The sequence below is a fragment of the Brevibacillus sp. AG162 genome (genome assembly GCF_006715575.1).
Classification (GTDB): domain Bacteria; phylum Bacillota; class Bacilli; order Brevibacillales; family Brevibacillaceae; genus Brevibacillus; species Brevibacillus brevis.
This window is the reverse complement of sequence record NZ_VFNO01000018.1, coordinates 1-48,216: the sequence shown is the minus strand read 5'-3', so window position 1 is coordinate 48,216 and position 48,216 is coordinate 1. Positions and strand designations below refer to the sequence as shown.

The following is a 48,216-nucleotide window of genomic DNA, read 5'->3' as shown; positions in this document are numbered from 1 at the left end:
TTAAGCTCTCCGTAGCAAAGCGTCTGCGTGTCAAAAATGGCCGCTGGAGCATCCGGATAGGCCCTGGCCATTTTTTCAAACAGCCCGTGCACCGTCTCCTCCTGGTCATACGCCACCGCTGTCGAGTTGAACTGATTCAGGATCAGATTCGTCTCCTTTTCATCGATCATCTGCAGTTCCCCGAGAGCTTTATCCGGTTGAGCAGTCAAACTCCTCACTACCTGTGTAAAATGGCGTGCGATCCGTTCCGCCGTAGAAGTTTGGAACAACTTGGTCGCGTATTCCAGCGTGAAGCGCAGCTCTGATCCCTCTTCATAGGTGTGCAGAGCAAGATCAAACTGCGCCGTACGTCCATCCAGCTTGACCGGCTCGATCTTTAAATCGTGTAGTTCGGCTTGGACAGAGCCCATATTGTCAAACACGAACAGGGTATCGAATAGTGGATTGCGGCTGGTGTCGCGGGGAAGACCCAGACGTTCTACCAACCGCTCCAAAGGATACTCTTGATTGTCGAATGCGTCCAAGCACGTACCTTTCACTTCCTGGAGGAAATCGCGGAAGGTGCGAGCGGCATGCGGACGCCCCCGTAACGGGACCGTGTTGACGAACATCCCGATCAGCCCTTCTGTTTGTGCTGTCGGACGGCCTGCGACTGGAGATCCCACGATGATGTCCTCCTGCATAGTGAACTTGGCGAGCAGCACTTGGAATGCCGCTAGCAGCACCATGAACAAGGTGGAATCCGTTTTCAGAGCAAGTTCTTGCAAAGCCTTGGATAACTGGCTGTCGAAGGAAAATGCATGGCATGCTCCTTCATAACTCTTATTTGCCGGTCGCGGGAAATCGGTCGGTAACTTCAACAATGGCAATTCTCCTGCAAATTGGCTGAGCCAATACGCTTCCTGTTCTTGACCGAACTCACTCTCCAACAGTGTCTGTTGCCATTCGGCAAAGTCTTTGCTCTGCAATTCGAGTGGCTGGAGAGCGCGCCCTTTCCAACTGCTTAGCAGGTCGCGAAACAAAATGTTGACCGACAGTCCGTCTGCTATGATGTGGTGCAGATCGAGAAAGAGCACGTGTGTTTCATCACCAACCGTCACCAATCTGGCACGCATCAACGGGGCCGTTCCCAGATCAAACGGGCGGAGAAACGAATTAGCCATGCGGTGGATGTCGCCCTCCTCCCCGTCGCCTTCCTCAAGGCGCAGGCTAATGTCGTCATGCACGATCTGCCAACACTCTCCGTCATCAAAATGGAACGATGTGCGCAGGCTCTCATGGCGATGGACCACCTGCTGCAATGCATACTCAAGCGCGTTTCGATCCAAGTGCCCGGACAAACGAAATGCAGCCGTCAAATGATAGGCCGTGCTGGACGGATCGAGCTGGTTCAGGATGTATTGGCGCTTCTGTGCGGAAGAAGCCACATATCGCTCCTTGCTACGAATCGGCATGATCGGTGGCCGTTCGCGCGCTGTACTCCTATCTATGAAGCGGGCCAATTTAAACACGGTCGGATGCTCAAAGATCGTGAGAAGAGACAGATCGTTCCCCCACTCCTCCCTTATACGACCGATGATCTGAGCAGCCTTGAATGACTGGCCTCCCAGTTCAAAAAAGTGATCGTGGACCCCGATATCCGGTATCCCGAGCACCTCTTGCCAAAACGTAAGTAAACGGCGCTCTGTATCCGAGACAGCCTTTCCTCCGAGCAATTGCCGCTCCTGACACTGAAGTTCTCGGCCGAACAAGTCTGCGGTCAATCGTCGACCGCGTATCCCCAACGACCGCAGTTCTTCTCCCTGTCCAGGTAGAATCGCATACAGGTCTCCGTACACGCCGAGCGGAGCCGGGCGTCCCGTGTGTTGAAGTGCCACCAAGCTCACACCAGGTAACGCCCGTCCAAACGGTACGGTTTCAAGCGGATGTAAGAGGGCGTCCCCAACCTCATGAACTGCAACAAACTGTGCAAGTTCATCGGGACGATACAAAACGGTCACGGACGAACCAGGCGCCAGCCGCTCACGAAACGAATTGATGTCCGATCCGCTCAGCCGTTCATTGCCAATAGCCAGCCAGCGGATTGCATGCGATGGCTGGTACAAAGCGCCATCCTGCAGGGCGGATACCGGAACAGCGTACACCGTGGAAACATCGGCTGGGCCTTCCTCCGCACCCGCCGCTCGTGCGATCCGGATCAAGGATTCACGATCAGTCGGCAGCAGGCTGTCTGCTAATGTGAGTCGATCCTCTTGAGTGATGTTTAGTGCGTTCGCGAGGGCCAGATCACCTCCGTCTTTTCCCTTCCGAGACTCAGACAAGAACTGAGGTGGCTCCCCGTCCAGCTCAAACTCGTCATGGAGAACCCCGGGCGAGGCCACGATCTGCTCTAAAAGCGACAAAAACTGTGCGGTCCAGCGTTGCACAGACTCGCTATTGAACAATTCGGTCTTGTAGTCAAAATCCAAGAGCATATCCCCGTCCACTTCCACTGCGTTCAAGGTGAGTTCATATTTTACATATTGGATTGGATAGGCTACCATATCGGTCTTGATACCATAAAGCTGGGGTTTTCCCACTTGTCGATCCAGGTTGAACATCACTTGTACATCTGGTATAGTGGTCCCTTTCGCCAAGGAACTAACCGCCACATGCTGGTTCTTCATCGCGCTCGCCGAGTCGTGCTTGACCTTTTGCAACAAGTGCGCAAAAGCATCACCGCCCTCTACCTGACAGACGAAAGGCAGCACGTTGGCACATTGTCCTACCAAGTAGTTTTTAGGCATGTCAACCTGTCCTGCCGTAGGTATGCCGATGACAAATCGGTTCTGTCCGGTCAGTCTATACAAAAACAGTTGGAATACCCCAAACAGGGTATGAAACAGCGAGCATCCCTGATGACGACTGAACTTTTTCAATGACTCTAGCAACGGTGCCCCTACTTTGATGCGAAGGCGTGCGCCGGAAAACGAGCGTTGAACTGGACGTGGCAGATCCAAGGGCAGATCCAACGGAGGTATTGGTTCGGCGAATTGCTCCCTCCAATAAAGGACCATCTCTTCCCCTTCACTGCCACCCTGTCGCTCCGCCAGCCACTCTACATATTCGCGGAATTGCACTGGCTCGGGCAACGAGACCGGAATATGCGTGCATCCCTCCCGATAAATCGCTTCCAACTCGCCTAGTAAGACAGCGGTCGACCACCCGTCCGCCATCAGATGGGGCAATATGATGACCAATTGGTGACGAGTCGGTCCCTGCTTCAACAAGTACAGTCGAAACATCAGAAGGCTCTCCAAATCGATCGGGTGCTGTGCTTTCGACTCCAGCCAGTCACGAAGACGGTCCGCCTGTTCCGCTTCCGTAAAGGCTGTAAAATCAACGACCTGAATGTCGATTGCTGGGGACGCCTCTAGCAGGAACCCGTGTTCATCCACCCTCGTGGCTCGCAAGATCTCATGGCGTTGTACGATCTTCTGCACCGCGCCCCGCAAGGCTTTCGTGTGTAGCGGGCCGTCGAGGTCAAGGATCACATATTCGTTGTACGCCATAGATTCCTGGTGGCCGATCTGGGTATGAAGCCAGAGGTTGCGCTGGCCCTCTGTAAATGGAATCCGTTCAATAGAAGAGGCATCACGCTCCTTGGCTTGTGTCAACTTTGGGAGGAAACCGCCTTCCCGCATAGCCTCGACGCTGTTGATCACCGCGTTGATCAGACGATCCACATCTTCATCGGTGTGTGCCGACGACAAAAAGCAATTGCGGCCTTCCCATACATAAATCCCGTTGTCGAGCAGGTGATAGAACAACAGCTCAAGATCCCCACTCAGGACAAAGCGGAAAAGCGAGCCGAAATGCACCATCTTGATCGGCACTTCCGTTTGTTCAAAATACTCATTGAGAGTTGTGACCAATCGTGTCGTGCGCACATTAATCCGCTCTTGTACCACCGCCCCCTCAGCTCGAAGGTGGTCAAGCATTGCACGAATCGCAGCCATTGCCAGCGGATGATGGCAGAACGTCCCGCCAACCAGAGTACGGGTGCGGTCGCTTTGCGGATAAGAGTCATCTCCATATTGCCAATCGCCGCCATCGATCGAATTCATATATTTGGATTTGCCTGCGACAACACCGACCGGAAGCCCCCCGCCCATGATCTTGCCATATGTTGCAATATCCGCCTGAACTCCGAACCACGCCTGGGCACCGCCAGGGTGAATTCGAAAACCTGTAATTATTTCATCAAAGATAAGGGCAATGTCCCGCTCCTTTGTGACTTGCCGCAATTCCTGTAAAAACTCACGCGGTTGCAAGTCCGGTCTGCGGCTTTGTACCGGTTCGACCAATACACCCGCGAGTTCATGGGCGTGACGCTTGATGATCTCCAGCGATTCGGGGTCATTGTACTTCAAGACCACCACATCACCAACAAGATGATCGGTGATCCCCGGTGCAACTGGAACCGCCTGAACGCCGCCTGCAGAGTGACGCCGGGCCAGTACGCCGTCAAACGTTCCATGGAAAGAACCTTCAAACAAGGCGATCTTGGAACGGCCGGTGACTGCGCGCGCTAGGCGTAGTGCGACCATGACCGCTTCGGTGCCGGAGTTGAAAAAGGCAATCCGTTCCATGCCAGTAAATTCTGAAATAAGCTGTGCCACTTCGCCTGCCAAAGGATTCATCGGGCCAAGCGGCATGCCCCGGAGCGCTTCTTCACGTACCGCCTCCGTTATGAAGGAAGGCGCATGTCCGAGCAGATGCACTCCAAACCCCATCGAGATGTCGAGATATTCACGTCCGTCTACATCCCAGATTTTAGAACCTTGGGCTCGTTCGGCGATCACTTGTACAATCATTTCTTTCCAGGCAGGTTTAAACCCCGCCACGTTTCGATTGTTCGCTAATACCCTACGAAACTTTTGAGTCATCTCTTTGGTCAGCTTGAAACGCTCACTCAGACGCGCCGCCAATTCTTCTACATGTCGTAGCTGCTGTTCAGACATGGTCGAGGGAGTCAGCGCCAGTTTCCGATACGGAATAAAGACTCCCTGGTCTGGCTCGGTAGATCCTGTATCCCCCTCATCCCGGATCTGTTGAACGGGGCTCGCCGTTGCGGTGGCGGCAGTTTGCAGAAACGCAGTTTGCGCCTTAGTCATATCTTGTGAAGGCTTACTAAGGAGTTCCAATTGCATCGACATCACCTGCAACTGCTGGGCCAGCAATCGCTCCAAATCAGATCCCCCGGCCGGAGGAAGATTACGAGCGGCTTGAGTAACGTCAGGAGCGACGAGATTTGACAACACCTGTTGAACAGGAGTGTTGTGAACCGACACGACACTCGCCTGATAATCTACGAGAGCATCCGGCGATTGTGCCGGCAGGTGCTCCGTTAGGTATGCGGCTAGCGCACCAGGCGTAGATAGTTCTTCGTAAAACTCGCCGAGCGGAATCTCCAGCCCATAATGGTCCTTGATCCGCTCACTCACTTGGACGAGCATAAGCGAATCAAGTCCCATTTCAAAAAGATTGTGTTCAGCGGAGATCTCAGCTTCGGAGATGCCTGTTATGTCCTGCACCGTTTGCTTAACAAATGCCAGGACTGTCTCTCCGTGCTTTATGGCCGCACTTTCATATGCCTGACTCATAGCGATGCCCTGCTCCTTTTTCGATAGATTGATCGGAATGTCGATCCAGCAACGCGTCCGTTCAAACGGATAAACAGGTAGGGAGGCCTTGTTCCAAACCTCATCCTGATAAACGAGGTTCCAAGGAATGTCTGCTCCTTGTACGTAGAGGATGCCAAGTTCGACAAGCAACTGTTCTCGGGCCTCTCCTTGTCTTTCCATTATCCATCGCGCCAACCAGCCGTCTACATCCGGCCCCTCAGTGTCCGACTTCTGCAACATCAGAGCTGAGCTGCTGTAAACACCTTCTCCTCCGCTAAGCTTCGCCAGCAGATCTGCTCTGCTCGAAGCTAAGATTGCCATGCGATGCTCATACTGCCCGCGCCCCAACGCCGCCGTCTGACACAGATCAGGCAACGATAGGTGTTCACCACTCATCAAGCGATGTCGGTATTGCTCTTTTAGAGCGGCCAGACCGCTCTTCGTTTTCGCCGACAAGGGCAACAGCCAGATCTTTTCTTCCTCCTTGCGGGTCTTGGCTCGTTTCGGTGCCTCTTCCAACACCACATGGCAGTTTGTGCCGGACAGTCCGAATGAACTGATGCCGGCACGCCTTGGGATTCCGTCTGTCGCCCATGGCATCAAGCGATCGACGACGTAAACAGGAGAATCTTCAAATCGAATCTGCCGATTTGCTTTCATAAAATGAAGCGAAGGCGGCAACTCTCCATGCTTCAAAGCGAGGATCGTCTTAATCAGCCCAACGAGACCAGCCGCGTTGTCCAAATGCCCAACGTTTGTTTTAACCGAGCCGATGCCACAAAATTGTGTGCGTGCTGTATGGCGACGAAATGCTTTTCGTAAGGCGTCGATCTCAATTGGATCGCCCAGTTTTGTACCGGTTCCATGCGCTTCCAGATAGGTGATTGTTTCTGGGGACACTCCGGCAGCCTGCCAAGCATCGAGCAACAACTGCTCTTGGGCCAACACGTTGGGAGCTGTCAGTCCGATTGAATTGCCGTCTTGGTTTATCGCGCTACCCTTGATCACCGCATGGATCTGATCCCCGTCATGCAATGCCTTATCAAGGGGTTTTATCAGCACTGCAACCACACCTTCACCGCTGCCTGTGCCGTCCGACGAATCGTCGAACGTTTTTGCCCGTCCGTCGGAAGCCTGAATCCCCATACGCAATTTGCCTTTTTGCCGCAGGTAGTTAATTCGAATCCCGCCGACCAGCGCCTGTTCACAATCACCGTTGCGGATCGCCTGACAGGCGACATGCAAGGCAACCAACGAAGAGGAGCAAGTCGTATCTATCGCCATTGATGGCCCACGAAGGTCAAGCAGATAAGCGATTCGGCTGGCCACGATCGGCGAGAGGTTACCAGGTACCGCCATCGACACTGCATTCGGTTCAACAGTTTGAATCATCTGCATGTAATCGTGCAATGCATCCGATCCATACCCGATGTAGACACCTGTCTTGCTGCCGCGAAGCTGATTCCCTCCATAGCCCGCTTCTTCGATCGTCTCCCAAGCGGACTCGAGGAACAGGCGCTGTGCCGGGCTCATCAAAGAGGCTTCCTTTGGGGTCAGGCGGAAAAAGCGATAATCAAACGCATCGATCTCTTCCAAATACGCTCCTAGTTCGTAGTCGTGGGACAACTTTCCGAGAGCTTCCAGGTAGCGGTCTTCATCTTGACGCCTGCGCGGCGGAAGCGGTCCAATCGAGTCGATCCCTGCGCGCAAATTCTGCCAAAACTGATCAGGCGTCCGGGCGTGTGGCAATCGTACCGACATCCCGATCACGGCCATTTCAGCAGTCTGCAAGGTATGTTCGCGCTTCAACCGCGTGAGGAGTTCCACGCCGATGTTCCGATCTACCCTGCCAGCCAAGATCTGTTCGAAGAGATATGTGGTCGTGTCCTTCATCGGTTTCCCTCAAGTCTGTGATAGTCTCGTACAGTTTCTTCCAGCGTTTTCTCCCCCTGTTCCACCGCAGTGAGCAACGCTCGAATCTGCTCACGCAGTGACTCTTCGCCTCTGTCGCCCGACAGATCAAATTGCCCGGAGATCTGTTCGGCAATCTTGGCGATGGTTGGGTAGGCAAACAGGTCGGTCATCTGCAAACGGCCAGGGTATCGTTCCTCCAGATGAGCGTGTACCTTGATGATGTGGATCGAATCGCCGCCGATCTCAAAGAAATTATCGTGAACGCCAAACTCCGCAAAGCCCAGCACTTCCTGCCACACCGACGCAACATCCAGTTCCTGGTCAGTGTAGTCCCCTTGGGCCTTGCCACTCAGTTTGATCGACCTGCGAGGCGTTGAACTGCTCTGCTTGGGTTTGGATTCAGGCAGGCTCCACGTCCGCAATCCCTCCTCGATTTCTAGCGGCAATTGTCCGCTCAGTCGTAGCACCGGGCTCGTTTTGTTCAAGATACCGATTACCGCTCGGTCGATACGCTTAGACCATATGCCCGATAATGCTGTCAAAGCGACGTCTGGCGTCAGATAGCGGAACAATTCCCGATCTTGATCCACCGGCGTCTCGGGCATGCTCACCTGCCAATACGGCCAGTTGATCGTCAGCACTTTACATGCGTTTAGGCGAGCCTGCGCTGCAAACGAATCCAAATAGGAATTGGCAGCTGCATAGCTGCCACCGCCGTGCGAGCCGACTAATGTCAACACCGAAGAGAACAGCAAGAGAAAATCTGGTCGGTCAGCCCGGATCGCTTTCTCCAACTGCCACGTCCCCTGCACTTTCGGCCAGAGTACCGCGGTATAAGTGTCCCGCGAGTCGGTCACAACGGGAGAACCGTTCATCCCCACACCAACTCCGGCACAATGCACAACGCCGCATATGCGCCCCCAACGCGACCGCACACAACCGAGCGCCCGTTCCAAAGACACCTCATCCGCCACATCCGCTTGCAGGACGAGCACCTCGGCCCCCGATTCTTCCAGCGATTGAATGCGGGCCCGTGTTTGGGCATCTGCTGTATCTGCCGTGCGGCTCAACAATGCGAGGCGAACGCCCGCCTTGGAAGCAAGGAAGCCTGCCATCTCCAGACCGAGCTTTCCAAGCCCGCCTGTGATCACATAAACTCCACCCTCATGAATCTCTACCGTTTCCTCTGACAAATCGTCAAGTTCGAGGGTCGTCAAACATTCAACATAACGAACGCCGTTACGATAAGCGACTCCATAGGGAGTTTCCTCCGCGCGCAATTCCTCGATCAGGACTTCTATCGGGGTCACCGCATCGGTGTCAATGCTTCGACATCGCAACAGTGGCTGTTCCCATCGCATTGTCTTGCCTATACCGAACGAAAGCGCATGGTGAGCATATACAGGATTCTGTCCATCGGTCACCGGATGAGCCCAGGCCGAAAGGATCACAATATCCAAAGGATTTGTTCGCTCCGCTTGCCCTAGCGTTTTCAGGAGTTCCAAAAAACCGTACATCCCCTGCTCAAGCGCTTCTTCTAAGCCTGATCGGGTAGCTACCTCTCCCTCGATTCGCCAGTTCCGCGCATCGATCACTCTGTTGAACTCGGTGTCGCCGAGCGTTTGCAATAGGTCCTGGTACGCACGTTCCCCGTCGCCGAGTGTGTAAACATCGGTGCCACCGCACGAGAAAGCGTTTTCCGTCACTACTTCAATCACCCGTCCACCCGCATCACGCATTTGATGGGACAACTTGGTGGCGTGCTGTGATCCATCATGAAGCAGCAGGCTTGCGCCAATCGGCACACTTCCTTTGACAGCTGACACCGCCTGCCATCCAGCCCGGTAATGCAACGGCTCACTGGCCTCCTCGATCTCCAGCCAGCAGCGAGTCATCTCGAACGCATAGGACGGTAGAGAAACTCTTCGTCCTCCCCTTTTTGCGTGCAACAACTCCCAGTCAAACGCGGCACCATTCACGTACTGCTCACAACACTCGTGGAGGCGGGCGGGATCGAATTCTCGCTTTTCCCCAGTCTCCTCCGGCTTGCAGTGACCGTACAGTATCTCTTCGATGCTTTCTCGGCTGTTCAGCGCCTGCTCCAGTTTGTCGAGCAGTTCAGAACGGGTATGTGCCCAAAACACCAGCCTGTGTTCCCAGTGAGTACGACCTGTGTTCAAAGTACGACATACATCGGCCAGTTCGATCTCCTCATGTGCACACAGATGATCGAACAGATTGGTCACGGCCCGCCGCAATGCCTGAAGCGAACGAGCTGACAGCGTGATGATTTGAACACCTTCTGCCGCGGGTACGCTTGGCGGGGAAGGGGCCTCTTCTAAGACGACGTGGCAATTTGTGCCCGACAATCCAAATGAACTAACCCCGCAACGGCGAGGGCCAGCCGATTCCCAATCCCGCAGGCAGTCGTTGATGTAAACGGGAGAATTTTCTAACGGAATCTTGCGGTTAGGGCGTTGGAAGTGCAGCGTCGGCGGCAACTCGCGATGATATAAGGCGAGGATCGCCTTGATCAGTCCGGCGATTCCGGCTGCGTTGTCGAGATGACCGAAATTAGACTTGACCGAGCCAATCGCGCAAAACTGTTTACGATCCGTGTATGCGGCGAAGGCCCTACGAATGCCGTCTATCTCGATCGGATCGCCAAGCTTGGTGCCTGTGCCGTGCGCCTCCAGACAGGTGATCGTGGCAGGATCGATGCCGGCGTCCCGCCACGACCGCACAAGCACTTGTTCTTGCGCGGCTGCGTTCGGAGCCGTCAGTCCATTCGAGCGGCCATCTTGATTGATTGCACTTCCTTTGATGACCGCGTAGATGTGATCCCCGTCTTTTTTCGCCCTGTATAACGGCTTAAGCAGGACGGCAGCAACACCTTCCCCAGCTCCCGTACCATCCGAGTCATCATCAAACGTGCAGGTTCGGAAAGTCGAGGATTCGATCCCGACCTTCCCCTTACGTAGCGGCAAGACATGCACCTGCACTCCACCAGCGATCGCTTGGTCACACTCACCGTTTCGTAACGCCTGACAAGCCAGATGCACGGCCGTCAGCGAGGACGAACAAGAAGTGTCAACCACAAGGCTCGGCCCTCGCAGATCTAGTAGATAAGAAAGACGGCTGGGTAGCATGGCGTTCAAATTGCCCATCATCGCCGTCGACAGATCCGATCCGTCGATCGTTTCGACCATGCGCTTGTAATCCGCTTCCGAACTCGAACCCACGTAGATACCTGTGCGTGTGCCACGCAGCCTCTCTCCACCATAACCGGCATCTTCAATCGCCGCCCATGCTGTTTGTAGGAACAAGCGCTGGTTCGGATCCATCAAGGATGCTTCCTTGGGCGACATACGGAAAAACGCATAATCAAATCGGTCGATTCCGTTGAGGAACCCCGCTTCGCCCGCGCGCAACATTTTTGCGTCATATGGCACGCCAGTGACTTTTAAGTAGCGAATCAGATCCTCCAGACGATCATATGGCAGTTTTTGCATACAATCGGCTCCCGAACGCAGGTTTTGCCAGAAACGTTCCGCAGTATCCGCCTGAGGAAAGCGCAACGAGAGACCGATCACTGCGATGTCCTTGCTATTCATTTTTTGAATCGCCTGTGCTTCGACTGATTGATCCGATAAGGCTTGACTCTTTTGCTGCAATAATTTTTTTAGCACGTGACGCGTTCTCCTTTTACCCGATTCGCGCGGCGTAGTGGGAGACGACAAGGCGAAGAACTTCCAGATACCCCTGCACCCACGCCTCTAGGATCTCCTCCCGCACCAGATCTGTCTTGCTTTCCAACGACATATGATCGCCTGACAGCTCAATCACCAGATCGTAGTTGTCAAAAAGATCAATCGTCAGCGTGAGACATTCCTTCTTGTAAATGAGTGGTAGGAGTCCAGCTCGCGCCCTTTTCAGTTGCCCCATCGAGTAACTTGTAGATGCATCGCTTCGTGCCCCGGACTCGGCAGCGCGAAACAGTTCCCCAAACTCTGTATACTGATTGACTGGCAAGAACAGCGGACGAACTTCATTGAACGGAACAAGCAGCGTGTCTACTTTCAATTCCTGCTGCCCAGTCCGATCACCCAGATGATAGAGCCATAGCCCCACTAGAACTGCCTCGATCGTTACACCTTCGTGAACGGCGATCTCTTGCAGCGACTGATAGAGTTCCTCCTCAAATTTCCATTCGTACCCGGCTGCCAACACTCTGTCCGCTTGCAATCCATGTGGCAACGCGATTTCCAGTACAGTCCGCTCCTCTTGACAAGTGAGTTTACGTTCTAAAAAAGCCGCCTGTTGCTGAACAGTTGGATTACTGAATAGGTCTGGAATTTCAAATAAATTTGGAAATCGTTTCTCGAATTTACCGTGCAGATGCATGATCATAATGGAGTTTCCGCCTAGATCAAAGAAGCTGTCTTGCACACTGACGGACTCCAACCTTAACACTTCCCGCCAACACGCAGCGATGATTTCTTCCCACTCGTTTTTCGGCAGCACACGCTCCCCATGACTTTCTAGGAGCGTACGCGGGTCGGGAAGTTGTTTCATGTCGATCTTCCGGCTGGGCGTCAAAGGGAGTTCCTGCAATTCCACCCAGTAAGCAGGGATCATATAAGCGGGCATGCGGGAAATAAGGAATTCTTTCAGTTCTGCAATCCCCTTTTCCTCGCTTTCGCCCCAGACCACATAAGCACAGAGCGCTCTATCTCCACGGCCATCTTCGACCGGCGCAACCACCGTTTGCGCAATGTTTGGATGTTGCCGGATAGTCGCCTCCACCTCTCCGATCTCGATACGGAAGCCCCGCACCTTGACTTGGCGGTCCAATCGCCCGATAAACTCAACCGTCCCATCCTCCCGCCATCTTCCGATATCTCCTGTGCGATACAACCGTTCCCCTGGCACATACGGGTTGGGAACAAATCTTTCGGCTGTCAGTTCCGGTTTGTTCACATAGCCCCGCGCCGTACCCGCCCCGCCGACGCAGATCTCTCCGACAGCCCCGATCGGTTGCAACCGCAGATAGTTGTCGAGGAGATAGACACGTTTGTTCGGAAAGGGCTTGCCAATCGGCACTGGCTCGGGAATAGGTTCACCCGGTATGTAATGCCAGACAAGCGCCGAGTTAGTGGTCTCCGTCGAACCGTACGCATTCAGGTAGAAAATTCGGTCTCCCCACGACCGTACCAGTTTAGGACTGCTCTCTGAGCCAGCCGTGATAAGGCGCTTGAGCTTTGGAAAACGGAGGGGGTCCAGTTGGCTTAGATAAGTCGGAGCCATTGTGACCGTCGTAATCCCTTGCGTTTCAAAGTAATTTGTCAACTCTGCAGGGTCTTGGATCAGATTGGGCCCAAGCAGATGCAGTTGCGCACCGTTTAACAAGGCCATGAATACTTCCCAGATCGTCGCGTTAAACGCAAAGCTGGCGAATTGCCCTATTCTGTCTTCAGTTCCGATTCCTAGGACATGTTCCACATACGCTTTCTGGTTGACGATCCCATGATGCTCGATCTCCACGCCTTTGGGGAGACCGGTTGAGCCGGACGTATAATAGATTACCGCCACATCTTTCGGTTCTGTTACCACGGGAAGGTCGCAGCTGTCCTCAGCAAACACTGTCGGGTCTTTCAAATCCAGTATGGGAAGTCTTATTGGAGCTCGCTCCTTGTGCTGTGAGACGGTCAGCACCATAACGGCGGCGCTGTCATCGGACATATATTGAATTCGCTCATCAGGCAGGGCAGGATCGATTGGCAGGTATGCGCCGCCAGCTTTGAGGATTGCGAGCAACCCCACGATCAACTCCACGCTCTTCTCCATCAGAAGTACGACCGTAGCACCTCTTTGAATGCCGTGCTGATGCAGTGTCCTGGCAAGCCTGTTAGACTTTTCATGCAATTCTTGGTAAGTAAGCTGCACATCTCCCATCACGACCGCCAGATGGTTCGGCGTGCGTTCTACCTGTGCCGCAAACAACTGATCGACCGTCACGTTCTGCTGATAAGGAAGTTCGGTGCCGCTCCACGGACCCAGCAACGCCGCCCTCTCCTTGGGGAGCAGGGGGTCCAATTGCGCGACTAATCGATCTCCCGCCTCCGTAAGCGCCAACAGCATCTGAACAAATTGATCGGCAAAACGAGTAATTACCTCCGGCGCAAACAGAGCTGTTTGATAGTTGATCTCCAGTTTCAAACCCTGAAACGGATACACCCCCAATGTAAGAGGATAGTTCATCTTCTTACTCAAGGAGGTGAGTTCGAGTTTCTTTCCATCACCAGACCGGTTCAACCGTTCGTCCAACGGATAATTTTCCATGACAACTAAAGAATCGAACAAGGTCTCGCGTTTGTCGATCTCGCTAAGTCCACTAATCTCATACAGGGGAGCGGACTCAAAATCTTCTCTTTCATTCAAGGAGTAGTCCATACGACGCAACAACTCGCTCACTCGTTCCTGGCCATTCGTAGAGACCCGAAGCGGCAATGTATTGATAAACAGGCCAATCATTTGGTCGATGCCTTTGATGTTGGCTTTTCGGCCGGAAACTGTCGTGCCGAACACTACGTCATCAGCGTTGTTCCAGCGACCAAGGATTAAACCCCAGGCAGTATAGACCAACGTCGCCAGTGTCACTTGATGATCGTTTGCACAGAATTGTAGCTTGGCGGATTGTTCCTCGGTCAATTGATAGGTAATGGCCCCAATCTCGTCATGATCTGCATTCATCTCACGATTGCGCACATCAGTCGCCTTGATTCCCGGCAGGCGCGTACGGTTGTCAAATCCGGCCAGTACTTGTTTCCAATACTCATGTTGCGCCTTACGATCCTGTTTCTGATGCCAGCGAATGAACTCTTTATAGGACGGTTGGTGGATCAGTTCGCGTGGCTTCCCTTCTTCTATCGTCCGGTACACATCTATGAATTTTTGCAGCAAAAGCCCTGTGCTCCACCCATCAAACAGGATGTGGTGATAGGTCAGTACCATCTCCAACTCCGTTTGCGACAGTTTGCAGATAGTCAGGCGGAAGGGATCAGATTCAAGTGCAATGCCTCGATCGCGCTCAGCCTCGCGGATCTCTTTCAGGCGTACGTCTTGTTCTACTTGGTGCAAAGAAACCAAGTCATGTTCCGTCATAGGAATCACTTTGCGACGCAGGAAGATCTGCACAGGTTTGTCTACCTTTTCCCAACGAAAAACTGTACGTAAAGACTGGATTTCCTCTCCGAGCACATCCCACGCCTGACGAACAGCTTCACTAGATGTGAAACCAGTCAGGCGGAAGGAAAGTTGCTCCACATATGTTCCAGGTTCGCTGACGTGGTGAAAGAGGATTCCCTCTTGCAAAGGGCTTAAACCGATGATGTCTTCTACGTTTTGCTTGTCAAGCTTACGAGTATTCTCCAATATGTCCCCCTCCTTTTTACTGAGCATTCCAGTCACACCGAATCTCGATCTGCTCTTTCACAATCTCGAAACCAGCCTTTTGGTACAAGTTGCAAGCGGGAACGTTTGAGGCCGCCACATGCAACAATACCGACTGAAAGCCCTGTTTAAGCAAGTGGAACAACCCGTGTGCAACCAGCGCTTCGGCCAGTCCATGTCCACGGAATTCAGGCAGCACGAACACATTTTCTATAAAACCCGCGGTCGCATCTTCTGCCCGCACCATGATCACACCTACCACCTCGTCAGCCGGCGTAAAGGCGGCGAAAGTCGTAAAATGCGGAATGCTTATGATTCCTTCCAACTGCTCCAGCGTTGCGGATTCCTCTGGAAAAGCCAATTTGTTAACCGCGAGAAACTTTTCCTTATCAGCCAAAGTCTCTAGCTCCCACTCGCGGATCTTCAAGTTGCCACGTACCAAACGATCGGGGATTTCCATATTCAGGTCACGTTGAAGCAATCGGTAGCTCTCTACCCTCTCAAATCCTTGGCCTGCCGCATAATCGAGAATCGGATGAACGGTCGCATAGTGTTGGATGCACAATTCAGTCTTGCGCGGCAACGCTTCTACCAGCATCTCTCCAACGCGCGCTCTCAAAGCCTCATACAGGGCATCGAGCACTCTCTCAGGCTGTTCTGCCTCCAGCGAGGCATTCATGTCCAGATAGATTGTGTTCGGCACATGTGATGGATCATTTGCATGAGCGAAACGGGGAATCAAGTGACCGTACCCAATCGCCTGCCTACCTTCGTAGGCTACGTACATGTTGTCCGGTTTTATCTCCGGTTTGTGGAGGTAGACCCAGTTTGCCCACGCAGGAAAATCCGGGAAGCGCTTTCTCATTTTCTTTTCAATCTCTTGCAGTTCGTCCAGCACTGCAGGGGTGTATGGGCGTACAATGATGTCTTGCATTTCACTTCCTCCGTTCTTTACATGAACACTTGCGGTTTCTTCAGGACGATATCCTCCATGATCAGCACATCCAGTGCACCTGTCATAAACGTTCGTACAGCATCGTACGGGGTACAGACCATCGGTTCGCCGCGCAGGTTGAACGACGTGTTCAACACCATCGGCAACCCCGTTTTCGCTTTGAATTTTTGGAGTAGATCATAATAACGCCAGTTTGTCTCTGCGGTCACCGTTTGTGGGCGTGAAGATCCGTCGACGTGTACAACACCCGGTATCTTGTCACGTTTGTCCACTTTGACGTTCACCGACTTCAACATGTAGCGTGAAGGGCTCATATGCTCAAACCAATCTCCAGCTTCCTCTTCGATTACTGATGGACCAAAGGGGCGAAACGACTCACGGAATTTGACGTTGTGATTCATATGATTTTGAATCCCAGGCACTGACGGGTTGGCCAGCATACTACGGTTTCCTAGTGCGCGAGGCCCGTATTCGGCACGGCCTTGAAACCAGCCAACAGAATACCCTTGTGCCAACGACTCCGCCGCTAGTTCAGCGACATCGTCTGCCCATTTATAAGACAGTCCCAGGTGCTCAACTGAACGAATGATCTCATCGTTGGTAAAAGACGGACCTGCGTACGGGCCGACAAGCTTTTCGATCTGATATCCGTACTGCACCGCTATTTCCGCAGCTGCCCCGATCGCCGCGCCTGCATCATTGGCAGCTGGCTGGATAAAAAGATCATCGACAATCCCGCTCCTCGCTAGTTTTCCGTTCGCCACACAGTTCAGAGCCACGCCGCCCGCTAAGCAGAGGTTACGTGAGCCTGTGCGCTCCACCAACACACGGGCAAGCGAGAAATAAGCCTGCTCCAGTGCCCTCTGGGCGGAAGCGGCCAAATTTTTGTGCTCCTCAGCAAACTCCAAGTGATCCGAGTGGCGGAATGTGACCGGGTTGTAAAGGCGCATGCTCGCATTTGGCTTGATTTTCAATCGTAAAAACTCGCGCTTCCAGATATTTTCGACCTGAGTCATGTGAAGACTGTGTTCGATGTTGATGTGATACCCGCGCTTTGCATCGATCATCAAGCGAGGAAATTCGTACACCGCTTCTCCGTAGGAAGCCAGTCCCATCGTCTTACCGGGATCATTCCAATCAAAACCTACAAATTCGGTAACAGTGGCATAGAACTCACCAAGCGACTCGTTGTGATGGATCGAATCCAGCTTCTTCAGTCGCCCGTTCTGGCCTTGATACAGGGTGGTGCAAGTGTCCTCACCCGCCCCATCCACGACAAGCACTCCAGCTGTTTCAAATGGCGAGAAGTAAAAGGTACTAGCAGCATGAGCAAGATGATGGTCGACAACTTCGACCCTCGGCAGCTTACGATAGTGGATCTTCTGTTTAGGAAACAAATTGTTCACGTCGTTGAAATAGTCTGGAAGTTTGATCTTTGTGTCAGGAATTAAGGATTGATCCCAGCTCAACGCAATGACATCCACTTCATCTAAAGTGATGCCAGCATGGCTTAGACAATATTCCATGGCAAGGTACGGCATCTGTCCACCTGGGGAGTGCGGCTTTCGGGTCAGCCGCTCCTCCTCCACCATTGCGACAATCCGGCCTTCATGCATCAAACAAGCGGCTGCATCGTGTCCCAACGGACCTGTGATTCCCAATATGTACATGTGAGTTCCTCCACGATAAGATTAGTCTACCCGTTGCACGAGTGCGTGCTTTTCAAGAAGCGTTGAGACCGTCTTGACCATCTCGGCCAGCTCTGCATTACTTACCTCGGGGTTTTGTTCCGCGATAAAACACATTAACTCTTCTTCTGTCCGTACTTCCGTCAGGAAACTGAGCAATTCGATCATCTCCGGTGAGATCTCCAAAATCTTGCCCGTTCCGCTGTGTAAAAAGTAGACGATTCCCTCTTCCTCCAGACGCTGAAGGTAATCAGATACCTTATATTGCAACACGGTCATCCCACCTTAACTTGTTTTCGCATCATGTCAAACACCTCTTGCTCCAACGCCGCGATGGTGCGAACGCGCTCAATCAACCTTTCGACCATTTGTTTGGGAGCAGCCCCTGCCTTGGCGAACATCATTTTGAGGATGTCCCACTGCTGGCAGAGTACCTCATACCGGACGACAGTCTCCTCAGAGACAGTTCCACCTTTCTGCAACTCGTGCATTACCGACAACATCTCACGACGAACGCTGGCCGGTCCCTTAGGATGAAACATGTGCTTGCCGAAGCAAGCTATGTATAGCTTGGCCAAGAGCGGGTTCAACCCCTCGACCAGCAATAGATCGGCGATCATCTTCTCAAAGTTTGCCGCACTATACCCTTTGGCCAGATCCGCTTGCAGTTGTGCTAGAAAGATCCGTTCCAGATATGAATGATCTAGCACTGGCATCTCCATCATGCTCAGCTCCAACCACTGACATTCCGGCAAGGAAAAAGAAACGATTTCACGACGGGCTAAATCCAACTTCTCCAAACTTAGCCGTCCGCTATAAAACGTGCTGAAGACATCTACTGCCGATTCTTCCGGTAAATACTGGTTGATGGACATGAATGTCACAGTCTGACTCGCTTCCAGATCAGGCAGCATATGGACAGCCACCCTCACAATCGGGTTCTGTCCCTTCATCAAGAGGGGCTCTAATCGGTTCCATCCTCTTTCAGACGTTACTGGGTCGTGCCAGATGGTTTTCAAACCCAGCCACTTCTCTAAATTCGTCTCGTCCGTGGGTTGAATCAGATCGACTTTCGGAAAAATATGTGAGGGATCCTCAAGGCGAGAAGAATAATGAAAATTCAGACTCCCGAAGATTATGTACAAAAAAACATCTGGAACTTCAACACCTAGTTGTCGATAGAACCAATGTTTTAATACTTCGATAAAACAATTTTTATCGTGCCTCTCTTCCACTGAAAATTTCACCTCCGTTAGGATATGTCCTAAACACACACATCTTTAATTGATCGTAAAATAGGAAATTTATAAAATTATCGTCTTCGTTACGACGTTGAAAATTAATCAGAGAAAAAGGCGAATCAGTTGATTTGCCGATTCGCCCATTTCCAACTGTGTGGCATTAGATTAGAAAGGTGTGCAAGCGTCTGCAGAAACATCTGCTACTTCTTTCACTTCGTAATTAGCCATTCTCACTGCACCTCCCCGCTATGTAACTATCCGAGATATCGTCATAAAATGACAAAATATCATCAGACTCTCTATTTATACCAATTTTAGATTTACTTGTAAATGAATTCTTTTAATTTTTTTAAAAGTTTCATTTTATCGAACAAATCGACTATTTACTCTCCTATCTTAGAAGCGATGAGATCAGCGATTTTTTTCACACTCGTAAAGTTTTCAATCAACAATTCGTCGTCTTCTACCACTACGCCTAAAGTGTTCTCGATTTCCACTAACAATTCCATCGCCTTTATAGAGTTAATGCCCAGCCGAATAAGCGGATCTTCTGGATTGATCTTCACTTCTTCTCCCAGTTCGGCCAGTTCCTTGATCTTGGTGATAATCGTTTCAATTATATGTTCCATATTTGTAGAGTTCATAGGAAACAACCTCTCTTGCGTTGGATGGATTAGCGGATCAGCGGTAGTACCCGTTCGCCAAGTCTTTGTAATTCCTCTTTCCCAGTCGATCCTGAGAATAGAAAACAATCTGCGCCTACCGACTGATAGAGACGGATGGTATCAGCAACTTCCACATACGATCCCACAATCGAAAGACTCTGAGCGGTACTTACCTGCGCTAGTCCAGCCCACAGGTTTGCCTGTAAGCGCAGGTTCTCCTTCTTGTTTAAAACACGGTTGCGGGAAATCCCCACCGAGTCACTGCTGTTCTGGTAAAGGCGAGCCATTCGCTTGTCAATCAGCCCGAAAGACGACTCCAACGCCTCGGCTGCCGCCCACGCTTCCGCAGAGGTTTCACGGGAAATCACATCAATCACCAATCCGCAGCGCGGCTGCCGTCCATAGACTTTCGCCCGTTCTCGAAAACGCGCAAACTGTTCGGCCACCTCACCAGGTTCCTGGGCATATATCAAGTAGCAGTCTGCATAGGCTGCTGCCGAATCCATCGCCTCCTCTGAACTGCCTGCGAGAAAGAGAGACCCTGGGCTCTGAGGGTCCGGCTGCGGATAGACTTCCGCCCCACTCGCTTCGAAAAATTCACCTAGAAACGTAACAGGTCCTTGTTGAATTTTGTTCAGAAGTTCTACAAATTCCCTCGTCCTCCGATATCGAGTGGCGTGGTCCGCCACATGGGTAATCTGCCCCAGCTCGATTTGGGAGCTTCCGGTCACCACGTTAATGTCTATACGGCCCTCCGCGATCAGGTTCAGTGTGTTCCATGCTTTCGCGGTTATCATCGGCAACTGATAGTTGGTATTTTGGGCCACAAGTAGGCGGATTCGATCTGTCTTAGATGCTACATGGGTGGCAGTGATCCACGGATCCATATACCCGTTGACACTAATCGTCAGCAATGAGTCAAATGCGTAGCGTTCCGCCAGACGGGCTTGGTGGATAATGTTGTCAATATCGCCTTGTGGCAGTATCCAGCTGAATTCCATCAGTTATCCTTCCCTTCTTTCGTTGACGACGAGTGATCTGCCGCCTCGATAGCTTGGATGGCTTTCGTCAACATCTCTTGCAGCAAAAAGGAGACAGCCGCCTGAGAACTCTCAACATCTTCGGCACGTAACGGTCTCTTACGGTAAATTCCCGTAGTATATTTGTTGACCAATTTGTTTGAGTGGAGCACCAGTTCATCGGCTAGCGGTCGTAATACAGTACTCATCTCCGGACAAAAACGGCGGAGCAAGGTGTCTGCAAACAATTCCTTGGCACCGAGCACGATATATAGTTCGTTTAGCGCGTCTCCGTCCATTCTCCCCTCTCGGACCAATTCGGCCGCCAGATCAAAATCCCGCCCAGACTGTCCTGTCGCTAGCAACAGACGTAAGATCTCCAATGTTTCGGTCCGCAGAGAAGCTTCCTCCACAATAACGCCGGGAATTGGTTCAAGAGAAACCAGAACACGCGCTCCCAGCGGAAGATCGGCATAGATTTCCTCGAGTGATCCAAACTGTGCGTGGAAAGGCCCATAGGATACTTTTTGCGGACTCTCCAAATGCAGGTGGCTGTGGTTTACAATCTGATAGATGCCATTTTGCCGATTATAGCCATTGATGACCGTCAGATGATCGTTGTGTTCCTTGCGATAGTACGGCGAATAGAACATGTAAAACTCATCAAAACAAACGAGCACCAGTCTGCCACCCTCTACCAGACTACAGACTGCATCGTGCAGGCCGGAGAGTTCAGGAACAGTGGTAAGTTGAACACGCATGCCGAACTTGGCCAATAGCTGATGATCAGTTGCGTAGCCAAAAACTTTTTCTTCCGTCGAGAAAGAATACGGATAACCTTGATCTGTCAAGTTAAACCCACGTTTCAAGCCCAGCCACAGAAAAAAGTACGGGATCAAGCGTGCATTCGGTAGACCGAACTGTAATGCCAAGCCTCGGTCGTAACAGTTCAGTTGCCGCCATGACAGATCGGAAATAAGCTCGACCCCCGGAGAATCGACATAAGCCTGATCGGTGAGGTTTTTATGTGGAACCGAATCTGAGTTTTCTTCGTCATTCGCAGCCGTCTCCAAGCGTTGTGCTTGCTCAGATGATGGCTGAAATAGCTCGGCAGGTTCCGACATCATCACAACACCAAGCGATTCAAGATGCTGTGCCAGTTCATTGAGTGTTGGATGGTCAAATAGATCGGACACCTCAAGGTCCATGTGCAGGTGATCACTAATCGCGCTTACCAATTTGACGGCGAGAATCGAGTCGCCACCAAGGGTGTAAAAATTGTCATAGACGCTGATCTCGGCAAACCCCAATGCTCCCCCCCACAACCTCCCAAGCTCTTGCTCAAACAAGGTATACTCCCCATCATGCCGCCCAGTGAGAACAACTTCCCGATATGCTTTGGTATCTTGGCGTGCTGCATTGGCGCTTAGGCGCCTTCGTTGGACCTGCAATAGAATATCCGGGCTCAGCAGGAAGGGCAAGTCGCCCTCAAATCGTGCCCATTGCAGCAAAGACATTTCCCCCGCCAGTAGATGAGCTTTCTCCTGCGCCATGGCCAAATCCAACAGGTGTAGAGCTTTTGCCGTCAAGAGAGGCTTGAACAGACGCTCTTCCTGCGCCACGTGGTACTCGACTGCCATGCCGGTCTCGCTCCAGCTCGACCATCCGATTGAGAGTGTGCTCTTGCCGCCGTGTTGGCGTGCCGCGGCAAATGCGTCGAGAAACGAGTTAGCTGCCGTGTAATCGGTTTGTCCGATTCCCCCGGTCAAAGCGGTCACCGAGGAGAAGAGCACGAAGAAATCTAGATCATCCTGTTGGGTCAATCGATCCAAATTCACGGTCCCATCCACCTTGGGAGAGACCACCTGTCGGAAGTCCCCTTCCTGCTTGCGCACCAGCAAACCTTCACCCGCAACACCCGCCGCATGTACGATTCCTTTAATCGGGCCTAGGTCTGTCCGGATCTGTTGCAACACCTCGCGCAAAGCATGTTCATCTGCTACATCGCAGGCATAGGGAACCACCTCGATGCCATGCTCCCTCATCTCGTGGATGGCTTGCAACGAGCGACGTGCTTTCACTGAGATGTCAAACTGATCTGATTCGGGCAATGGAGTACGGCTCAACAGGGCGAGCTTAATTTTTTTCATGGAACTGAAATGTTCCGCTACTTCCAAGCCGAGACCGCCCAACCCACCGGTAATGACATAGACGGCTCCCTCGTGCAGCGTGATCGACGACTCCCCTTTAGGCGAGACGCGCTGCAATTGTTGTACATAGCGTCGGCCATTACGGTACGCCGTCAAGCGATATGCGGATTGCTCTGGTCGTCCGAGCTCTGCCAGCAAGTTCGCGACCGGGGTCCGCTCGTCAACATCGAGGCAAGTCACGCGAAAATTCGCTTGCTCCTGCGCAATGCCTTTTGCCAGCCCGAACGCGCCTGCAGCATACGGATGCAGACTCCGCTCCTCGCCGGTTACCGGCGAGACGTTGCGAGCAGGCACGATCAAGTGAATTCTCGTACGTTCAGAGCGGGCGAGCCATGAATTGTACCACGTATAGAGGCTCTCGATCCCATCTTCCTCAGTGTCGAGCAACACGATTTCCACGACGGGTTCTCCGTCCGCGATAGCTAGCGTCCGTCCTTCCAAGACACGGCGGCCAGATTCGCGCAAAGCATCTGTCCACTGAGCGGCCCACGCTGATCCGCTGTGCAACACCATGGTCACTCCCAGCGGAAGATCGTACACCGCGTTGTCCAGGTCTTGGGGGATCCAAGTCAGTTCGTGTAACGCTGTACCGGCGTCGACCAGCGACAAGAACCGGTGTTCGTCAACTTCCTTGAGCAGTTTGATCGTGTACTGGGTTGCTGTCGCCAACACCTGCCCTGATTCATCAAACAGCGTGATATCGAACGATTTTGTTTCTTGCGCCCGCCCCTCCTTCATGTGTTTTACGATATGACTGTAAAAGCGATGGGGCAATGGACGATAGAACACGAACGATTTGAAGGCAAATGGGATGTAATGTCCTTCCCGGTCGAGATGGATCGGTACGTTCAGAGCATTATCGAGCAAGGCCGGATACAACGTATATCCGTCCAGGTCTTCTAGAAACTGTTCCGGCAGTTTGAGGTGAACGAGGTATTCCCCTTCACCGACTTTGATATCTGCCATGTTCGACCAGCGCGGGCCGAAATGAAAGTGGCGCATAGCGTCGGCCGGTCGCACTTCGTTTGCCTCTTGTGAGCAACGTCGACGGATCGCCACCGTGTCAGGAACGGCTGGAGCCGTTTGGTTAAGGATAGTAACTTGCCCTTCAGCGTGCAGCAACCAGTTCGTGTCTTGCTTACTGACCAGCCGGAAGTGCAGGCCGCCCATTTCTTTAGTCAGCACCGTCTGCAGTTCCAGTGATTCTCCTTCTGGCACGACCAGAGGAGCGAGGAACAGTACATCTCGAAACTCATAGGAGTGCTCTCCATACTGTTCACGACATGCCCCCAGCACCACTTCCAAAAACGCCACCCCCGGCATAACCGGATGCGTCTGCAAGCGATGCTCGTTCAAGACCCACAAGCGGTCGGCGTGCAGGGTCGTAGTGTAGATAGTCTGATCGATCGAATCAGCCATACAACGGTCTAGGAGCGGATGTTCCGCCGCCTTCGCCTGTGCCAGATCAGGCATGTGCACCTGGTTGACGCTCGCCCAGTAACGAGTCCGAGCCAATGGATAGGTCGGCAGAGACAACCGACGGTGCTGACCTTCCGGATACAGCATCTCCCACTCGATGTCCGCTCCGGCTGCATAGCACCGTGCAACCCCCTTGAGATTGCTTTGGATCGCCTCTTCCCTCGCACTGTGGTTCAGTTGACGCTTGTCCTGCTGTGAAAGATCGCCCTCCGCTCGAACTTTCTGGTCATGGACGATCTGATGGACCCCGTACCAACTCCGCTCTCCGTTCCATTCTGTCGGTGCCATCTGCAAGAACTGCGTCAATTGCGTATACAGGTCTTGGGTGCTCTCTACGAGGAGAGCCAGTCGATGACTGTAGTGACCACGGCCGGTCGCCACTGTGAAACAAATGTCGGCTAACGGAGCATTTGGCTCCCTTTCCAGATAGCGCTTGTATTGTTCCACCTGCCGAACCAGTAGTTCCTTCTGCCGCGCTGAGAGCACAAACAATCGCAGAGCTCCGCTCTCCTCCTCCAGACAACCTTTCCGAGCAGGTGCTTCTTCCAACACGATGTGACAGTTGGTGCCACTGAATCCAAACGAACTGACCCCTGCCCGCAACGGCTTATCACTATCAGGGACAAGCGGCTGAATTGTGTCGTTTACATAGAGTGGTGTCTGCGTAAACGAGATGTACGGATTGGGAGTTTGAAAATGCAAGCTCGGCGGCAATTCACGATGGCGCAGGGCGAGGATGACCTTGGTGATCGAAGCCAGACCGGAAGCACCAACCGCATGCCCGATATTGGTCTTGACCGAGCCGATGCCGCAAAATTGTTGCCTGTCAGTAAAACGGCGGAATGCTTCGGTCAACGCTTTGACTTCAATAGGGTCCCCGATCACAGTGCCTGTGCCATGTGCTTCCACATAGCGGATCGTCTCCGCATTGACCTTAGCGTTTTTCCACGCTTGCACGATCAAGTCTTCCTGAGCCGAAGCGTTCGGGGCAGTGATACCGTTGGAGGCACCATCGTTGTTCGTTGCGCTTCCTTTGATCACAGCATGAATCGGATCTCCATCCGCTATCGCTTTAGAGAGCGGCTTGAGCAACAGTGCACCGACCCCTTCGCTCCACAGCGTTCCCTTGGCTTCTTTGTCAAACGTTCGCACGATGGTCTCAGAGGTCTCTACCATTTTCATGTCACCATCCGGATTGATCAGCGGCAGGAACGACAGGTTGATTCCCCCTGCTACCGCCATCTCACACTCTTTGTTTCGAAGCGCCTGACACGCCTCATGAATGGCAACCAGTCCAGACGAACAAGCCGTGTCAATTACTTGGCTAGGCCCTTGTAAATTGAAGATGTAAGATAAACGGCTGGCGAGAATTCCCGCCCACGAACCGGTAAGGTGCATCGCATCCGGCTCCGTCACCATCTTGTATAGTTGCATATTGGTATGATCCTTGCCGACGAAAACACCCGTCCGGGTGCCGACGATCTTGTCGCCGCCATACCCCGCATCTTCGATCGCCTGATAAGCTGTCTCCAAAAAGACACGCTGCCACGGATCCATATAGGTGGCCTCTCGCGGGGAGATGCGAAAAAAGGCTGCATCGAATGTGTCAATTGCATCAAGGTATCCGCCTGCCCCAAGTAGAACGGACAGCTCCTCTTCGGAGGGCGGCTGCCTGCCAAGCAGTAGTTGAGCGAAATACGGAACAGCAAGAATCTCAGCTACATCCCGACTCCTCTGTTCAGGAAACGAGGTTATCCCGTTGACACCGTTTCTGAGCAAACTCCAATACTCATCGATGCTGTTTGCAGAAGGATATCGTCCGGCCATGCCGATGATCGCGATCTCTTCGTCCTTAACGTTCTTGTTCAGTGACTGAAGTTCTTTCAACAGGCTCTTGGCATCCTGAGGATCGAGCTTTTTCTGAGCTACCTGATTAAATATGTAGTCCTTGATCAATCCCATTCGTCTTCCTCATCCTCCCATCGGAGCAGCTTATCCGCTTCCTTCGAGTCAAGCTCTCCACTGGCCAATTTACGTAGGACGCGCTCGATCTCATCGTCGTCCTCCGCCTCTTCCACCGCCTCGGGGTGCTCTGAAGCAGGTGCAGACACTTTTCCTTGCTTCTTCTCCAAATACGCAGCCATTTCGTACACGGACGAATACGTAAATATATCAGAAATGTCGATCAGGGAACCAAATTCGGCCTCCAAAGCTCTCAACATGCTAGCTGCCAATATCGAATCACCGCCCATGTCATGGAAACTGTCATAGACGTCAATCTCATCGAGTTCGAGTACTCCGGCCCAGATTTTCGCCAAGCGGATTTCGGTCTCGCTCAACCCCTGATCACCGTACCCGCGTATAGCGACCGCTTCCGATGGACGCACAACCTTATCAGCCGAGATAGAGCGCCCAACCATTTGAGCAACTCGACGGGAGATGAGACGGCGCAAGTCCGGAGAGAGCGGCAACAAATAGTCGTTGTCCTGCACGCTGCCGAGCACCGCATCGTTTAGCTTTCCAACCAGCACTTGCACGACATTTTTGCTCAGCAATTGATCCAGCACCTGTAACGCAGTTGCCGTGCGTATGCTCTGCAGGAATCCGCGATCTTCTACTCCGTAGTCAACCGCCATCCCCGTCTCCTTCCACGCTGGCCAGTTGATCGCCAACGTGCGTTTGCCTTGTGAATTGCGGAAAGCTGCATACGCATCGAGAAAAGCGTTTGCGGCAGCATAATCCCCTTGACCGACACCTCCCGTGAGTGCAGAGATCGACGAGAAGAATACGAAGAAATCGAGTTCGTCCTCTGCCGTCAGCCTGTCGAGCAGTATTGTTCCGCTGACTTTCGGCGTAAGTACGTGGCAGAACGTCTCGCGTTTTTTGTGGAACAAGAAACCATCCCCAGCCACACCTGCTGCATGAACGATCCCCCTTATTCGACCGTATCGCTCCCGCAGACCTCGCAATACAGGGCCAATCTCCGCTTCCACAGAGATGTCCGCTTTACAGACACACACCTCAGCACCCATCTGCTCCATCTCGATCAAGGCGCGGATCGCGCGCGTGATTTTGGACGGTGTATCCCCACGATCCATCCAGGACGTCCATTCCTCGCGTGGAGGAAATGTTGAACGGCTAAGAAACGCTAGCTTAACATTCGGGACATTCGCCCAATGCCTGCCCACTTCAAGACCCAGACCGCCGATTCCGCCGGTGATTAAATAAACACCGTCGGTTTTCAAAGCAAAAGGCACATCGGGTTGTGCTTGCAAATCAAACATGCTAAGTTGTGGGGTCCATCGAGTCCCAGCACGATAGCCGACTATGTAAGACGATGGTTCGTTGACGAGTTCCTTCCATAGAATAACGTCATCGGTGGACCGATCCCGATCGATACATCGAACGCGTAGATGCTCGAACTCCTCATGTATCACTTTTCCGAGTGCAAACGCTGCGGCTGTCAGCGGTTGCAATTCCCCTTCCTCACCGGTAATTCGATTCGCGTTCGTACCGAGCAGTGTCAGTTCAAGAGGATGATTCCAACGATTGGCGGATAAGGCCTTAGCCAATCCAAACAGATCTTCCGGCGTTTCCCCGTCAAGAAAATAAACGATTTGGCTGATGGAAGCCTCTCTCAATGAGCCGAGCAGTTCCGTCAGCTCCGTTTCCCTGTCTGTACCTTTCAGGTTCACCCTGACAACGGCGCGCTCTTCCTGCTTAGCCATCCGCAGAAATGGTTCCGCCGCATGTGCATCGCGCAACAAGAGCAGCAGGCCGCCTGTGTAGGTAACTTTTTGCTCGTTTCGGAACTCTTGTTTCCACTCCATTCGAAACATCTCGTTCACTTGCAAGCCCTGGTAGGTGACACCTTCTGGACGTACCTTCTTGACCACGTAGTCCTCCGCTTCCGCCACGACCTGACCTTCTGAGTCAAACAAAACCGCGTCAAAAGTCGCAGTCTCAGCATGAACCTGCAAGGGGGATTTCAAGACCACCCAACTGGTGAACGCTTGCGGTATAGGTGCATACACGCGAAGCTTCTTGTATGTCCAAGGCAGATACATCCCGTCACCCACATGGTTGATCGCGATGTTCATTGCGTTATCGAACAGCGCCGGGTGAAGTACAAATTCGGTAAGATCAGACGCATAGTCGTCATGCAATCGCAAGTCAACCAGCACTTCCCCTTCCATCGCGCGGATCAAATCGATGTTATGCCAACGAGGACCAAACTCGATAGCGCCTTGATGCTGTTCCTCCTGATGAATCTGCATCTTGCCTGTGAATCGGGCCGCTAGTTCCCCAACATCCAGAGGCGGAGCTTTTCGTTCTGAAAAGGATAATCTCCCCTCGCAGTGCTTGATCCACTGTTCGGCCGTGTCCCCGCGACTGACGATGGTAAAGGAGATCGGTTCGATTTCTTCTTTCAACATAACGTGAACTTCACGACTTTCCCCTGCTCCGACGATGAGTGGCGCCAGGAAGATTACCCCTTCCAGTTCCGAACTCTGGCCCGGTGCCAGCAACAAAGACAATTGTCGGATCATCTCCAGATACGTTGTCCCTGGCACCACCCCTTGCCCGTTGATCAGGTGCTCAGACAGCATCCAATGCGTATCGAACCCGAACTGACTCCCATAAACGCGCAGATGCATCGTATCGGCCAAGATTCGATCGATCAGGAACGAGATACGCGGTCCGGCGGGTTGTGAAAGCGTCACCCGATTAGCGTTCTCCACCCAGTATCGCTTCTTAGCAAAAGGGTACAGCGGAAGAGCCACTTTGCGGTATGGCTGCCCCCCATACCATGCAGTCCAATCTACATCTGCACCACTTACATACAAGTGGATCCAGCCCTCCAGACAGTCAGCTTTTCCCAGCAGCGTCCGCGCCTCTACTGACAACTGTCTCTTGCGCTCTTCCGTCAGCTCTCCCTGAGCAAGAACGCCTTTTTGCTCGGGAATGATGCGGTGTTCTCCCCAGTAGATCCCACGTTGGGGGTCGGAGATCAATTGCTGACTGTAGACGAGTGTAGCCAATTGATTTCGGAGTTCCACATGGTTGTTGAATAGCAATGCCAGCCTTGTAGTGTAATGACCTCGCCCAACACTCGCTGTCGCGCAAAGGTCGAAAAGGTTAAGATTCGTTTCGCAGACGAGCAGACGATGGTATCGTTGGGTCAGTTCGCGAAGTGCCTCTTGAGATTTGGCAGAGATCGGAAGCACATACGGCCCGCTCCGATCGGCAGACTGGCCGTCCATTTCAATAGGTGGCGCTTCTTCTAATACCACATGGCAGTTGGTCCCGCTAAGCCCAAAGGAAGATACCCCACAGCGCCGCGGCATGCCATGACGCTCCCACGGCGTGCACCGGTCATTGACGTACAGCGCTGTTGAAGGGAACGAGATGTTTCGATTTGGCTTTTGAAAATGCAACGTTGGAGGCAATTGCCCGTACTGCATCGCTGCAATCGCTTTGACCACGCCGGCCAATCCGGCAAGATGGTCGAGGTGCCCGACGTTTGACTTGACGGATCCTATTGCACAAAACTGTTTTCGTTGTGTAAAGCGGTTGAACGCACGAGTTAGCCCCTCCATTTCGATTGGATCGCCAAGCTTCGTTCCCGTCCCATGCGCTTCAATTAAGCCAATTGTTTCGGGGTTCACTTGGGCATCTTGCCAGGCCCGAATGATTACATCCTCCTGTGCAGCAGCACTTGGAGCGGTGATACCGATGGAACTGCCGTCTTGGTTGATCGCGCTCCCCTTGATCACCGCGTAGATGCGGTCCCCGTCTCGTAGAGCACTCGGCAATGGTTTCAACAACATCGCGATGACGCCCTCACCAAATCCCGTTCCGTCAGCATCATCGTCAAACGTCCTTGCCTTTGCCGAGGTCGAGACAATATCTAGGCCTTCTTGACGGACTCGAAGCGGCAACAAGTTGAGCTTGACCCCGCCCACTAACGCATTATCACAGTCGCCATTTCGCAACCCCTGTACAGCAAGATGCAACGCTACCAGCGACGAGGAGCAGGCTGTGTCGACCAAAAGTGCCGGGCCATGCAAGTCCAGCAAGTACGCGATGCGGCTGGCGATGATGGACGAGATATTGCCTGGTACTGAGAGGGGCAGTTGTTCCGGGCTCTGATTCGCGATCATATCTTTGTATGCCTCGCTAAAATCACCTGTGTACCCGACATAGACCCCGGTACGGGTGGAGGATAACCTCCGCCCACCGTACCCAGCATCCTCCAACACTTTCCATGCAGTCTGCAAAAACAACCGCTGCTGTGGGTCCATCAATCTTGCTTCAACAGGCGAGATCTGAAAAAAGGCGGCGTCAAACTTATCCACTTCGCTCAAATACGAGCCTCGCGCATAGTCAGGCTCCTCCTGCCCGGCCTGGATGTGCGTGAGCAGTGGGTCTGTATCTTTCCTCCGTACGGCTGGAAAAGGAGCGACGCAATCGATTCCCTGTTGCAGATGGCTCCAGAACTGGGCTAAGTCATCGGCATGCGGAAGTTGGATTGACAAGCCGACAACGGCAACCTCGTCCCGCTCCCCTGCTTTTTCTTCCAGTTTTAAACGCTTGAGAATCTCAACCCCAATCGTTTTATCAATGTTGCCGGACGCAGTCTTTTCGATGACATATTGAGTGACGTTGCTCACTTTTACCTCCGTGTGTTACGAATATTTTTTAACTGCTTCGTCCAGCGAGAGCTTACCGGAAGAAATCTGATCGAACATGTCCAACAACTCTTGTTCCAATTCAGCCTCCCCTATCTTAGGAGGAGCTATCACAAGCGGCCCTGGCTCTGCCTGATCGCTGTCCAGGTAGGCCGCAATCTTGGCGATTGTGGTGTGCGTGAACAGATCGACGATGCGCAGCCGTCCCGGATACTGTTCCGAGAGGCGGTAGTGCATCTGACTGACGAGGAACGAGTTACCCCCGATTTCGAAGAAATTATCGTGGATGCCAACGCCTTTCCAACCGAGCAGCTCCTCCCAAATCTGACTGATCAAGCGCTCCGTCCCCGTGGTTGGCAGGGACAATTCTCCCTCGTCGGTGAGTCGGTCCGGCAACGTACGCCCCGCGAGTTCCTGACGGTCGATCTTGCCGTTGGCCGTCCTTGGCAATTCCCCGAGTGCAAAGAAGTGCGACGGGATCATATACTCGGGCAAACTCTCCCGCAGATGATCCCGCAACCGAGCGGCCGTGACATCGTCCGGTGAGACGTAGTAGCAAACCAACTTGTTTGTATCCCCTTCGCTCAATGCGACTACAGCCGTCTCGCTCACGGAGCCGATTCGGAGTAAAACGCTTTCTATCTCTCCCGCTTCAATGCGGTATCCGCGCACTTTGATCAGGCCGTCCCGGCGCCCGAGATACTCAATCACGCCTTTTGATGAGTAGCGTCCGATATCGCCCGTGCGGTACACACGATCCCTTGTCTTTGGATCGATGGAGTAGGCCTTGGCAGTCTGTACGGGATCTTTGTAATAGCCGGGTGTCACGTTGAGACCGCATATGCAGATCTCACCGGGCACACCGACTGGACACAACATGCCCTGTTCATCCAAGATCATAACGGCGTTGTTGACGAGAGGTCGTCCAATCGGCAGAATCCCGTTTATCCAATCGAGCTGCTCAACTTGGTAGCACGTCGCCCAGATCGTGGCTTCAGTTGGACCATACATATTCATTAATTCCGCTTGTGGAAAGAGAGCGAGAATCTCCTTGGCCAGTTCAGCGCTCCAGGCCTCCCCGCCGATCATGATCCGGCGGATGCTACTTTTTCCAGCCCATTCGGTTAGGTCGCTTCTGCTGCGCAAATAGAGCACCAACTGGTGAAACAAGGCCGGCACGGAATGCCATATCGTAATGCCATTGCCATGAAGATAGGTAAGCAGTTCTTCTGGATTCGTTAACAGCTCCTGCGAAATTATATGCAAGCCTGCCCCGCTGAGCAGTGCCCCGAAGATCTCAAAAACGGAGATGTCAAATGATATCGAAGTAACCCACGCCATCTGATCCCCACGGCCGAGACGTCCCTGAGCGATGCTGCCGAGGAGAAAATTCATCGCATTCAACTGGGTGACCATCACTCCTTTGGGACGGCCCGTGGAACCAGAGGTGTAAATCAGGTACATCAGATCGTCAAGACTGGACTGCAGCTTTAAGCCACTCGAGTCTTGCGCCTCGATGTCCGATCTGAGCCACACCTGGGAGACACCCGTCCAGATCGTGTGATCCGATCCGGTCAGATCCAGCACCTTTTCCAACAGAGGCAAATCGGCGCTCAAAACACGGAATCTCTCCGCTTGTTCTGCTTCGCTGATCAGCACCTGCACCTCACTGTGCTGCAACATGTAACAGACCCGATCCAGCGGGTATTGAGGATCAATCGGTACATAGGCCCCGCCAGCTTTTAAAATGCCAAGGATGCCCGCGATCAGTGGCAGCCCTCTGTTCAGCAACAGACCGACCGGCTGATTCCGGGTGACCCCCGCCTCCCTCAACAGGTGGGCGATGCGGTTCGACCAAGCCTCGAGTTCCCCATATGTGACTCGCTGATCGAAATACGTCACTGCTGTCTCACCCATATGGTTGGCAGCGATCTGTTCGAACCGCTGTATGACCGTGAGTTCTGGCACGCTTTCAGGGTCGAAATTCGTATACAATTCCCGCACATCTGCCTCTGCTGTCTCTCCCAATAACCGTACATCTGCGAGAATAACTTGCTCGTGATCGGTGATCACCTTTACCAGATGGAGGAAATACTCTGTTAAGCGCTCAATTGTCTTCGCGGTATATAAGTCTATGTTATACTCCCAGCGCACTTCGATCTTGCCATCCGTTTCTTTGCAGAGGAAACAAAGTTCGTACAGACTCTGTCGCTCATTCGCTTGATAGTTCTCGAAAAATTGAAACATCGTCTGAAAGATCGGACTGCGGCTCAAGTCCCGCTCCGGGTTGACTTTCGAGACCAGCAAGTCGAAGGGATAGCGACTGTTCGCATAAGCCTTGACACTTTTAGCCTGAACAACCCGCAATAAATCGTCAAACGTGTGCAAGTCAGCGAACGAGACCCGCAGACAAATCATATTCATGAACAAACCAAGAACTGATTCCCATTCCTTCGACTCGCGGCCAGCGATGGGAAACCCGACGACGATCTCGTCTTGCTGGGACAGCTTTTGCAGAAGGAGGAAGTAGCTAGAAAGGAGCAACATGTGCAACGTTGCCTGATTGCGCTTGGCCAGCTCCTTCAATCTCGCCGAACGCTCCGCATCGATTTCGAACACATGATAGCTGCCGTTGTATGTCTGCAACTGCGGGCGCGGATAGTCGGTCGCAATCTCCAGTACGGGAAGAGGTTTCGTAAGTTCCTCAAGCCAATAACGTTCCATATTTGCAAATTCTGTACTTTGCATCCACGCGGCTTGTGTTTCAACCCAGTCCTGATATTGCACACGCAGAGGCGGTAATTCGAGCTCCGTACCTTTCAGTCGGCTCTCGTAGAGACGTTGCCATTCATCCAGCAACAAGAGCATGCTCCAGCCGTCTGTGATCAGATGGTGGATCGTCATTGCAATCACTTGCCGATCAGCACCTGTCATGAACACTTTGACCCTCCAGAGAGGCTCGCTAAAATCAATTGTCCGTTCGTGCTCTTCATTCAGCAGATCATGCAGCAGAACTTCGTCCGCCTCGACCCATTCCACAACAGGTTCATGCGATGGCAGCACCGCTTGTTTTGGGACACCTGACTCCTCGCGGATCACGGTGCGCAGTGCGGCATGCCGTGCGGTCAAGATACGCAAGGCTGAAAGAAATGCCTCTGGGTCGAGCCCCCTCATTTCAAAGTTTGCCCTCAAATTATAGACGTGAATGCCCGGGTCTATCTGATGTAGGAACCAGAGGCGTTGTTGCCCGCTTGACAATTCGCCGACGTGTTCTTCTGCTCTAGTTCCTGCCGCCACTTCCGCGGGGACTTCCCGTTCGGCATCACCAATAGCTCGTGTCAACTCATAAATGGTCAGGTGTTGAAACAGGTCACTGATTGACACTCTAGTCTGTAGTCTTTCTTCTATTAAATTGGCGATCTTAATCGCAAGAATCGAATCCCCGCCGTATTCGTAGAAATTGTCGTGGATGTTCACTGTGTCGAGCCCCAGTACTTCGGCCCAGATGGCGGCGATCTGTTGCTCCCGCTCGGTGTAATCGCCTTCAGAACGGCCGCTCAGCACCACTGAAGCCGGTCGAATCAGCGATCTGGTAGTACGCTTGTTACGCTTTGAAGCAGACAATCTACTGACCTCACGATGTATCTCCTCTGACAACAGGTAAGGGGCTTGATCCATGACATTCGTTAACAGATCATAATTCAACCTGCCGATAATCACTTGATGACGTTCCGGCGGCAACACAGCGGCCAGCCCTTGCAGAGCTTCTTCGGTGGTCAGGGATCGAAAAATACCGTCCGCAGTTACGCCATAGTCAAACGCCATGCCTGCCTCTTTCCAGGTAGACCAATTGATCGACAGCATCGGACGTCCCTTGCGTCTTTGTTCAGCCGCAAACGCGTCGAGATAGGCATTAGCTGCTGTATAGTCTCCCTGTCCTGCTCCGGATAGAATCGCGGTCACAGATGAGAACAGGATGAAGAAGTCGAGATCGTCTAACTGCGTCAACCGATTCAGCCACCATGTCCCTTCCACCTTCGGAGCGAGCACCTTGCGGAAGTCTACCTCGTGCTTGCGTATCAAAAATCCGTCTCCTGCCACCCCCGCTCCGTGAAACACACCGCGCAACGGCCCATGTTCACGTACTTTCTGCAGAGCGCTTCGCAAGGAGTCGGCATCGGCTACATCACCTTGCACAAGCAAAAGTTTTGCACCCGAGGCTTCCAGCGTCAGTATTTTACGAATCTGGTGCGACAGTTTATCTTCGCCGCTTGACAACTCCGCCCAGCGCGCACGCTCCGGCAGCGGCGAACGATGCAACAAAGCGACCGTGGCGTTCTGTTGGGTTAGCCAATGAGCAAGCTCCAACCCGATCCCGCCGGTGCCCCCGGTGATCAGATAGATGCCGTCGCGACGCAACGCGAACGAGGAATCGCTTAGTTGTGTATGTGACGGCCGCACTTCCGGGGTATAACGGACTCCCCCGCGGTATGCAATGCTGTACGGGGCTTCTTGTGAACTCAGTTCCCGCCACAGCACATCAAGCCCGGTAGCTTCGTCAAGATCGATCGTCCGACAGCGCAAGTTTAGCGCTTCTTCCCCGATTACCTTACCAAGACCAAGCAATGAGGCCTGTTCGGGCTTGATCACCGTTTCCTTCCCGGTGACCGCCGACGCATGATCGGCGATTAGAACGATCTGTATATCCTGCTTGCCGCGGCTGTTCATCAAGCATCGCGACAGACGCAACAGGCTGAGCACACCTCGCTCTTGATTGGCTTTGAGTTGCTCGATACCCTCAGCAGGCTTGCAGTTCCAGGTGAACAGATGGTACAGATGTTTCCACGGGACGTCGTCCGTCTCCCTCAGCAAACGTGCATAGTCGTCCTCGGTGCCACTCACGAGATAGCGATCGCCTCCCAGACTCCGGTACTCCTGTCCCCATTGCACCTCAATCACACGCCGCCCATTTTCCCGCAACCGATCAGCCAACTGATCGGCCAGACCGGAGTCGTCCTTCAAAATACAGACAGCTTCATTCGTCCATGCCGTAGTCTCCTTGAGCGGGGTCTCCCTCCACTCGGTCATATAGAACATCGTCTGTTCCTGACCGATCGGTACTCGGATCGTGGAAAATTCTCCGATCTCTGCCAGAACACACCCGCTCACATCGAACAGCTGCACTTTATAGACCTGCAAGTCGTCTGTCGAAACTTCGAGCCTGCGTACCCTCGAATAGAAACGTTCCGGCAACGGACGATAAAGACGTAGATTACGGTAGGAGAAAGCGAGATGCATCCCCTTTCCTTTTTGATCCGCTAAATCGACAACGGAGCCTGTCGCCCTGTCAAGAAGAGCGGGGTGAAGGGAATAATCGCCAAGTTCCTCCTGATGCGAAGAGGGCATCGTGATCTCGATGAGCGCTTCCTCCTCCCCGATCCACATGTTCGTGACGCATTGAAAATGCGGTCCAAACAGGATGCTATCTCCTGCCGCCACTACGTTCTCTTCTCTCTTTGCAAGATGCGGACACCGGGCGAACACAGCTTCCATATCGACATCCGCCTGCACGCCCTCCTCCGAATTCTCCAACAAGCCGGTTGCGTGCAACATCCACGTATCGTCCCCACCTTGTGAGCAGAGCGTGACGCGCATCCCATCAGCAGTCTTCGACAACACGGTCTGCAATGTGCGGGTCTCCCCGTCCTCGACTGTAAACGGCGCCAAAAACTGCATCTCGGCAACCGTGATCGGCTCTTGCATGCCATATTCACGCGCAGCCTCCAGCGAAATTTCCAGATACGCTGTGCCGGGTAGGACCGCCTTAGTGCCGATGCGATGCTCCTCCAACACCCAATATGTGGCGTCCAGGTCAGTCTCGTAGACCGCGCCTTCCATCGTTATCGCCTGACAACGGTCGACCAACGGTGTGGTCAGCTTCTTTGGCCTGCCGACATCCTCCCGTTGTTTCAACAGTAGTCCGTCAACTTGTACCCAATGGCGCAACCTGTCAAAGGGATATACAGGGAGACGCATCGCCCGATGCCCGATCTTGTAAAGAACACTCCAATCTATCTCTGCCCCGGCCAGATAGGATGCGCACAACTCCTCGGCCAGCTCCGGGGTCACCACGTTCGGAGCGTGGACCAAGCGACGGTTGATCTCCGCGCTCATGCGGATTACATCTTGTTCAGACAATTCCCCCTGTTGCCGCTCCCCTTTGCGATGGACGATTTTGTGCTTTCCATAACCAGCCCCCTGCACCTGCCGAGTGATCTCCTCCCCCGTGACATGCAACACCTGCCGCAAGCGATCTCGAAGCTCCTTTACCGTTCTCACCTGGAAGATCATGCGCTCCTGATAATGCCCCCGCCCGGTGTTCGCCGTGTAGCACAAGTCCGACAGAGACACTTCCTCATGGTTTTGCAGATAGCGGAGATGACGGCGCAAAGACTCGCGTAATGCAGGGTAGGACTTGGCGGACAGAGTGAAGAGATGCAGCTCCGTTCCAGCCGGTGCTCTTTCTGGGAGCTGAGGAGCTTCTTCCAGTACCACATGGGCGTTCGTGCCAGAGAATCCAAATGCGCTCACCCCGCAGCGGCGCGGATGGTCAGCGCTCTCCCAGTTCCTCAGACGGTCATTCACATAGACTGGTGAGTCTACAAAGTTGATAAACGGGTTCGGTGTTTCAAAACCGATCGTTTGCGGCAACTGAGCATGTTCCAAGGCCAGCACCATCTTGATCAACGACGCAATACCGGAATTGCCGACCGTGTGTCCAATGTTGGTCTTGACAGAGCCAATCCCGCAAAATTGCCGCTTATCCGTATGGGCGCGAAACGCTTTGGCGATTCCTTTGATCTCAATGGGATCCCCGAGCTGAGTGCCGGTGCCGTGCGTCTCGATGTAGGAGATCGTCTCCGGGTGGATTCCGGACATCTTCCACGCCATTTGCAAGACCTCTGCCTGAGCATCGGCATTCGGCGCGGTGATCCCGTTCGACTGACCATCATTATTGATGGCGCTGCCTTTGATTACCGCCCGGATCGGGTCGCCATCCCGCAATGCCTGTTCCAGGGGCTTTAACAACAGTACGCCGACGCCTTCTCCCCAGACTGTGCCGTTGGCATCCTTGTCGAAGGCACGGATGATCCCGGTACCCGCTTCATGCACCAGATCCTTGCCTGCCGGAAATATGAACGTGGAGAGGCCACCGACTAGCGCCTGCTGGAATTCGTTGTTACGAAGTCCCTGACAGGCCATATGAAGAGCAACCAACCCTGATGAACAAGCTGTATCGAGAACCAGACTCGGACCACGCAAGTTGAGCAGATATTGGATGCGACTTGCAGTGATGCCCGTGTGTGAACCGACGAGGGCGAGTTCATCCTCTTCTTCAATTAATTGGCGATACTGATTGTTGAAATTAGTCTCCTGTCCAATGTAGACAGCCGTCTTGGTATTCTTGAGTTTTTCCTTGCCGACACCTGCATCCTCCATTGCTTCCCACGCTGTCTCCAGAAATAGGCGTTGATTGGGGTCCATCGCCTCTGCTTCCTTTCGCGAAATACGAAAGAACGGCGCATCGAACTGATCCACATGGGACAGATAACCGCCTTTGCGATATTCGACACCCTTTGGCAGGAACGGGTCTGTGTCACGCCTGCGGGAATGTGGGAATTCCCCCGTCGTGCGTACTCCGTTCATCAGCACGCCCCAATACTCTTCCGGTGATTGTGCCCCCGGAAGCTGGCAGGCCATCCCGATGATGGCGATGTCCTGTTTTGTTTTTGCAGCAGACGCCCCTTCCGCCTTTACAATCTCTTTGAGTAGCCGCTTCGCCTCGTCCTTGCTGAGCTGGTTTACGGCGACTTGGTGGAGGATATAATTTCTTACGCTTTCCACTTGTCATCACCCACTAATTTAAAGAGTACGGACGCCTCATCCACCGACAGTTCCCCGTCCGACAAACGGTCGAGCAGATCGTCCAAGTCCTCCTCGTTTATGGTGTCTAGAGAGACGTTAACCGGATGTTTCTGTTGATTTTCCAGATACTCGGCCATCAGCGCGATGCTCGGATAAGAGAAGATGTCGGTGATGTCAAATTGATTGGGAAATGAATCATCCAATGCTCGCAACAGATGGGTCGCGAGGATAGAGTTGCCCCCAAGGTCATAAAAGTTGTCGTACAGCGATATCTCCTCAACCTGAAGCAGACGCGACCAGATCGCGGCGAGTTGTTGCTCGATAGCAGAGAATTCTTGTTGGTCCCTACCGATAAGCACAACCGGCTTCACTTCCATCTCTCTGGCCTCTGCCGATATGTACGGCGCGACCTGTTGCTGGGCCGCCCGTTTTTCGATCTCCAAGCGGATCTCAGTGGACAGAAAGGGGGGGTCGACTTGAAGCAATTCGGTCATCTCGCCATATTTGAGCCCCCCAATTACCACGCGGCTCTCCTGTCCGTGCAAGATGTCGTTCAAAGCTAACAACGCTTCATCCGTGTACAGTTCATGGAAAGGCGAATCATTTTGCACATCGTAGTCGACAGCCATTCCTGTCTCTTTCCACATCGCCCAGTTCAAGCACTGTGTCCACAAACCGCGTCGGTTCCTGGCCTTTGCAAACGCATCCAGATAGGCGTTTGCCGCTGTGTAGTCCCCTTGACCGACCGCTGCCATGAGCGTAGAAACCGAGGAGAACAACATGAAAAAATCAGGCGAATCAGCGGCTGTCAGCTGATCGAGGATCAACGTACCCCGCACCTTCGGGGCAAGCACCTCGCGGAACGTTTGCTCCGATTTGCGGACAAGAAATCCGTTTCCTGCAACTCCGGCAGCATGCACGACACCACAGATGCGACCAGATGTCGCCCGCAGATCTGCGATCACAGACTTCATCTGTGCTTCGTCTGCAACGTCAGCCGCATAGAACCGCAGATTGGCTCCGTTCTGTTCAATCTCTATCAACCGTTCGAGCGCGTTGCGTAGTTTGCGCGAGGGCTTGCCTGCCAACAGTCGCTCCCACTCCGAACGTGCAGGCAACTCCGAACGGCTCACCAACGCAATCGTTACACGTTCCTGCTCTGACAGATATCTAGCCACTTCCAAAGCCATACCGCCGGTGCCGCCGGTGATCAGATAGGCCCCGCCTCGTTTAACTGGTGCCGGAGCATTCGGGCGAACAGCCAACGGACGCAAGACCTCCGTATAACGCTCTGTGCCGCGGATCGCCGTCAGATAAGGTCGATCCTTCACTCCAAGCCATGCCGCCACCTGAACCGGATCGCCAGTTTCGTCAAGATCGAGACAAGTGCAGGACAAATGCGGGTACTCATGGGAAACGACTTTCCCCAATCCAAAGAGAGGGGCCGCTTCAGGATACAAAGTGGACTCGCTCCCCGTCACTTCATAGACTTGCTGACCGAGCAACAAGATTTCAACAGGGTGTTTCCACTTGTGTTCAAGCGTCGCTTTGGTCAGGTGGAAGAGACTCCAAACTCCGCGCTGCTGGGCTTCTTCCAGCGCTTCAAGCGCAGTCGCTTGTGGATCGTTCCCGATCATACCGGCGTGCAGGATTGTCTCGATGCTCACGCCCTTTAGATCTCCAATCAAGCGGCTATAGTCCTCTTGAATGGGACGAATAGTGTACGCGTCGTTACCCGTATGTGCATACTCAGTTCCCATAGACACTTCCACAACGCGCACGGCCAACCTTTTTAACTCTGCCAGCATGCGCTCCGACCACAAGCTCCGTCCCTTCAAAAATAGGACCGCGCCTGTGAGAGGTGATAGAATCAACTCGTTCTGAACGCTCTGCCATCCGATGACATGAAACAGACTGGTCTCCGGTGGGTTGTCGATCCAGCAACGAGATTTCTCAAAGGGGTATACGGGCAAATGAACGACCCGTCCATGGGTATACAAAGCCTGCCAGGGCACCGATGCCCCCTGCACATACAAGTCCGCCAATCTGGACAACTGTGCGTATGTGGCGGCTTCCTTGTCCATGTCGGCCAATAAGGTGCGCGTTTGCTCCGTGAGAATTTGCAATTCACTATTGGTGCGGGCATGCGCCTCGCACTTGGCCCCCTCGACAGATGTCAACCTGTGCACACCGGCGTACACATCGGTCGGTAGACGGTCCACATCTTCGATACCACACAACTTGTTTTCAAGATCATGAAGGTTCTCGAACACAATTGCGAGGCGATGACCGTAGTGCCCACGTCCTGTGTTCGCCGTGTAACAGAGATCAGCGGGCGTAAGGTCAATGGACTGTTTCAACCGCTCCCGGTAACGGTCTACCAGTTCCAACAACGCAGATTGGCTTTTGGCAGACAGGGTGAGCAAGTGCAGGCGAGAACCTTTCACCCTCTCCTTGACGACACGTGGCGCTTCCTCCAATACGACATGGCAGTTCGTTCCGCTCAGTCCGAATGAACTTACCCCAGCCCGGCGCGGTTGTCCGTTGTCCGTCTCCCACGGGCGTGTCTCGTCTACCACATAGAGAGGTGAGCTAATAAACGGAATCTTGCCGTTGGGTCGCTGGAAATGTAATGAGGCCGGCAACCTCTCGTGCTGTAAAGCAAGGGTGGTCTTAATCAACCCGGCGATACCTGCACAATTGCCGAGATGTCCGATGTTGGTTTTGACGGAACCGATCCCGCAAAACTGTTGCTCGGTTGTGTAGTGCGCAAACGCCTTGTGCAGTCCCTCCACTTCAATCGGATCGCCGAGCTGCGTTCCGCTACCGTGCGCTTCGATGTAGGTGAGTGTAGTCGGATCGATGCCAGCTGCTTTCCATGCTTCGAGCAAGACTTGCTCCTGTGCTTTCGCATTCGGAGCGGTCAGCCCCATCGAAGCACCGTCTTGGTTGATCGCACTTCCCTTGATCACCGCATAGATCGCATCCCCGTCTCGCAACGCTTGATCGAAAGGCTTCAGCAAGACGGCCGCTACTCCCTCCCCGTTGCCGGAGCCATTGGAGCGGTGATCGAACGACTTCGTTTTGTAGTCAGACGATTCGATGCCCATTTTTTCATGAGCGTCTGCCTGTAAGGGCAAGAGGTGAACTTCAATACCTCCTACCAAGGCGTTGTCACAATCCCCGTTCCGGATCGCTTGGCAGGCCAAGTGCACAGCCACCAGAGAGGACGAACAAGTCGTGTCGATGACCATAGAAGGACCTTTCAGATCGAGCAGGTACGACAGACGGCTCGCAATGATCGCCTTGCTATTTCCCGTGAAAGCTAGCGCCGAGGATTCAGGTTGTATTTCAAAGATGTAGCGCTTGTACGTGCGCTCGGTATCGAAGTCATTGCTAAATCCTAAGTACACTCCTGTCTTCGTGGAAGCCAGCCTGTCACCTCCGTATCCAGCATCCTCCAGTGCTTGCCAAGCGGTTTGCAGGAACAACCGCTGGCAAGGGTCCATCAGACTCGCTTCTGCATAAGAGAGCCCGAAAAATCGGTAATCGAAAGTATCCACATCCCTGAGAAAGCCACCTTTGATATACGTGATCTCTTGCGGGGGCACCCCTTGATGACGCAGGAGTGGCATGGTGTCCTTGCGCCGAGATAAGGGGAATTCGCGTATGGAATCCATGCCCCCGGAGATGTTTTGCCAGAATTCTTCAACCGTTTCAGCATGAGGAAACCGAACTGCCATGCCGATAATGGCAATGTCCTTTTTGGAAACACTTTGGATATCGATCTCCACTGGGTCATCACGGAATTCCATAATACGAAAATCAAGCAAATTATCCACAGGATCTCCCCCCACTACCTGATGACCAACTCGGACGTGATGTCAAAGTCAGGGAACAAGTGACGGGAGTTAGTCTCCTCAAACAGCTGTCGAAACCGCTCCTTTTGTTCCTCGATCGGCGTGCCTTTGGTACGGAACACGGAGAGCAGCATGTCGAGCGCTGCTCTCTTTTGCTCAAGAGTCGGTTCCAGGCCGTTCTGTTCGATCTCCTGAAGCATCGCCTGAATGCGGCGGTAGGGTTCCACAACACCGGATTGATAAGCATCTACATCCCAGGTGGAATTACGTGTGCAAACAGCGATGGCTAAGCTTCTCGAGATCAGGCACGGGTACGCCAGAACGCCAGAGTCGAACAGTTCGTTCATGTTAGCGATATCTTCATCCTTATCAAAAGAGAAACTGTGCACATCCGCAAAGGTCTTGCGCATCATGTTGCGCAGAACCACACCTGGTCCCAATTCAATTACCACATTTACACCTTGGTTTTTCAGGAAGTGCATGGTCTGATTCCATTGGATCGGCCGGGTCATCTGCACGGTGAGCTTTTCCACGATGTTCTTCGGCCCTAAGTAAGGCAGAGCGTTCACGTTGGCAATCACTGGCGTGCTCAGGTCCGCGTACTGATGGTCGAGCAGTTCATGCTCCAATTGAAAAGCTGCTTCTTTCATTAAGGGACAATGGAACGGCGCGCTGACTTTCAGCCGAACGACACTGCCCCCCATCGAACGAAGACGCTGTTCCGCACGCTCAATCGCTGTAACATGGCCGGCAATGACAGTCTGTCTCGGCGTGTTGTAATTGGAAACCGTCACGCGCTCTTCCGGTGTATCAAGTTCGTGGCAGACCTCTTCCACTGTCAGCGGATCTAGGTCGGATATTGCCGACATCGTCCCGACGCCGACCGGGACTGCTTGTTGCATAAACAGTCCGCGCTTTTGCACGATGCCCACCGCATCGGCAAACGGAATCGCTCCGGCGCAGACCAGCGCCGTGATCTCACCCAGGCTGTGGCCAGCCAAAAAATGTGGACGCAGGCCAAATTCCTGCTCAAACACGCGATAGGCCGCTATGCTATGCGTTAAGATCGCCGGTTGCGTGAACTCTGTCTTTTGCAGTTCATCGGCTGGACCATGAAAACACATGTCGGACAGATGATACCCAAGCGCCTCGTCCGCTTCCTCGAACGTGCGCTTGGCAACCTCATACGCCTTGTACAATCCTTGGCCCATGCCGACGTATTGGGAGCCTTGTCCCGGGAATATGAATGCGATCTTCCTCATTCTGATCAGACCTCCGGTTTCATTTTTATCAGGATCGCTTGCAGTAATCTGACAAAGCCGCGAATCCATTCTTCAAGAGCGTTGCGTTGTAACAAGCCCCCATCATAGTCGCACACGAATTTTATCGTCCCACTGCTGTCCGCATGCCCGAGCGCGAAACCGAACCATTCTCCCAATCGCTCCCCGCTTCTGACCGAATCCTGGCGATAAAACAGCGGTGCCACTTGGCCTGCTTGATTTCGAAAGACGAGGAGACGTACAGCATCCATCGCGATGTCGATGGAACTATCGTGCCGGGCCATTCGCACTTGCTGGAAAAATTCCGAGAAATCACGCACTTGACTGCGTTCGACAGATACTGGTCGCAGCACATCCCTCTCCTCCATGGCATAAAGCGTGATTGGCTGATCGTGAACAATCTCGCCGAATAAATACAAACCGGCGGTCAGCAGAATGTCTTCCAGATCAACCTTCTCTTGCAACGCGAGTTCCCGCAGACCCTCTGTCAGAGGAGCCGGAAGCGCGAATTGGAGAGCAGCCCCTTCACTCCTCGCCCCTCGAGCTTGGAAACGCTTCGGCAAGGTGATTGTCTTGATATTAATGACCGACTGCGTGTCCGATTGTTCCAGACGAACGGCCAGATTGCGGACTGTCGAGTGAGAGAACAGCTCCGCGATTGTCACACGGCCGGGATAGAGTTGTTCCAGCTTGGCGTGGAACTGCACCAGGGAGATCGAACTCCCGCCAAGTTCGAAAAAGTTGTCATGGACGCCGATCGTCTCCACGCCCAACACAGATTGCCACAGCCTGACCAATTCCTTCTCAGTCTTGCTCTCAGCCTCTTGGTAGGGCACACCCAACGCCTCCCGCGTCAAAAGCGGCGCAGGCAATGCCTTTCGATCTATTTTTCCGTTTGGCAGCAGCGGATAAGAATCGAGGCGGACAAAAGCGTTGGGCAGCATATAGTCCGGCAGAAGCAGGGCAAGATGCCCACGCAGTTCGAATACGGGTAGTTCTTCTGGGGCTAGATAATACGCGACAAGGAGCTTCTCGCCGGACTCTGATGGAATAGCGGCCGCTATCGGTTTTTGCAGCCCTTCCACACTTGCCAAGGCATGCTCGATCTCGCCGAGTTCGACGCGGTGTCCCCGAATCTTGACCTGTTGATCGAGACGGCCCAGATAGAGGATTTCACCGTTCGTACGCCAAAGGGCAAGATCGCCTGTCTTGTACAGTCGGCGCTCTGGGTCGAGCGGGTGCTGGATGAACTTCTCCTGTGTCAGATCCTCTCGGTTGTGATACCCGCGCGCGAGCCCGTCCCCTGCGATGCACAGTTCCCCAATCGCATCAAACATCTGAATCTCCCCGTTGCTGTCAAGCAATAGAATCTCTGTGTTGGCGATTGGTTCGCCAAGTGTTACCTCTTCCGCATGTGTCAGATCTACCGTCATCGACCAGACTGTGGTCTCCGTTGGCCCATACATGTTATGCAAGCGTGCCTTCGTGCAAGTTCGCAGCGATTTGATCAGATCCATGTGAAACGGCTCTCCGCCGATCAAAATCTCACTCAGTCCCGCGAGTCCTGCCCGACCGATCTCGTCGCCGAGCAACAGCTGGATCCTCGACGGAGTCGTCTGGAATATGTCTGCCTGGCTAGCCGCCAATAAGCGACCAAGCGCTGCAGGATCAGCCTGTTCCTTTTCAGTAGCTAACACGACGCGCATCCCGTTCATCAACGGCAGGAGCGTTTCCAACACAAATATGTCGAAGGAGACAGTCGTCACCGAAACGAACGTATTGCCCGGCCTGAAATCGATCCGCTCGACCATCCCCAACAGTAAGTTGACCACGTTGCGATGCTCCAACAGCACTCCCTTGGGTCGGCCGGTCGAACCAGAGGTGTAGATGCAATAAGCCAGATCCTTCTCACCGATGGTTGCCCCGAGATTGGGGCTCTCCCCCTCATACAAAGAGGAATTTTCAAGATTGATCCACTTGCCTGTATAAGTTCCTACTCCCAAGAGTGTCTCCGTAGACAGCAACAGTTGTGTACCGCTGTCCTCGATCATATGCCGGATGCGCTCTTGCGGATAAGTTGGGTCGATCGGAAGATAAGCGCCGCCCGTTTTCAAGATCGCCAACAGCCCGATGATCAATTCTACTGTGCGGCCGCACATCAGCCCGACGATGTTACCTGGGCCAACGCCGCTCTCCTGCAAGCGCCGAGCCAGTTGATTGGCACGACGATTCAGTTCCCCGTAGGTCAGTTCTTGATCCCTTGCAGCAAGAGCGGGCTCTGTTGGACGGTATGCCGCCTGGGATTCGAACCGCTCATGAATCGTTCCGGGCGGCACGACCCTCGCCATCCGGGCAGCGCGTTGGCATAAATAATCTAGCTGGTCTGGCAACAACAGATCAGACTTCTTCATAGGCCGCTCGGGTGTTTCGATAATCGCGTGCAGAGCACGCTCGTATATAGCTAAAAGTCGCTCCGCCACCGCCTTTGGATAGGCGCGCTCAGCAGTTGTCAGCACAATTGAGAGCTGTTCCTCTGCGAATACACAGGTGAAATCCAGATCTGAGTTGGTACGTTCGAAGTTGTTAATGTCGATGACTCCATGTGCCAGCTGCTTGGCATCGATTCGGCGTAACACATGAAAATCCACGTAGTTAAAGAAATTGTCAAACAAGAGACTGCTTTCAAACGTTGTTTTCCCGATTACTTGCTGGATGTGCTGCAGCGAAACCCGCCCATACTGCTGGATCTCCGTCAGCTTCCGATTCATGTCGTCCAACAAGTCAAGCCAAGTGATCTCCTTCTCCACACGTACGCGCACTGGCACGGTATTCAGGAAACACCCGAGAATCTGTTCGCCGTCTGCGCACAGGGGACGGTTGTTAACCACGAGACCGACAAGGAAATCTCCTTCCCGCGCCATGCTGTTCATCATAGCCGTGTAGGCGGAGAAGCAGACCGCCTTTATGGTCGTTTTGTGCTCGGCGGCGAACTGGCGCAGCATTACGCCCGTATCTGATCCAAAGGTCAGCGTCGTCTTGATAAACGCCTGATCTAAAATCGCCGAGTTCTGTGCTGTCAAAACCTCTAAGCGCTTGCAGTCATCCAGTTCACGCCGCCAATAGGTGGCGATGTCCTCTCCCTGCTTCAACATCGCTTGTTCGATCAGCAGTTCCTTGTAGCTATAGGCGAGCGGTTCGACCTGAATTTCTCCCTGCTTTCCGGCAAAATAGAGCGCGGATAGTTCCGTGATAACCAAGGCATTGCTCCAACCGTCCAACAGGGCATGATGGTAAAACCACCCGATCGAATAATTGCACTGATCCAGACAGAACAGCCTCATCCGCCACGGACTTGCTGCTACCCCGTTTTGGAAAAACGGCCGTTTCCGGTCTTCTTCCATCGCTCGGAAAATCGCCGCTTCCTGTTGCTCTTTATTCATTCCAACCAATGAGATTAGTTCGTAGTCAAGCGTTCCCCTCTCTCGCACGATCTGCACAGGAGCCGTAAAATCCTGAAGGTTGAATTCCGTTCTGAGTATCGGATGCTTGTCCACAAGCGCAGTCAGAGCAGTGAGAAAAGCATCCTCATTAAATGTTTTGTCCTCAAATTGATAGACAAACTGATCGTGATAGGCATACAGGTCAGGTCGGCTTAAGGAGTGATAAATCATCCCTTGCTGAATATCGCTTAACGGATAATAATCTTCCACCCCGTGCGTCAGCCACGACGGATCGTTTGCCTGCTCTACCAACTGGGATTTCCAGCTTTCCATTTCCTGTATCACTGCTGCCCGGCGACCATCCTCTACCCGTCGCTCCTTAGCTTGCAGGAAAGCCGCCAACTCTCGGATCGTGGGATGTTGATAAAACTCGATTAACTGCAACTCGATTTTCCATTCACGGTTGATGGATGTGATCACCCGGATCGACTTGATCGAATCGCCGCCGATGTCAAAATAGCGATCATCGATCCCAATCCGCTCTAATACCAACGCCTTTTGCCAGATGGTGACCAGTTTCGCCTCCGTCTCATTGCGGGGAGCCTCATACTTAGTCTCCCGCTGCAGATGCCCCCTCGGGTCCGGTAGTCGCTTGCGGTCGAGCTTGCCATTTGGCGTGAGCGGCATCTCCGCCAATTCCACAAAGTACCCCGGTACCATATACCCCGG

General features: G+C 53.1%; 15 protein-coding genes. All 15 read right to left on the bottom strand.

From position 1 onward, the window contains the following. Positions 1-7,559: aminotransferase class III-fold pyridoxal phosphate-dependent enzyme (locus FB479_RS30190; protein ID WP_142067645.1), on the bottom strand; the 7,559-nt coding region annotated here is incomplete at its 3' end. Beyond that, on the bottom strand, positions 7,556-11,194 hold the full coding sequence (locus FB479_RS30185) for a type I polyketide synthase (protein ID WP_370511720.1): 3,639 nt from the start codon (positions 11,192-11,194) through the stop codon (positions 7,556-7,558). The genes FB479_RS30185 and FB479_RS30190, both read right to left, overlap by 4 nt. Positions 11,195-11,285: 91 nt before the next feature. Then, positions 11,286-15,014 carry a non-ribosomal peptide synthetase gene (locus FB479_RS30180; protein WP_185746451.1) on the bottom strand — a complete coding sequence of 1,243 codons (3,729 nt, stop codon included), beginning with the start codon at positions 15,012-15,014 and terminating at the stop codon, positions 11,286-11,288. Positions 15,015-15,030: 16 nt separating this feature from the next. Then, positions 15,031-15,966 (bottom strand): GNAT family N-acetyltransferase, encoded by a 936-nt coding sequence (locus FB479_RS30175; RefSeq protein WP_142067642.1) that lies wholly within the window; start codon positions 15,964-15,966, stop codon positions 15,031-15,033. Between the two features lie 17 nt (positions 15,967-15,983). Then, positions 15,984-17,657: a carbamoyltransferase family protein gene (locus FB479_RS30170; RefSeq protein WP_142067641.1), complete on the bottom strand. Its 1,674-nt coding sequence runs from the start codon at positions 17,655-17,657 to the stop codon at positions 15,984-15,986. Positions 17,658-17,678: 21 nt separating this feature from the next. Continuing rightward, positions 17,679-17,948 (bottom strand): hypothetical protein, encoded by a 270-nt coding sequence (locus tag FB479_RS30165; protein ID WP_106657689.1) that lies wholly within the window; start codon positions 17,946-17,948, stop codon positions 17,679-17,681. A 2-nt stretch (positions 17,949-17,950) separates the two neighbouring features. Then, positions 17,951-18,694 (bottom strand): hypothetical protein, encoded by a 744-nt coding sequence (locus FB479_RS30160; RefSeq protein WP_142067640.1) that lies wholly within the window; start codon positions 18,692-18,694, stop codon positions 17,951-17,953. Between the two features lie 605 nt (positions 18,695-19,299). Continuing rightward, positions 19,300-19,560: an acyl carrier protein gene (locus FB479_RS30155; protein ID WP_106657687.1), complete on the bottom strand. Its 261-nt coding sequence runs from the start codon at positions 19,558-19,560 to the stop codon at positions 19,300-19,302. Between the two features lie 29 nt (positions 19,561-19,589). Further along, complete coding sequence (locus FB479_RS30150; protein ID WP_142067639.1) at positions 19,590-20,582, bottom strand: LLM class flavin-dependent oxidoreductase; 993 nt, start codon at positions 20,580-20,582, stop codon at positions 19,590-19,592. Then, entirely contained in the window at positions 20,582-26,251 is a 5,670-nt protein-coding gene (locus FB479_RS30145) for an SDR family NAD(P)-dependent oxidoreductase (protein WP_142067638.1), read from the bottom strand. Before FB479_RS30145 ends, FB479_RS30150 begins: the two co-directional genes overlap by 1 nt. Further along, positions 26,242-30,963 carry a type I polyketide synthase gene (locus FB479_RS30140; RefSeq protein WP_142067637.1) on the bottom strand — a complete coding sequence of 1,574 codons (4,722 nt, stop codon included), beginning with the start codon at positions 30,961-30,963 and terminating at the stop codon, positions 26,242-26,244. The genes FB479_RS30145 and FB479_RS30140 overlap by 10 nt, the downstream gene beginning before the upstream one ends. Before the next feature lie 15 nt (positions 30,964-30,978). Next, complete coding sequence (locus FB479_RS30135; protein WP_370511719.1) at positions 30,979-38,742, bottom strand: amino acid adenylation domain-containing protein; 7,764 nt, start codon at positions 38,740-38,742, stop codon at positions 30,979-30,981. A 131-nt stretch (positions 38,743-38,873) separates the two neighbouring features. Beyond that, a complete protein-coding gene (locus FB479_RS30130; protein ID WP_142067635.1) occupies positions 38,874-42,749 on the bottom strand; it encodes an SDR family NAD(P)-dependent oxidoreductase in 3,876 nt (1,291 codons plus the stop codon). Between the two features lie 14 nt (positions 42,750-42,763). Continuing rightward, complete coding sequence (fabD, locus tag FB479_RS30125) at positions 42,764-44,029, bottom strand: ACP S-malonyltransferase (protein WP_142067634.1); 1,266 nt, start codon at positions 44,027-44,029, stop codon at positions 42,764-42,766. Positions 44,030-44,034: 5 nt separating this feature from the next. Next, positions 44,035-48,216, bottom strand: a 4,182-nt coding sequence (locus FB479_RS30120; protein ID WP_142067633.1) for a non-ribosomal peptide synthetase, incomplete at its 5' end; no start/stop codon positions are given.

Coding starts and splice junctions, on each gene's coding strand:
- FB479_RS30145 (WP_142067638.1), bottom strand. CDS start 26,251: ATGGGATTGATCAAGGACTACATATTTAATCAGGTAGCTCAGAAAAAG.
- FB479_RS30155 (WP_106657687.1), bottom strand. CDS start 19,560: ATGAACTCTACAAATATGGAACATATAATTGAAACGATTATCACCAAG.
- FB479_RS30175 (WP_142067642.1), bottom strand. CDS start 15,966: ATGCAAGACATCATTGTACGCCCATACACCCCTGCAGTGCTGGACGAA.
- FB479_RS30150 (WP_142067639.1), bottom strand. CDS start 20,582: ATGGAATTCAGCTGGATACTGCCACAAGGCGATATTGACAACATTATC.
- FB479_RS30135 (WP_370511719.1), bottom strand. CDS start 38,742: ATGGCCTGCCAGCTTCCGGGGGCACAATCACCGGAAGAGTATTGGGGC.
- fabD (WP_142067634.1), bottom strand. CDS start 44,029: ATGAGGAAGATCGCATTCATATTCCCGGGACAAGGCTCCCAATACGTC.
- FB479_RS30170 (WP_142067641.1), bottom strand. CDS start 17,657: ATGTACATATTGGGAATCACAGGTCCGTTGGGACACGATGCAGCCGCT.
- FB479_RS30185 (WP_370511720.1), bottom strand. CDS start 11,194: ATGAATAGCAAGGACATCGCAGTGATCGGTCTCTCGTTGCGCTTTCCT.